This window comes from Actinomadura sp. BRA 177 (assembly GCF_013372625.1).
Classification (GTDB): Bacteria; Actinomycetota; Actinomycetes; order Streptosporangiales; family Streptosporangiaceae; genus Spirillospora.
The window spans coordinates 1-43817 of the sequence record NZ_JABXFD010000313.1 but is presented as its reverse complement, the minus strand read 5'-3'; the positions used below and the strand labels follow the sequence as shown (position 1 = coordinate 43817).

Annotated in this window: 50 protein-coding genes and 1 riboswitch; of the genes, 33 read left to right on the top strand and 17 right to left on the bottom strand. The window is 70.6% G+C overall.

What is annotated here, in order from left to right; genetic code table 11:
• The first annotated feature begins 818 nt into the window (after positions 1–818).
• The 5 genes from mihF to metK all read left to right on the top strand — a co-directional run bounded on the left by mihF (position 819) and on the right by metK (position 4963).
• Positions 819–1145 (top strand): integration host factor, actinobacterial type, encoded by a 327-nt coding sequence (mihF, locus tag HUX53_RS15750; RefSeq protein WP_176403940.1) that lies wholly within the window; start codon positions 819–821, stop codon positions 1143–1145.
• Positions 1146–1305: 160 nt separating this feature from the next.
• The gene (gene gmk / locus HUX53_RS15745; RefSeq protein ID WP_176403939.1) at positions 1306–1893 is read left to right on the top strand and encodes a guanylate kinase; all 588 of its coding nucleotides are present in this window, start codon (positions 1306–1308) and stop codon (positions 1891–1893) included.
• A gap of 27 nt (positions 1894–1920) precedes the next feature.
• Positions 1921–2175: a DNA-directed RNA polymerase subunit omega gene (gene rpoZ, locus HUX53_RS15740; RefSeq protein ID WP_021597645.1), complete on the top strand. Its 255-nt coding sequence runs from the start codon at positions 1921–1923 to the stop codon at positions 2173–2175.
• A gap of 226 nt (positions 2176–2401) precedes the next feature.
• Positions 2402–3628, top strand: coding sequence for a bifunctional phosphopantothenoylcysteine decarboxylase/phosphopantothenate--cysteine ligase CoaBC (coaBC, locus tag HUX53_RS15735; protein WP_176403938.1), 1227 nt, complete (start codon positions 2402–2404; stop codon positions 3626–3628).
• Between the two features lie 141 nt (positions 3629–3769).
• Positions 3770–4963 carry a methionine adenosyltransferase gene (metK, locus tag HUX53_RS15730; RefSeq protein WP_176403937.1) on the top strand — a complete coding sequence of 398 codons (1194 nt, stop codon included), beginning with the start codon at positions 3770–3772 and terminating at the stop codon, positions 4961–4963.
• Positions 4964–5148: 185 nt separating this feature from the next.
• On the opposite strand, the gene HUX53_RS15725 is transcribed toward metK, so the two are convergent.
• A complete protein-coding gene (locus HUX53_RS15725; protein WP_176403936.1) occupies positions 5149–6699 on the bottom strand; it encodes an MFS transporter in 1551 nt (516 codons plus the stop codon).
• 253 nt (positions 6700–6952) lie between these two features.
• Between HUX53_RS15725 and HUX53_RS15720 the strand changes: the two genes are divergently transcribed.
• The gene (locus HUX53_RS15720) at positions 6953–9031 is read left to right on the top strand and encodes a primosomal protein N' (protein WP_176403935.1); all 2079 of its coding nucleotides are present in this window, start codon (positions 6953–6955) and stop codon (positions 9029–9031) included.
• A gap of 85 nt (positions 9032–9116) precedes the next feature.
• On the opposite strand, the gene HUX53_RS43040 is transcribed toward HUX53_RS15720, so the two are convergent.
• Positions 9117–9236 carry a hypothetical protein gene (locus tag HUX53_RS43040; RefSeq protein WP_369009204.1) on the bottom strand — a complete coding sequence of 40 codons (120 nt, stop codon included), beginning with the start codon at positions 9234–9236 and terminating at the stop codon, positions 9117–9119.
• Between HUX53_RS43040 and HUX53_RS15710 the strand changes: the two genes are divergently transcribed.
• Together HUX53_RS15710 and HUX53_RS15705 are read left to right on the top strand one after the other, a co-directional pair.
• Positions 9196–9489: a hypothetical protein gene (locus HUX53_RS15710; RefSeq protein ID WP_176403934.1), complete on the top strand. Its 294-nt coding sequence runs from the start codon at positions 9196–9198 to the stop codon at positions 9487–9489. The genes HUX53_RS43040 and HUX53_RS15710 overlap by 41 nt on opposite strands.
• Positions 9490–9900: 411 nt before the next feature.
• Positions 9901–10278, top strand: a complete 378-nt coding sequence (locus tag HUX53_RS15705; RefSeq protein ID WP_176403933.1) for a hypothetical protein — start codon at positions 9901–9903, stop codon at positions 10276–10278.
• A 263-nt stretch (positions 10279–10541) separates the two neighbouring features.
• Here HUX53_RS15705 and HUX53_RS42540 read toward each other — a convergent pair whose 3' ends face one another.
• From HUX53_RS42540 to HUX53_RS15680, 5 genes are all read right to left on the bottom strand, one after another.
• Positions 10542–11090, bottom strand: coding sequence for an HNH endonuclease signature motif containing protein (locus tag HUX53_RS42540; RefSeq protein ID WP_217919468.1), 549 nt, complete (start codon positions 11088–11090; stop codon positions 10542–10544).
• Positions 11087–11407 carry a hypothetical protein gene (locus HUX53_RS15695; RefSeq protein WP_176403932.1) on the bottom strand — a complete coding sequence of 107 codons (321 nt, stop codon included), beginning with the start codon at positions 11405–11407 and terminating at the stop codon, positions 11087–11089. Before HUX53_RS15695 ends, HUX53_RS42540 begins: the two co-directional genes overlap by 4 nt.
• Positions 11404–11937 (bottom strand): hypothetical protein, encoded by a 534-nt coding sequence (locus HUX53_RS15690; RefSeq protein ID WP_176403931.1) that lies wholly within the window; start codon positions 11935–11937, stop codon positions 11404–11406. The genes HUX53_RS15695 and HUX53_RS15690 overlap by 4 nt, the downstream gene beginning before the upstream one ends.
• Before the next feature lie 276 nt (positions 11938–12213).
• On the bottom strand, positions 12214–12414 hold the full coding sequence (locus tag HUX53_RS15685; RefSeq protein WP_176403930.1) for a hypothetical protein: 201 nt from the start codon (positions 12412–12414) through the stop codon (positions 12214–12216).
• A 164-nt stretch (positions 12415–12578) separates the two neighbouring features.
• Positions 12579–12977, bottom strand: a complete 399-nt coding sequence (locus tag HUX53_RS15680) for an ATP-binding protein (RefSeq protein ID WP_176403929.1) — start codon at positions 12975–12977, stop codon at positions 12579–12581.
• Between the two features lie 175 nt (positions 12978–13152).
• Here HUX53_RS15680 and HUX53_RS41175 point away from each other — a divergent pair, with 175 nt between their 5' ends.
• Together HUX53_RS41175 and HUX53_RS41170 are read left to right on the top strand one after the other, a co-directional pair.
• Complete coding sequence (locus HUX53_RS41175; protein ID WP_176403928.1) at positions 13153–13914, top strand: helix-turn-helix transcriptional regulator; 762 nt, start codon at positions 13153–13155, stop codon at positions 13912–13914.
• A complete protein-coding gene (locus HUX53_RS41170; protein ID WP_176403927.1) occupies positions 13911–14081 on the top strand; it encodes a DUF397 domain-containing protein in 171 nt (56 codons plus the stop codon). Before HUX53_RS41175 ends, HUX53_RS41170 begins: the two co-directional genes overlap by 4 nt.
• A 56-nt stretch (positions 14082–14137) precedes the next feature.
• Here HUX53_RS41170 and HUX53_RS15665 read toward each other — a convergent pair whose 3' ends face one another.
• Positions 14138–14290, bottom strand: a complete 153-nt coding sequence (locus tag HUX53_RS15665) for a hypothetical protein (protein ID WP_176403926.1) — start codon at positions 14288–14290, stop codon at positions 14138–14140.
• A 349-nt stretch (positions 14291–14639) separates the two neighbouring features.
• Here HUX53_RS15665 and HUX53_RS15660 point away from each other — a divergent pair, with 349 nt between their 5' ends.
• From HUX53_RS15660 to HUX53_RS15615, 10 genes are all read left to right on the top strand, one after another.
• A complete protein-coding gene (locus HUX53_RS15660) occupies positions 14640–16448 on the top strand; it encodes a hypothetical protein (RefSeq protein ID WP_176403925.1) in 1809 nt (602 codons plus the stop codon).
• 77 nt (positions 16449–16525) lie between these two features.
• Entirely contained in the window at positions 16526–17071 is a 546-nt protein-coding gene (gene def, locus HUX53_RS15655; RefSeq protein WP_176403924.1) for a peptide deformylase, read from the top strand.
• Positions 17072–17998 (top strand): methionyl-tRNA formyltransferase, encoded by a 927-nt coding sequence (gene fmt / locus HUX53_RS15650; RefSeq protein WP_176403923.1) that lies wholly within the window; start codon positions 17072–17074, stop codon positions 17996–17998.
• Positions 17998–19404: an RsmB/NOP family class I SAM-dependent RNA methyltransferase gene (locus HUX53_RS15645; protein WP_176403922.1), complete on the top strand. Its 1407-nt coding sequence runs from the start codon at positions 17998–18000 to the stop codon at positions 19402–19404. The genes fmt and HUX53_RS15645 overlap by 1 nt, the downstream gene beginning before the upstream one ends.
• A gap of 18 nt (positions 19405–19422) precedes the next feature.
• A complete protein-coding gene (locus HUX53_RS15640; RefSeq protein ID WP_176403921.1) occupies positions 19423–20373 on the top strand; it encodes a phosphatase PAP2 family protein in 951 nt (316 codons plus the stop codon).
• 12 nt (positions 20374–20385) lie between these two features.
• Positions 20386–21063 (top strand): ribulose-phosphate 3-epimerase, encoded by a 678-nt coding sequence (rpe, locus tag HUX53_RS15635; RefSeq protein ID WP_176403920.1) that lies wholly within the window; start codon positions 20386–20388, stop codon positions 21061–21063.
• Positions 21060–21695 carry an HAD-IA family hydrolase gene (locus tag HUX53_RS15630; protein ID WP_176403919.1) on the top strand — a complete coding sequence of 212 codons (636 nt, stop codon included), beginning with the start codon at positions 21060–21062 and terminating at the stop codon, positions 21693–21695. Before rpe ends, HUX53_RS15630 begins: the two co-directional genes overlap by 4 nt.
• Before the next feature lie 64 nt (positions 21696–21759).
• Entirely contained in the window at positions 21760–22764 is a 1005-nt protein-coding gene (locus HUX53_RS15625; protein ID WP_176403918.1) for a hypothetical protein, read from the top strand.
• Between the two features lie 348 nt (positions 22765–23112).
• Positions 23113–23361: a DUF2798 domain-containing protein gene (locus HUX53_RS15620; protein WP_176403917.1), complete on the top strand. Its 249-nt coding sequence runs from the start codon at positions 23113–23115 to the stop codon at positions 23359–23361.
• A gap of 65 nt (positions 23362–23426) precedes the next feature.
• On the top strand, positions 23427–23936 hold the full coding sequence (locus HUX53_RS15615; protein ID WP_176403916.1) for an NUDIX domain-containing protein: 510 nt from the start codon (positions 23427–23429) through the stop codon (positions 23934–23936).
• Between the two features lie 208 nt (positions 23937–24144).
• Here the strand turns inward: HUX53_RS15615 and HUX53_RS15610 are convergent, their stop codons facing one another.
• Complete coding sequence (locus HUX53_RS15610) at positions 24145–24402, bottom strand: DUF397 domain-containing protein (protein ID WP_176403946.1); 258 nt, start codon at positions 24400–24402, stop codon at positions 24145–24147.
• Between the two features lie 4 nt (positions 24403–24406).
• Positions 24407–25255: a helix-turn-helix transcriptional regulator gene (locus HUX53_RS15605; RefSeq protein WP_176403915.1), complete on the bottom strand. Its 849-nt coding sequence runs from the start codon at positions 25253–25255 to the stop codon at positions 24407–24409.
• Between the two features lie 170 nt (positions 25256–25425).
• Between HUX53_RS15605 and HUX53_RS15600 the strand changes: the two genes are divergently transcribed.
• Positions 25426–26193 (top strand): ATP-binding protein, encoded by a 768-nt coding sequence (locus HUX53_RS15600; protein WP_176403914.1) that lies wholly within the window; start codon positions 25426–25428, stop codon positions 26191–26193.
• On the top strand, positions 26190–26837 hold the full coding sequence (locus tag HUX53_RS15595) for a hypothetical protein (RefSeq protein WP_176403913.1): 648 nt from the start codon (positions 26190–26192) through the stop codon (positions 26835–26837). The genes HUX53_RS15600 and HUX53_RS15595 overlap by 4 nt, the downstream gene beginning before the upstream one ends.
• 134 nt (positions 26838–26971) lie before the next feature.
• Here HUX53_RS15595 and HUX53_RS15590 read toward each other — a convergent pair whose 3' ends face one another.
• A complete protein-coding gene (locus HUX53_RS15590; RefSeq protein WP_176403912.1) occupies positions 26972–27382 on the bottom strand; it encodes a DoxX family protein in 411 nt (136 codons plus the stop codon).
• A gap of 153 nt (positions 27383–27535) precedes the next feature.
• A riboswitch (FMN riboswitch) is annotated at positions 27536–27666 on the top strand.
• A gap of 71 nt (positions 27667–27737) precedes the next feature.
• On the opposite strand from HUX53_RS15590, the gene HUX53_RS15585 reads away from it, so the two are divergent.
• From HUX53_RS15585 to HUX53_RS15555, 7 genes are all read left to right on the top strand, one after another.
• Positions 27738–28331, top strand: a complete 594-nt coding sequence (locus HUX53_RS15585; protein WP_176403911.1) for a riboflavin synthase — start codon at positions 27738–27740, stop codon at positions 28329–28331.
• Positions 28328–28969, top strand: coding sequence for a nicotinamide riboside transporter PnuC (pnuC, locus tag HUX53_RS15580; RefSeq protein WP_176403910.1), 642 nt, complete (start codon positions 28328–28330; stop codon positions 28967–28969). Before HUX53_RS15585 ends, pnuC begins: the two co-directional genes overlap by 4 nt.
• Positions 28966–30207: a bifunctional 3,4-dihydroxy-2-butanone-4-phosphate synthase/GTP cyclohydrolase II gene (locus HUX53_RS15575; RefSeq protein ID WP_217919466.1), complete on the top strand. Its 1242-nt coding sequence runs from the start codon at positions 28966–28968 to the stop codon at positions 30205–30207. Before pnuC ends, HUX53_RS15575 begins: the two co-directional genes overlap by 4 nt.
• Complete coding sequence (gene ribH, locus HUX53_RS15570; protein WP_176403909.1) at positions 30207–30713, top strand: 6,7-dimethyl-8-ribityllumazine synthase; 507 nt, start codon at positions 30207–30209, stop codon at positions 30711–30713. Before HUX53_RS15575 ends, ribH begins: the two co-directional genes overlap by 1 nt.
• 92 nt (positions 30714–30805) lie before the next feature.
• Positions 30806–31681 (top strand): ATP phosphoribosyltransferase, encoded by an 876-nt coding sequence (gene hisG / locus HUX53_RS15565; RefSeq protein WP_176403908.1) that lies wholly within the window; start codon positions 30806–30808, stop codon positions 31679–31681.
• A complete protein-coding gene (locus tag HUX53_RS15560) occupies positions 31674–32120 on the top strand; it encodes a PH domain-containing protein (protein WP_217919465.1) in 447 nt (148 codons plus the stop codon). The genes hisG and HUX53_RS15560 overlap by 8 nt, the downstream gene beginning before the upstream one ends.
• Positions 32121–32235: 115 nt before the next feature.
• Positions 32236–32817, top strand: a complete 582-nt coding sequence (locus tag HUX53_RS15555) for a Uma2 family endonuclease (protein WP_176403943.1) — start codon at positions 32236–32238, stop codon at positions 32815–32817.
• 51 nt (positions 32818–32868) lie between these two features.
• On the opposite strand, the gene HUX53_RS15550 is transcribed toward HUX53_RS15555, so the two are convergent.
• Together HUX53_RS15550 and HUX53_RS15545 are read right to left on the bottom strand one after the other, a co-directional pair.
• Entirely contained in the window at positions 32869–33507 is a 639-nt protein-coding gene (locus HUX53_RS15550; protein WP_176403907.1) for a hypothetical protein, read from the bottom strand.
• Entirely contained in the window at positions 33504–34904 is a 1401-nt protein-coding gene (locus HUX53_RS15545; RefSeq protein ID WP_176403906.1) for a selenium-binding protein SBP56-related protein, read from the bottom strand. Before HUX53_RS15545 ends, HUX53_RS15550 begins: the two co-directional genes overlap by 4 nt.
• Before the next feature lie 316 nt (positions 34905–35220).
• Here HUX53_RS15545 and HUX53_RS15540 point away from each other — a divergent pair, with 316 nt between their 5' ends.
• Genes HUX53_RS15540 through HUX53_RS15525 form a run of 4 tightly spaced genes read left to right on the top strand, consistent with a single transcriptional unit; the run spans position 35221 to position 38956 of the window.
• Positions 35221–36105 carry a MoxR family ATPase gene (locus HUX53_RS15540; RefSeq protein WP_176403905.1) on the top strand — a complete coding sequence of 295 codons (885 nt, stop codon included), beginning with the start codon at positions 35221–35223 and terminating at the stop codon, positions 36103–36105.
• Positions 36106–36108: 3 nt separating this feature from the next.
• Complete coding sequence (locus HUX53_RS15535) at positions 36109–37227, top strand: VWA domain-containing protein (protein WP_309237246.1); 1119 nt, start codon at positions 36109–36111, stop codon at positions 37225–37227.
• Positions 37220–38344 carry an XdhC family protein gene (locus HUX53_RS15530; RefSeq protein ID WP_176403904.1) on the top strand — a complete coding sequence of 375 codons (1125 nt, stop codon included), beginning with the start codon at positions 37220–37222 and terminating at the stop codon, positions 38342–38344. Before HUX53_RS15535 ends, HUX53_RS15530 begins: the two co-directional genes overlap by 8 nt.
• An 18-nt stretch (positions 38345–38362) precedes the next feature.
• Positions 38363–38956, top strand: coding sequence for an NTP transferase domain-containing protein (locus HUX53_RS15525; protein ID WP_176403903.1), 594 nt, complete (start codon positions 38363–38365; stop codon positions 38954–38956).
• A 14-nt stretch (positions 38957–38970) separates the two neighbouring features.
• On the opposite strand, the gene HUX53_RS15520 is transcribed toward HUX53_RS15525, so the two are convergent.
• From HUX53_RS15520 to HUX53_RS15505, 4 genes are read right to left on the bottom strand one after another with little or no spacing between them, the layout of a single operon-like run.
• Entirely contained in the window at positions 38971–40191 is a 1221-nt protein-coding gene (locus HUX53_RS15520) for an aldolase (protein ID WP_176403902.1), read from the bottom strand.
• Positions 40192–40242: 51 nt separating this feature from the next.
• Positions 40243–41151 carry an aldose 1-epimerase family protein gene (locus HUX53_RS15515; RefSeq protein ID WP_176403901.1) on the bottom strand — a complete coding sequence of 303 codons (909 nt, stop codon included), beginning with the start codon at positions 41149–41151 and terminating at the stop codon, positions 40243–40245.
• Between the two features lie 29 nt (positions 41152–41180).
• Positions 41181–42587, bottom strand: coding sequence for a DUF1116 domain-containing protein (locus tag HUX53_RS15510; protein WP_176403900.1), 1407 nt, complete (start codon positions 42585–42587; stop codon positions 41181–41183).
• Positions 42584–43726: an FdrA family protein gene (locus tag HUX53_RS15505; RefSeq protein ID WP_309237245.1), complete on the bottom strand. Its 1143-nt coding sequence runs from the start codon at positions 43724–43726 to the stop codon at positions 42584–42586. Before HUX53_RS15505 ends, HUX53_RS15510 begins: the two co-directional genes overlap by 4 nt.
• Positions 43727–43817: the final 91 nt, after the last annotated feature.

Genomic DNA, 43817 nt, shown 5'->3' with positions numbered 1-43817 from the left:
GCGGCGATGGCCGCGGCGCTCCGCCGCACGTCCGCCGACCCCGCCTGACCAGCCCGCCGGTCCGGCCCCGTGCCCGCCGGGGCGCGTGCGGCGCGCGGTTCCAGCGCGCGCTCGGGGTGGGAGATAACTCCATTCGGTACGAAAGTTTCGAGCGTTGTCGGACGTGCGGTACCGCGCATTGTGGTTTTAGTCGCAAGCGAATGCCGGGGACGGAGTGTTCGCATTGCGAGTACGTGCCGAACGACGAAGTCGTTCACGCGGAGTGGCGATTCACCGCGATGCGGCCGCGGCGCGGCGCCGGTCCTTCCGCGTCCATGTCGGTGCCCTGGCGGTGGGCGGGGAGCTGAGTGGCGGGTGGCGCGGTCCTCCGAGCGGGAGACGATCTTGGCGGGGTCGGGTGTTGTCGAGGATGACAGTAACGGTGCCGCCGCGACGTGCGGAACGGCGCGGCGTGACGAGTGTCACGCGGTCGGGATCGGTTGTGGGAGACCTCACAGCGGGCGGGCGGGGGACGGTCGCGGCGGCCCGCCGGCGGCGCGGCGGGACGCCCCGGAGGGCAGTGACATAAGGGTATCGAGCGCCGCATTTGTGGTCGGATCGGGGGGATTTTCACGATCATGCGAAAGTCCCAGCAAGGCAAGGGGATGGGCCGCCGACCCCCTCAGATTGGGTACACTCTGTATTCAGGACACTCCGGGGAGTGATATTCGTGAATTTGTGGTGGGCTAAACGGCACTTCACGTTGCCTTATGGGTGGTGAACTCGCTAGTTTCCCAACCCGTCCGACTCCGTCGAGTGGAAACCTGAGGTGACCCGGCGTGGCTCTTCCGCCCCTAACCCCCGAACAGCGCGCCGCAGCCCTGGAGAAGGCTGCCAAGGCTCGCAAGGAGCGGGCCGAGGTTAAGAACAAGCTGAAGCACGGTGGGACCTCGCTCGCAGAGGTCCTCAAAGAGGGTCAGTCCGACGACGTCATCGGCAAGATGAAGGTGTCGGCCCTCCTGGAGTCCCTGCCCGGTGTGGGCAAGGTCCGTGCGAAGCAGATCATGGAGCGCCTGGGCATCGCCGAGTCCCGCCGTGTGCGGGGCCTCGGCGCCAACCAGCGCGCGTCCCTGGAGCGTGAGTTCGGCGGAAGTGCTACCCGCTGACGCGCGACTCACGGGCGGGCGCGGCGGCCGGACCGCCGCGGCCGGCCCGGGGCGACCCGGGTCCGGCACCACCCCGCCCGACTCCGGCGCACCCAACGAGCGCTTTTCAACCCCGGCAGGCCCGGACAGGCCCTGCCTCAACGGACAGGCTGGTTGAAGAATGCTCACGCCGGAAGGCTCCACAACGCCTGGCCCGCTCGCGCGGCGGCTGACGGTCCTCTCCGGGCCGTCGGGCGTCGGCAAGAGCACGGTCGTCGCCGAGATCCGGCGCTCACACCCCCGGGTGTGGCTGTCGGTCTCGGTGACCACCCGGGCCCCCCGCCCGGGTGAGACCGATGGTGTGCAGTACTTCTTCGTCGACGACGCCGGTTTCGACCGGCTCGTCGCCGAAGGGGAGCTCCTCGAATGGGCCGAGTTCGCGGGGAACCGCTACGGCACCCCCCGCCGGCCCGTCGAGGAACGCCTGGCCCGCGGCGAACCGGTGCTCCTGGAGATCGACCTCCAGGGCGCCCGGCAGGTCCGCGGCACCATGCCGCAGGCGCGGCTGGTGTTCCTCGCCCCGCCCGGCTGGGACGAGCTCGTCCGCCGGCTCACCGGCCGCGGCACCGAGCCCCCCGAGGTCATCGAGCGCCGCCTCGACGCGGCCCGCGTCGAACTGGCCGCCGAGAAGGAGTTCGACGTCACCCTCGTCAACACGTCCGTCCAGGACGTGTGCGGCGAGCTGCTAGCCTTGATGGCTGACCAGTAGAGCGACCTACCAGTGGAAGGCCACCGAGTGGCAGCCAGCAATGAGGGCATCACCAACCCGTCGATCGACGAGCTCCTGGAAGTCGTCGACACCAAGTACGGCCTCGTGAGCATCGCGGCCAAGCGCGCCCGGCAGATCAACGCCTACTACGCCCAGCTGGGCGAGGGCCTGCTGGAGTACGTCGGCCCCCTCGTCGAGACCCAGGTGCAGGAGAAGCCGCTGTCGATCGCCCTCCGCGAGACCCGCGAAGGCCTCCTCAACGCCGAGCCCATCGAGGGCTAGACCCCGGTGCGGGGCGCCCGATGCTGCTCGTCGGCCTGCGGCCGCCTTCGCCAGAGCCCGCAGTGTCTTTCTGGGGGACGACCCCCGAGGCGCCCCATGCTGCTCGCCGACCTGCAGTCGGCTTCGCCGGAGCCCGCAGTGTCTTTCTGGGGGACGACCCCCAGACCCCCGGGGACCCCGGGACCCCGGTGTGTAGCCGTGGGGCGTGCGATGGGATCGTGGGCGTATGACCTCCCGTAAGCCGCGTGTCGTGCTCGGCGTGAGTGCCGGGATCGCCGCGTACAAGGCGTGCGAGCTGCTCCGGCGGCTCACCGAGTCCGGTCACGACGTCACCGTGGTGCCGACCGCCGACGCGCTCCGCTTCGTCGGCGAGCCCACGTGGGCCGCGCTGTCGGGCAATCCCGTGTCCCCGCAGGTGTGGGACGGCGTCGCCGAGGTCCCGCACGTCCGGCTCGGGCAGGAGGCGGACCTGGTGTTCGTCGCGCCCGCCACCGCCGACCTGCTCGCCAGGGCCGCGCACGGCCTGGCCGACGACCTGCTCACCAACACCCTGCTCACCGCCCGCTGCCCGGTCGTGTTCGCGCCCGCGATGCACACCGAGATGTGGGAGCACCCCGCGACCCGGGCGAACGTGGCGACGCTGCGGTCCCGGGGCGCGGTCGTGGTCGAGCCCGCGTCCGGGCGGCTCACCGGCAAGGACACCGGCACCGGCCGGCTACCCGACCCCGCGGAGCTGTTCGAGGTGGCGCGGCACGTCCTGGCCCGCGGCGCCGACGGCCGCGACCTCGCCGGACGGCACGTGGTGATCTCCGCGGGCGGCACCCGCGAGCCGATCGACCCCGTCCGGTTCATCGGGAACCGCTCGTCCGGCCTGCAGGGCTACGCCCTCGCCCGCACGGCCGTGTCCCGCGGCGCCCGCGTGACGCTCGTCTCCGCCAACGTCGCGCTGCCCGGCCCCGCCGGCGCCGAGATCGTCCCCGTCGGGTCGGCCGAGGAGATGCACAAGGCCGTGGTGGCGGCCGCCGGCGCCGCCGACGCGGTCGTGATGGCCGCCGCCGTCGCCGACTTCCGCCCGTCCGGCTACCAGGGCTCGAAGATCAAGAAGGCGGAGGGGGCCGAGCCGGAGCCGATCCGGCTCGTGAAGAACCCCGACATCCTCGCGGAGCTGGGGCGCGACCGCCGTCCCGGCCAGGTGATCGTGGGTTTCGCGGCCGAGACCGACGACGTCCTCGCCAACGGCCGCGCCAAACTCGCCCGCAAGGGCAGCGACCTCCTCGTCGTCAACCAGGTCGGCGAGGACCTGACCTTCGGCCGCCCCGACAACGAGGCCGTGATCCTCGGCGCGGACGGCTCGCGCACCGAGGTGCCGCGCGGCGCCAAGGAGGCCCTCGCCGAGGTCGTCTGGGACCTCGTCGCCGCCCGGCTGAAACCCCCGGCCGCCGATCCGGCGTAGCCGGGACCGGCGGCGATCCCGCTAGACTTCTGGGCCTAACACCCGTGGGGAACCCGCGCGGGGGGCGGCGTCCCCCGCCGAACTCGACAAAAAATCCGTCCTGCGACGTCAGTCAGCAGCCGCTGCAAGGAGTTCACGTACGTGTCTCGCCGCCTGTTCACCTCCGAGTCCGTGACCGAAGGACACCCGGACAAGATCGCGGACCAGATCAGCGACGCGATCCTCGACTCGATGCTCAAGGACGACCCGAAGAGCCGGGTCGCCGTCGAGACGATGATCACGACCGGTCAGGTGCATGTGGCCGGTGAGGTCACCACCGAGACCTATGTGGACATCCCGGGCGTGATCCGGGAGAAGATCCTGGAGATCGGCTACGACTCGTCCAAGAAGGGCTTCGACGGGCACTCCTGCGGCGTGTCGGTGTCCATCGGCGCGCAGTCGCCCGACATCGCGCAGGGCGTCGACGACGCCTACGAGACCCGCGAGGGCGAGGGCGTCGACGACCTGGACCGGCAGGGCGCCGGCGACCAGGGCCTGATGTTCGGCTACGCCACCAACGAGACGCCCGAGCTGATGCCGCTGCCGATCACCCTCGCGCACCGGCTCGCGCAGCGCCTGTCGGAGGTCCGCAAGAGCGGCGACGTCCCCTACCTGCGCCCGGACGGCAAGACCCAGGTCACCATCGAGTACGACGGCGACCGCGGCGTCCGCCTCGACACCGTCGTGGTGTCCAGCCAGCACGCTCCCGACATCGACCTGAAGGAGCTCCTCGCGCCGGACGTGAAGGAGCACGTGGTCGACCCGGTGCTCGCCCAGTTCGACCTCGACATCGAGGGCTACCGGCTGCTGGTCAACCCGACCGGCCGCTTCGAGATCGGCGGCCCGATGGGCGACGCCGGCCTCACCGGCCGCAAGATCATCGTCGACACCTACGGCGGCATGGCCCGGCACGGCGGCGGCGCGTTCTCCGGCAAGGACCCGTCCAAGGTCGACCGGTCCGCCGCCTACGCGATGCGGTGGGTCGCCAAGAACATCGTCGCCGCGCAGCTCGCCGACCGCGCCGAGGTCCAGGTCGCCTACGCGATCGGCAAGGCGCACCCGGTCGGCGTGTTCGTGGAGACGTTCGGCACCGAGAAGGTCGCCCCCGAGAAGATCGAGAAGGCGGTCGACGACGTGTTCGACCTGCGTCCGGCCGCGATCGTCCGCGACCTGGACCTGCTCCGCCCGATCTACCAGCAGACCGCCGCCTACGGCCACTTCGGCCGGTCCGAGCCCGACTTCTCCTGGGAGTCCACCGACCGCGCCAAGGACCTCGCCTCCGCCGCCGGCCTGTAACCACCGGGGCTGGGAACAGCGGCCTGCCTGCGACTGGCCGCCTGTGACGGACTGACGGAGAGGCTGGTTGCCTGTACGGCGGGCCGCTTGCAACGCCGGCCGATTGGAACGACGAAGAAGCCCCGGGGCGTCCCCGGGGCTTCTTCGTTCGTGTGGGCCCGTCGTTCGGGCGGGGCTGTGGCCGGTCAGGAGGCGCAGTGGTTGCCGCGGTGCAGGCCGTAGCGGGCCGCGATGGTGTAGCGGCCGGGCTCGTGCGCCGTCATGCGGACGAAGTTTTCCGCGCGCGCTAGGCAGGCGTCCCCGCCCGTGGCGCTCAGCCAAGGCGACCAGGAGACCCGTACAAGGACGGACCCTCGGGACGGCATGTCGACCACGAGTTCACCGGCGTTGAGCTTGTGGACGGACGCGGGACGGTCCACCAGCGGCGTCGGCTGTGCGACGTGGAACAGGCGCCAATGCTCGTCCCGCCAGACCTCCGTGAGGTACGGCTGCCCGTCCTCGACGAGCGCGGCCTCGTCCTGCGCCGACCAGTCGACCTCCTGTTCGGGCAGGACGACGTACTGCACGGCCCACTCGTGCAGCCAGTCGCGGTAGGAGTCGGGCGTCAGCGCGCCGTCCTCGTAGAAGAGCTTGTGGCGTTCGGCGTCGACCTGGCGGTTCCAGCCGCGCGCCAGCATGAAGTGGCGGCTGAGGCCGGACGACTCCCAGTGGGAGCGCAGCGGCACGACCTCGATCCGGTCCTTCTGCGCGCCGAGCGCGTTCAGTTCGGCGACGAGGCCGCGGGCGTGGTCGGCGGCGGACGCCGCGGGCTCGGTGTGGATCAGGTCGTCGACGGGTTTCACGACCTGCCAGGACGCGGTCACGATGAACGCCAGCGACAGCACGGCGATCCGGACACGGCCCTGCGCACGCGCCACCGCCGACAGCAGGAACATCCCGCCGAACAGCAGCGACAGGCGCTCGACGTTGCTGCCGACGGGGGAGGGGATCAGCCAGGTCAGGATGATGCCGGCCAGGTAGACGCCTGCGCCGATGCGCACGAACGTCCAGTTCCTCGGCGCGCACAGCAGCATCGCGATGACGCTGGTGACGGCGGGCAGCACGATCGCGGTGAGCGAGATCGGTTGCACGCCGCTGAACGGGAACAGCAGGCTCGTCGTCCCCACCACGAGGGGGAGTCCGACGGCGACGCAGACGCTCGCACGGCGGCGGCCGGTGAGGAACAGCGCGGCGGCCAGAACCAGTAGGAACAGGCCGGCGACGGGGCTCGCGAGCGAGGCGAGCACGCTGAGGCCGACCATGCCGGCGGCCCGCAGGGCGGGGGTGCCGCGCGAGGTGTAGACCACGATCGTCGCCATGAGCGCGAACATCAGCCCCAGGCCGAACGTGACCCGGCCCGAGGCGGCGTTGCACGACAGCGCGAACGCGGCCCACAGCGATGCGGGCAGCGCCACGGGCGCCCTGAACTTCTTGAGCAGGTACGCGGTCAGGGTGGCCGAGAAGGTGCCGGTCACGACCGCGACCGTGCGGATGCCGAACAGCGCCATGACGTACGGCGAAATGACGCTGTAGGACGCCGGGTGCATCCCGCCGTACCAGGCGAAGCTGTACGCCGCGCCCGGGTGCTCCCAGGCGAAGTCGGTCCAGGCGGCCTGGGCGGCGAGGTCGCCTCCCTCCGCCGCCAGGAAGAGCCCCCACACCAGGTGGAGGACGGCGGCGGCGACCGTGGCCGCCACGACCGGGTGGCGTGCCCGCTTCTTCCACTTCTGCCAAGGGGAGCTGTTCGGACGGCGCGACGATCCATGCCGGACCGGGGCGTCCGCCCGTTCTCGAGTATGCGCTGTGGTCACTTCGCCTGCACGGGCTCGTCGGACGGCGGGGGCGCGGGAGGGGGCATCGGGCAATGGGCCGGCGGACGCGCGCCCGGTTCAAACGGATCAACCCTAGCGTGCGCGTTCGGGTGTCGGGTCGATCTGGTAGGACGGGGGCGTGACGAAGGACGGCGGGGGAACGGACCTGATCCCGGGGCTGGACGACCTTCCCCGGGCACCTGCCGACAAGCCCGGCAAAGCGAAGAAGCCGGGCGGTTCCAGGAAGAAGGGGGCGCGCCGACCGGCCGCCGAACTGCCCGTGGCGCGGATCGCCGTCGACATGTCCCTGCCGCACCTGGACCGGCCGTTCGACTACCTGGTGCCGGCCGAGATGGACGCCAAGGCCGTGCCGGGGTGCCGGGTGCGGGTGCGGTTCGCCGGGCAGCTCGTCGACGGGTTCCTGCTGGAGCGGGCCGCCGAGAGCGGGCACGACGGGAAGCTGCTGTTCCTGGAGCGGGTCACGTCGTCCGAGCCGGTCCTGACGCCGGAGATCGCCGCGCTCGTCCGGGAGGTGGCCGACCGGTACGCGGGCACGTTCGCGGACGTGCTGCGGCTGGCCGTCCCGCCCCGGCACGCCCGCGTGGAGGCCGAACCCGTGGCGGAGGCCGAGACCCGTGAGATGCCGGGCACGGTCGATGCCGGGGTCTGGCGCGACTATCAGGCCGGGTCGTCGTTCCTGAGCGCCCTTGCCGACGGCAGAGCGCCGAGAGCGGTCTGGACGGCGCTGCCGGGCCCTGACTGGACGTCCGCCATAGCGCGGGCCGTCGCCGCCACGCTGAACGGCGGACGCGGTGCGATCGTGGTGGTCGCCGACGGACGCGACGTCGCGCGCGTGGACACCGCGCTCAAGGCCGAGCTAGGGGAGGGCCTGCACGTCGCCCTGACGGCGGAACTCGGCCCCGCCGAGCGCTACCGCAGATGGCTCACCGTCCTGCGCGGTAAGGCGAAGGCAGTCGTCGGCACGCGCGCCGCCATGTTCGCGCCCGTCACGGATCTCGGGCTGGTCGTGCTGTGGGACGACGGCGACGACGTCCATGCCGAACCCCACGCGCCCTACCCGCACCCCCGTGACGTCCTTGCCCTGCGTGCGCACAGAGCGGCGGCCGGGGCGCTGATAGGCGGGTTCACCAGAACCACCGACGCCACCCAGCTGGTGGAGAGCGGCTGGGCGCACACCCTCTCCGCCGTCCGTGACCAGGTTCGGGCGGAGATGCCCCGCGTCCGGTACGTGGGGGAGGACGCCCAGCTAGCCCGTGACGCGGCCGCCCGCACGGCGCGCCTGCCGAACGTCGCGTTCGAGGCCGCCAGGCGTGCCCTGGAGGACGGCCCGGTCCTTGTACAGGTGCCAAGGCGCGGATACGTGCCGGGCATCGCGTGCGGACGCTGCCGTACACCGGCACGATGTGAGGCGTGCCAGGGGCCGTTGTCGCTGGCGTCGTCCCATGCGGCCCCCTACTGCCGGTGGTGCGGACGTATCGCGGGTGACTGGCACTGCCCCGAATGTGGCTTCTTCCAGGTGCGGGCCGTCGTGGTGGGCGCGAAACGCACGGCGGAAGAGCTGGGCAGAGCGTTCCCTGGCGTCCCCGTACGAACGTCTGGGCGTGACGCGATTCTCGAACAGATCGGCCCGGAACGTGCCCTGGTGGTGTCCACGCCAGGAGCGGAACCACCCGCCGAAGAGGGATACAGGGCCGCCCTACTGCTGGACGGCTGGGTCCTGCTGGGCCGCCCGGATCTGCGTGCCGGTGAGGAAACGCTGCGGCGCTGGATGAACGCGGCGTCGCTCGTCCGCCCCCACGGCCCGGTGATCGTGGCCGCCGAAGGAGCGCTTCCCGCCGTTCAGGCGCTCGTCCGGTGGGACCCGGTCACCTACGCGGAGCGCGAGCTGGCCGAGCGTAGGGAGGCGGGCTTCCCGCCCGCCGCACGGATGGCGTCGCTCACCGGCACCCCGGCCGCCATACGCGAGCTTCTGGCCGATGCCAGGCTGCCCGATGGCGCGGAGGTTCTCGGCCCGGTGCCCGTCCCGACACCGGCCGCACAGACAGACGTCCAGGAGAAGGAACGCGCGTTGGTACGCGTGCCGCGGTCTGCCGGGGCGGCGATGGCGCGCGCGCTCAAGGAGGCCCAGGGCGTACGCAGTGCGCGCAAGGCCACGGAGACGGTAAGGGTCCAGATCGACCCCCTGGAGCTGATCTGACCAATAGGGTTCACGTCCCCGTCCTCCTGCTCGTATCGCCTGCGTGCACTGGGCTCCGGTGGGTCGTGGCGGATTCCGGGACACATCATTGGGAGCCTGCGACCTTGAGAGTGCCTCCCGAGAGCGTCACGGACTCGGCCGTGTAGTGGAGGTAGATCTTCGCCGTGATCGAGACATCGGCGTGCCCGAGGTACGCGCTGATCACGTGGATCGGCACTCCGGCCTCCAGATACAGCGAGGCGGCGCACTCCGTTCTCGTCCGAGATCAGCCTCCGGGGCGTCTTGCCCTCGAACTCGTCCGCGAGGCGATGCAGGGTCTCCATGCTGAGCCTCCGGCCGTCCCCGGTGCCCTCGCGCACCTCCGCGATCAGCTCATCCAGTTCCGAGTCACGCCGCTGGAGGGCGGCGAAGCGGTCGTCGTCGTTGCTCAGGCTGATCATTTCGCGCTCTCCTCGTAGATTCGCGAGGTCCCTCCGGACGCTCGCGAGGGCCTTCGTCAGCCCCTTCGTCGCACCGGCCGGCCCCAGGGTCCCCATGGGCTCCCATAGGCTCTCCGTGGCGTCCTCGGGAGTCAGCGTGAGCTTCTGTAGAGCGATCGGGAACCGCAGCCCATCGCCCCGATGCATGTCCTTCACCAGGCGGGGAGCGAGACCGGGGTTCCGGCCCACCAGGGCCGAACCCTTCTCGTTCAGGTCCACGATCGCCAGCAGGCCCCGGCCGGTGACGGACAGGCCCACGACCCGTCCGCATGCCGCTTCGGGCTCGAACGTGGCGCGCTCCATGATCGGCACCGTGTCGAACGCTCGACGCTCCCACGAACGGACGAGCGCCTCCAGAAGGCTCCGGTCCGTCCGGAGGATTCCGCCCGCGTGACGGTGTTCGCCGGGAGCGAGGACGAGCTTTCGGTACCGCCTCATGCGTCCTCCAGGGCCCACGCCAGCAGCCGCGAGTTCCGCTTCGAGTTCGGCGATCTGGGCATCGATCCGGTCCACCGTGAGCGTCTCGTACCTCTTGGGGGCGTCGAGACCCCAGAGCTTGCTTCTCCGCTCCATGATCTTCACGACGGTCTGGATCGCTTCCAGGACCGGCTTGTGATCCACAAGCTCCTCTTCGGCGTACACCGGGTTGTCGTCATCCCCGCCGACCACGATGAACAGGCCGTCCGAGTCCAGGACCCGCCGCCGGACCACCCGGCCGTGACTGACTATCAGGTGGCGGGCCTTCAGGACCTTCCATGCGGCCATTAGAAGCACGTTGAGCCGCTGCGACTCCTGCTCTCGAAGCAGTTCGACGGGGGCGCGCACCGTCGCCACGTAGGCACGCTCAACGGCCCTGAAGGCCGTAGAAGCGGAGCACCCCATCTCGTCGCCGATCGCCTCGTAGGACATGCCGGAGAGACGCAGCTCGCACACCTGCCGGTCGAACTCGGCTTGCTCGGGGGTCCGCTCTTTCGCGAACCGGCCGTGGCCGTTGCGGGGTTGATTCCGCCCGTCTGACGTTGCGTCGTCGCTCATGCTGCTGCCTCCTGCTTCTTTCGCCGTGCCCATTCACGTCCGCAGGTCCGGCAGTTGCGTTTGCCCTGGCACACGCGGGTGTTCTCCGGGGTGAACTCGTGGCCGTTGACGCAGTGCGTCTTCCGTGCGTTGATCGCTGTGGGGGCGGTTCCCCGGAGGACGTTCTCACCGTTGGTCACGGGCTGGAGGTGGTCGGGCCGGACGCAGGCTCGGGACGTGCATCCCCATGCCTTGACGTGGTCGATGGTGAGGCCGTCTGGGATCTCCTCCACGAACTCCTGGTACGCCCATCGGTGGGCTAGGACGTTCTTGCCTCCCACGGAGAACTGTGGGTAGCCGCCCTTGGTCTTCCCGCCCTTCCATAGCCAGCAGGACTCGGTCCCGGTGATCCGGACGTGGCTCCAGAACCGGGTGAGGTCGTCGCCGATGATGAGCTTGAGGTCGAGCCGCCCTTCTCGACGGGCTCGGCGGTAGTCGGTGTTGCAGAATCCGCGGGCGACGGTCGGCCTTTCGCAGCCGTCCACGGAGCAGGGTGAGGCGCTCACGTCTCCTCCTCGGCGGGTTCGTCGGTGACTTCCACTAGGAAGCCGTAGACGAGGTCGCTGCCCACATTCCCGGAGATGTTGATCAGGTCGCCGGCCCGTGCCATCCTCCGGCCCTGAACCGGGCACACGTACTCGTACTCGTCGGCCAACACCTCGTACCGGAGAGAGGCGAGTTCGACCTTGCGGAGACGTTCGGCTCGCCCTTGGGCGGCCTCCGCGTTCAGGTGGGCTGCGTAGGTGGCCTCTGCTCGGTGCCGCTCGGGGTTGAGGTTCCGGCCCTGCGGATTCGGGGGCAGGGTTCCGTCAGGGGCACTCACCGGAGGTCCCGAGCGACGATCATCTTGGTCCCGGCCGGGGGTCCGTCGAACGTGCCCGAGCTGGCGACCCGGCGGTGCTCGGCCTCGGTCTCGAAGTCGGGGGCGTCCTGCGGGGTCATCATCGCTCGCTGGGCGGCCTCACGCTGTTCGGCCGGAGGGAGCTTGTCGAACTTCTTGATCTCGTCGGGATCGGCGACGAAGGTCGTGAACAGCCGCCGCCATTTCGCGCGGCTCTTCTCATGCTGCGCGTCGATCGCCGCTTGCCGCTTGGCGGAGCAGCCGTCGCATTCCGGATAGCTGCACGGCTGACCGGGGGCGTCGAGTTCCTGGAACGCCTGGACGCGACTACCGCACGAGTTCGCGCAGGGGGCGTCGAAGTACTCGCGGCGGGGTCCTTGGTCAGGAAGCGACCAGGACGTGATGTTCTTCGTAGTCGTCTTCGTGACGCCGATCTTCTCGGCGACATCGGCGAGAGTCTTTGAATTCACGCCGAATTCCTTGGCCCTGGCGAGCAGCTTCGGGGCGGGCATCGGCCCACCGGCCAGCTGATCGTGTAGGAAATCTTCAGCGGCAGTCTGGGAAGGCATATGGGGTTCTCCTCTTGCTTGGGTTATCTTACCTCCAATGGTACGTTCTGAGCAGGGATTTTTCTTCGCCGTCAAGGTATGCTGAAGGTGAGGTCGATAGCGGGAAGAACCTCTTCTCCTTTCGGGTTGTCCAAGGCACTCTCCGCTTCTCCGGCGGAGAGGGCCTACCTTTTTCGTACCTGTTGTCGAACGCGAGCCGTGGAATGCCTCGGTGGCTGATCAGCGCTCGGCGAGGAGTCGGGCGGCATACTCAAGGGCATCCGGGTCCGCGATGCGGAGCATCTCCAGCAGTCCGTCTACATCGCAGGCTGAGATGAGGATGGGGCCGGTGGCCCTCCAGGTCCCGACCTCGTCTCGCGTGATCACCCACTCGGGCCGGAAGAGGTGCTGAAGAAGCAGCAGCGTTACGGACTCGTTCATCGTCTCCTCGCATAGGAAGGCCCCCGCCCTCTCCGTCCGGGGGGATCAGAGAAGGGCGGGGGCGGTGGGAACCGACCGGGCCTCACAAGCTCCCCGGCCGGGGCCTCGCGTCGGTTCCTCTGGAGCGGGGGACCCGGCCCACCCCGCCGGGTTCCCCTCGCAGGTCAGGGATGGTTGAGCTGCGCCCAGACGACCTTTCCGCCCTCGTTGAGCGGGCGGACGCCCCAGTCGTGGACGAGTTCGGTCATGAGGAGAAGGCCGCGACCGCTCTCAGCGGCGTAGTTCTCCGGCTGGATCTCCGGCTTGCCTTCTCCGGCGTCCCACACCTCGATCACTGGGCGGCCGTCGTGCTCGTCGCGGAAGATCCGGACGATGATCTGCCCTTCGCCATGCTGGAAGCTGTTGGTGACCAGCTCGCAGACCACGACGCGGCCTATGTAGTCGTCTTCGATGCCCCACTCGGCGAACAGGTCGGCGAGGAACCGGCGGGCGAGGCTTGGGGCCTCGCTGTTGGGGTCGAGTACGAGCGTGGGCGGAGCCTCTGGGGCGAGCGTTGCGGACATCGGGCACGACCTTCGTCACGGTGTGTGTTAACCAGGCCACAGAGTGGCTTCACGTGAGCTAGGTTGTCGTTGTTCCGGCCCATCTCCGCAACGAGCGGAAACACAGTCTTACTTCGGAGTGTGATCAATGCCCTCCAAGCCGTCACCTGATCCGATGACCTCCATGTGGGCTTGGTTGGCCTACGACCTGCGCTTCTATCGACTGCGCGCCCGGATGAGCGGCGAGACCTTCGGTAAGATCATCGGTGTAGTGCGGTCCACTGTTTCCCGGCTGGAGAGCGGTGAACTCCGGCTCGATGAGAAACAAGCCATCGCTTTGGATCAACACTTCGCAACAGGAGGTCACTTCCTCCGCCTCCTCACCTACGCCAAGCTCGGGCATAACCCGGACTGGTTCAGGGAGCACGTCTCGTACGAGGCTCGGGCGCTCGCTCTGAAGATCTACGAACTCGCGCTCATCCCCGGCCTGTTCCAGATCGAGTCGTACGCTCGTGCCTGCTTTGAGGCGGCGGGTGTCGAGGACATCGACGGGCACGTGGCCGAACGGCTCCAGCGGCAAGAGTCGCTGGAGCGGAGCCCTCGGCCGCTCGTGTGGGTCGTGCTCTCTCAGAGCGTGCTCGACTGGCCAGTGGGAGGCCCCGAGGTCATGCGGGCTCAGTTCGCGCATCTGCTCGACATGGCGAAGGCTCCGAATGTGAGCCTGCGCATCCTGCCTCGGACGGCGGGGGCGACGATCGGTCTAGACGGCCCCTTCAAGATCCTCTCGGTGGACGAAGGGGATGCGGCGTACACGGAAGCCCACGGGGGCGGGAGACTGGTTCTCGGTACCGGCGAGGTAAGGCAGTTCGGTACCCGGTGGGAGCGCATCGGAAGCAAGGCGCTCCCCGAAGACGCCTCACGGACGCTGGTCGAGCAGGCTATGGAGGAGATGAAGTGATCAAGTGGCGCAAGTCGTCCCACTCCAACACGCAGGGAGGGGACTGCGTGGAACTCGCGAAACTTGGTGAAGTCATCGGGGTCCGCGACTCGAAGGACCCGGACGGCCCGAAGCTCCTGGTGGGGCGCGAGGAGTTCACGGCCCTGGTGGCTTCCCTGAAGCGCTGACATCCCCCGGAACAGCACTGAGCCCCGATCCCTGGAGGACCGGGGCTCTCGTGTGCTCAGGCGTCCTTACCGCCGTCCTTCCGCTTCTTCAGCGACTTCGGCGGCTTGATCCACTCGATGTCGCCTTCCTTCCACTGGAACTTCTCCGGTGGCGGGCCGTCGTTGCCCCTGCGCTTCCGACGTCGTCCCCAGCGCCTCACCATGTCCACGTGTGCCCCGCCTTGCATCGGCGGTAGAGGACGTGGCCACGCGGCGAGCGGGCGAGGATCTCTCCCTTGCGTCCGCAGGTCGGGCAGCGATGCGACGGTGTGAGGTTCGTCCCCCACCAGAAGACCGCGAGGGCGAGGATGAGCAGGACGCCGAGAGCCCCGAACAGCCACCACTCTGCGGCGTCGAGCGCGGGGAGCCCGGTAGCCGAAGCTGGGAGCCAACCCAGATTGACGGACCTGTGCCCCAGGCTGCCCCAGGGTGACGACCACCCTTGTCTGTTGGTGCTTTCCGTGCCCTCCTGTGTCCAAGACTGACGCGCCGAACGTGCCTGACCAATAGGGTTCTCGGGTGGCCGACAACTGGGTGGAGAGCACCGCCGACGACCTGCGGCGGTGGGCGGACGAACACGGCGAGACAGTGGACGGGCAGGGTGTCGGCATCTTGCTGGGCCTCGCCCGGGAGGAGATGGGCCTGGCGGACCCGGCGGAGCTGACCCCGGACGGGGTCCGCGGGCTGCTGCTGGAGGTCTTCCCGGAGACCGTGGTCGCCGCGAGCGACGACGTCCCCACCGTCCTCGACGCGTTCCGCAAGATCGTCGCCTATCTGCGCGACACCGGCGCCGTGACCGCGCCGGACGCCGCCGCGCTGGCGGCGGAGATCGACCGGACCGGGCCCGAGTTCGCCGAGGTCGTGGCCGCGGTCGACAGCGAGGAGCGGCAGGCCGCCGCCGAGGTCGTCAGCGGGCTGCTGCAGGCCGACGGGGTCTCCCTGGACGACCAGGAGGCCGTCGACGCGTGGGTGCGCGAGTTCGAGGCGCTGCCCGAGGCGGAGCGCTATGCCCGTACCGAGGAGTACCTGCGGCGGGCCGGCGAGCTGGTCGTCCCGCCCGTCCGGCCGGTGCCCCGGGCCGAGGTGGCCGCGGCGGCGCGCGGATCAGGGCTGACCGGGACGATCCTGGCGCTGGCCGAGTGGACGGGCGAGCGCGCCCTCACCGAGCACGACACCCTGACCGATGCGGACATCGACGCCGCCGGCGCCGTCCTCGGCCTGGACACTCCGCGCCGCTACGGGCAGATGGAGGACGAAGGCGAGCTGGAGCGGCTGTGGTGGGCCGCCGTTGAGGCGGACGTCATCACCGCCGAGCACGGCACCGCCTCCCAGGGGCCGGCTTGCGACGACCTCCAGTCCGACGATGACGATGCACTGCTCGCCGCTTGGCTGCCGCTGTTCGAGGCGATCGTCGTACCCGGCCACGATTACGTGGACGGCTTGGACGCTCTGGAACTCGTCCAGAACGAGATGACCGGCGTACTCATCCACCTGTACGAGCAGGAGGAGCCGACCGAGCCGGAAATCCTCGTCGGTGCGCTCTTGGGCCACGTCGATGAGGCCTACGACCTGTCCGATTCCGAGGTCATGGCCACGCTCGTCCAGGACGCGTTCCATCTGGAACTGACGACCCTTGAGGAATGGGGGATCGTCGAACAGTCCGGTGACGGGCGCGCGCTGACGCCGCTCGGTGTGTGGGCCGTCCGTGAACTGCTGCTGGCGGACGGCTTCACCGCCCCCCTCATCGGCGAGCTGGCCGATTCGCGTGCGTCCGAGCTCATCGCCGGGCTCACCTGGTACCGGCCTGAGGCCGCCGACGAGGAGATCGACGGCTGGCTGGCCGCGCACGACGCCAAGGACGCCGCCGCCGACCTTCTGGACGTCATGCGCACCGGAGGCCCGGGCGCCCGCAACCTGGCCGCGGCCGTCCTGCACCGCATCGGCCCCGAGGCCGCGGGCGTCGTGCGCGCCGCGCAGGAGCATCCACTGGTCTCGCCTTACGCGGCGCTCTGGCTGAACGCCGTCGGCGACCCGTCCGGACGGGAACTCGCGCGCGATGAGTACCTCTGGGTGTTCGTCGACACCGTCGCCGGGATGCTGGAGACCGCCGAACCGGAGGAGGCGGTCGAGGCCGCCCTCATCGACGCGCCGCCGGAAGCGGAGATGAAGGTCATGGTCGACGAACTGTGGCGCACCCACCATCCCGGTGCGGCCGACGTCCTTGAGGCCCTGGGCGCGCACCATCCCGACCGGGCGACCGCCAAGGCCGCCCGTACCGCCGCCTACAAGGCGCGGTCCGCGCACCAGAGCGCGCACCGCGGCGTGTGAATCATCGTGGGATGTCTCCGTAGACTGGACGGATACATCCCACGTGCAAGAGAACCTCGCAGGAAACGGAGTCCTCGTTGGCCGTCAAGCCCATCCGCCTCTTCGGCGACCCCGTGCTGCGCACGCCCGCGGAGCCGGTGAAGGACTTCGACAAGGAGCTGCGCCAGCTCGTCAAGGACCTCACCGACACGATGATCGACGCTCCCGGCGCGGGCCTCGCGGCGCCGCAGCTCGGCGTGGGCCTGCGGGTGTTCACCTACTACGTCGACGACATGCTCGGGCACATGATCAACCCCAGCCTGGACCTGTCGGACGACGAGGAGACCGACGACGAGGGCTGCCTGTCCCTGCCCGGCCTGGCGTTCCCCACGCCGCGGTCGGTCGGCGTCGTGGCGAAGGGCTTCAACATGCACGGCGAGCCCATCACGGTGGAGGGCACGCACCTGCTGGCCCGCTGCGTCCAGCACGAGACCGACCATCTCGACGGGATCATCTTCATCGACCGGATGGACGCCGAGCAGCGCAAGGCCGCGATGAAGGCGATCCGGGAGGCCGAGTGGTTCGGCGACCCGGTCCCCGTCGTCAAGGAGTCGCCGCACCGGACCTTCGGGAAGGCGATCTAGGTGAAGCTGGTCTTCGCAGGGACTCCTGACACCGCGCTCCCGGCGCTGACGGCGCTGCTGGGCTCCTCGCACGAGGTGGCGGCGGTCGTGACCCGCCCCGACCGGCCCGCGGGCCGTGGGCGGCAGCTCAGCGCCTCGCCGGTCGCCGCGCTCGCCGCCGAGGCCGGTATCGAGGTGCTCAGGCCCGCGAAGGCCCGCGATCCCGAGTTCCTCGGCCGGCTCCGCGAGATCGCGCCCGACTGCTGCCCGGTCGTCGCCTACGGGGCCCTGCTGCCCCGCGAGGCCCTCGACATCCCCCGGCACGGCTGGGTGAACCTCCACTTCTCGCTGCTGCCCGCCTGGCGCGGCGCGGCGCCCGTGCAGCGCGCGATCCTGCACGGCGACGACATGACCGGAGCGGCCACGTTCCAGATCGAGGAGGGTCTCGACACCGGCCCGGTCTTCGGCGTGCTCACCGAGCCGATCCAGCCCACCGACACGTCCGGCGACCTTCTGGGACGGCTCGCCGTCGCCGGTGCGTCCCTCCTGCTCGACACGATGAACGGTATTGAGGCGGGCGTTCTGGAGCCCCGGCCACAGCCGTCCGAGGGCGTGTCCCACGCGGCGAAGCTGACGCCCGAGGATGGTCACGTCGACTGGGGGAGCCCCGCCCTGCACATCGACCGCCTCGTGCGCGCGTGTACGCCGACCCCCGGTGCGTGGACGAACTTCCGTGACATGCGCGTCAAGCTGGGGCCGGTCCGTCCGGTGCCCGACGCGGACAAGCTGTCGCCCGGCGAGATCCGTCCCGGAAAGAACGAGGTACTGGTGGGAACGGCCACGCATCCCGTCGCGCTCGGCGAGGTCCAGCCGCAGGGCAAGCGCCGCATGGCCGCGGCCGACTGGGGCCGCGGCGTCAACCTCACCGGCAAGGACACGCTGCACTGATGCCGCCCACCCGTAACCGCCGACACACGCAGAACCGCAGGCCCGCCGGCCCGCGCAAGACAGGCCGCCCCCAGGACCTCGTCCGCCGCACGGCGTTCGACGTCATCCGGGCGGTCGACACCCGCGACGCCTACGCGAACCTTCTGCTGCCCAAGCGCCTGCACGACCGCAACCTGACCGGACGCGACGCCGCCCTCGCCACCGAACTCACCTACGGGACGCTGCGCGGCCGCGGCACCTACGACGCGGTGCTCGCGCTGTGCAGCGACCGTGAACTGCGGCGCATCGACGCCCCGCTGCTGGACGTCCTGCGCCTGGGCACGCACCAGATCCTCGCCACCCGCATTCCGCCGCACGCGGCCGTGGGGACGGCCGTGGAACTGGCCCGCTCCGTCGCAGGCCCCGGCCAGGCCAAGTTCGCCAACGCTGTGCTTCGCAAGGTCGCCACCCGCGACATGGACGCCTGGCTGGAGATCGTGGCGCCGGCCGACGCCGACACGACGACCCGCCTCTCGATCGCGTACAGCCACCCGAAGTGGATCGTGTCCGCCCTGCGCGACGCCGTCGGATCGGACGAGATCGACGAACTCCTCGCCGCCGACAACGCCCGCCCCAGGGTGACGCTGGTAGCCCGCCCTGGCCGGGCCACCTTGGAAGAGCTTCACGAGTCCGGTGCGGAGCCCGCCCCGTACTCGCCCTACGCCGCCGTGATGCCCGAAGGGGACCCGGCCGGTATCGCCGCCGTCCGCGAGGGGCGCGCCGCCGTCCAGGACGAGGCCAGCCAGATGGTCGCCCTGGCCCTGGTCCAGGCCCCCTTGGACGGCCGTGACGCCCGCTGGGCGGACCTCTGCGCCGGCCCCGGAGGCAAGGCAGGCCTCTTGGCGGCCCTCGCCTTCCAACACGACGCACGACTTCTGGCCGCCGACGTCCAACCGCACCGTGCCGCACTCGTGCAACGTGCGGTCGACGACCGCACGGGAGTGGTCGCGGCAGACGGCACCGCCCCCGCATGGCGTCCAGGGTCCTTCGACCGGGTCATGGTGGACGCACCCTGCACCGGCCTGGGCGCGCTCCGCCGCCGCCCAGAGGCCCGCTGGCGCCGAGGCCCCGAAGCGGTAGCCGAACTAGGCCCGCTCCAGCGGAAGCTGCTCACCACCGCACTGGAGTCCGTCCGTCCCGGCGGCGTCGTCGCCTACGTCACCTGCTCACCCCACATGGCCGAGACCCGTGTGGTCGTGGACGACGTTCTGGGTAAGCGTGACGACGTCGAAAGGCTCGACGCACCGGCGGTCCTGACATCGCTCTCTGCGGACCTCACCGGCGTGGGGGACGGCCCGTACGCCCAGTTCTGGCCGCACCGCCACGGCACGGACGCGATGTTCCTGGCCCTCCTGCGCCGCACATAGACAGCCCTTGGGGGGTCCGTGCTGACAGGCTTCATGCTCTTCATGTCGTACCTGGGCAGCGCGGCCTTCTACGTCCCCTTGCTCGTCGCGCTCTTCTGGTGCGTGGCGCCGCGCCTCGCCGCACGGGCCTCGGTTCTCCTGCTGTTCGGCGCGCTGCTCAACACGCTCCTCAAGCTGGTGTTCCACGCACCGCGCCCCTACTGGACGGACCCCGCCATCAAGGGCCGGCAGTCGCTGGCGTCCTTCGGCATGCCATCCGGTCATGCCCAGAACGGCATCGTCGCCTGGGGCTTCTTCGCCGCCCAAACCGGGCGCCGGCTCCTCTGGGTGGGCGCCGCCGTCATCATCGCCTTGATCGGGGTGTCCCGCGTCTATCTGGGCGTCCACTCGACCGGCCAAGTCCTAGCGGGATGGGCCATCGGCCTGACCCTCCTGGTGGCCGCCCTAGCACTCGAACCCATAGTCGTCCCGTGGTGGACGAGCCGCCACCTCGCCGTGCAGATGGCACTCTCCCTGGCCATCTCCCTGCTGCTGCTGGCAGCGGCCTGGGGCGCATGGCAACCACTGGAGAACTGGCAGTGGCCCCAAAGCTGGGCAGGAGCAATCAAAGCCGCCGGTGGCCAGATCGCCCCCATCACGCTGACGGACTCGGCCCGAGCCTCCGGTGGACTCTGCGGCGCCCTCGCGGGACTGTCCCTCCTCGCGGCACGCGGCTGGTTCGACCCCGGCGGACGCTCCTGGCAGCGCCTCGCCCGCCTCCCCGTGGGTTTCGCCGGTGCCGCCGCCATAGCCGCGCTCGACCTGCTGCCGGACGGGACGAACCTCGCCCAGGCGTTCGCCGTCCAGACGCTTCTCGCCCTCTGGGTCACCGCGGGCGCGCCGGAGGCGTTCGTCCGGCTCCGCCTGGCGGCCCGCCCCACCCCCGCCGTCACCCGGCCGGGTGAGGACCGGTCGGAACTGCGCCAATAGACTCTGGGCATCATGGCTCCGCAGATCTCACCCAGCATCCTGTCCGCCGACTTCGCCCGCCTGGCCGAGGACGTCGAGCGCATCGCCGACTCCGCCGACTGGGTCCACGTCGACGTCATGGACAACCACTTCGTCCCCAACCTCACCCTGGGACTACCGGTCGTCCAGGCCCTGCTGAAGCACAGCAGGCTGCCGCTCGACTGCCACCTGATGATCGAGGACCCAGACCGCTGGGCACCGGAGTACGCCGAATCCGGAGCAAAAAGCGTCACGATCCACGCCGAGGCGGCGAAGGCCCCCATCCGCACCCTGCGCGCCATCCGCGCCGCCGGCGCGCGCGCGGGCCTCGGCGTCAACCCGGCCACCCCCGTGGACGGCTTCGAAGACCTCCTCGGCGAGATCGACATGCTCCTCCTGATGACCGTCGAGCCGGGCTTCGGCGGCCAGAAGTTCCTGGACGTCGTCCTGCCGAAGGTCCGCCGCGCCCGCGAACTCATCAAGGGCCGCGACCTCCCCGTCTGGCTCCAGGTCGACGGCGGCGTCAGCGCCGAGACCATCGAACGCTGCGCGGAAGCCGGCGCCGACGTCTTCGTCGCGGGCAACGCCGTCTACGGCGCCGATGACCCGGTGGAGGCGATCCGCAACCTCCGCGCCCAGGCCGAGGAAGCGACCGCCAAGGCGACCTGGTGATCCTGCCCTGCACCGCCGTCCTGGTCGACGTGGACGGCACCCTGGTCGACTCCACACCCCTCGTCGAACGCGCGGCCCGGGAATGGGCCGCCGAATACGGCATAGACCCAGACGAATTCCTGTCCGACGCCCACGGCCGCCGCACAAGCGACCGAGTAGCCGACTTCCTCCCACCGGACGAGGTCCCCGAAGCCACCGCCCGCCTGGACGCCCTGGAATCAACCGGCACCGACGGAATCACGGCCCTCCCGGGCGCGGTGGACCTCCTGACCAATCTGAACGGCCTGCCCCACGCCTTCGTCACCTCAATGGACAGACCACAACTGAAACTCCGCACGACCGTGGCCGACATCCCCCTCGCGCCCACGATCGTCACCGCCGAGGACGTCCCGAACGGCAAACCCGACCCGTCCGGCTACCTCCAGGCGGCCGCGCAGCTCGGCGTGGACCCGGCCGCCTGCGTGGTCATCGAGGACGCCCCCGCCGGCATAGCCGCGGGCCGCGCCGCCGGCGCCACCGTCCTGGCGGTGACCACCAGCCATCCGGCGGAGTCCCTGACAGGGGCCCACCACATCATCGCCGACCTGACAGCCGTGGCCGCGATCCCGGAGGGCGTCCGCCTCACGGGGTGACACGCTCGCCCGAACCGGTGCATTCCGGTTACGGTGGCGGCCTGGACTCCTGAAGTCTGGCTCCATGATCAACGAGGGGCGGGGCGCCCTGGGTATGGCGCCGGCCGAGCACGAGGGCTGCGCGACCGCCATCGGCCCCGGCGCCGCGATCGCGCTGGCCCGGCCGGACGGAACCGTCGGCCGCTACAGCGCCACCGTGGCGGACTCCGCGCTCGGCTGCCCGGTCACGGTGATCGACGGCGGCCAGGTCGTGGAGTCCGGCTCCGGCCGGCTGAACTCGCCGGCCCGCGTCGACACGTTCGCAGGCGGCGTCCTCGAGCGCGTCGGCGATCGGGCCACCGTGCTCGTCCAGGGCGTCTCCGAACCGCCGGGCGGGACGCCCTACCTCGCGGTGAGCATGGTCGACGGCCCGGCGACGGGCGCCCGTCCCGCCCCGGCCCTGCTGACGGTCTACTCGACCCGCTGGGGCGGGGTCGTGCGGCTGCTGGACGTGCCGAGCACCCTGCTGGCGGCGGTCGGCGCCCCCGAGCCCGCCGAGTTCAGCGGTGCGCCGATCTCCCTGGGCCGCGCGCGTCCCGCCGACCCGACGAGGACCGTCCACGAACTGGGCGCCGTCACCACCACGGACCAGACACTGCGCCGCTGGTCGGCCCTGCTGCTGCTCTTGACGGGCCGTGCCGGCCCGGCTCCTGCCCGCGCGTCCGCTGTGGCGGGTGCCGCTCGCCGTGGCCCTGCTCACCTTCAGCGTGCTGGCCGTGGACGCGGCGACCGGCACGCTCCTGCACCGCGCCAGCCCGTTCGGCCCCTCGGCGCTGTACGGAGGGCGCTACTACGGGTTCGGCAACTCCACCTTCGCCGCCTTCGCCGTCGCCGGGGTGCGGCTGACCCCGGCGCGGCTCATCGCCGTCGGCTCGGCATCGGTGGCGGTGGTCGCGGCCGTCGCGCTGCTGGACTGGCTGCGTCCCGCGACCTCACGCACCCACGCCGGACGCTTCGTGGCAGGACGTCCTCGACGGCGAGGCATGGCAACTCATCGACCGCAAAGCCGGCTACGCACTCTCCTCCCTGACAGGCGGCCCACTGGCCTGCGGCACGGCCCTCGTCCTCCCCCTCCTGGCCCTAATGGGCGCACGAGCACGCTCCGACGCAGGGGCCGACGTGGACATCAGCCCCCTCCAGCAGCATGACCACCCGTCCTCGGCAACGTTCCTGGGCACCTGACCAGCCGCGGCGATCTGTTAGCCTGATCGGGCCTAAAAGATTCAGGCTGGTGTGGTTATTCCAGCCCTCGCGCTCCCGTGAGATGCAGTCGCAGCCGATCATGCGAACCCGAGGCGCAGCCCAAATCCCGCAATGTAGGGACCGGCGGCGCCACTGCGAGCATCGACGCGCCGTCGTCCTGGACAAGGAACCGACGATGAGCAAGAAGAGCGTCTTCCTGACTCAGGTCATTATGACCTTCATCATGGCAGCGACGATGTCGGGCCTCATGAGCCTCATTTTCACGGGGCCGTCCATGGAGTGGCTGACCGGATGGCCCCGGCAGTTCATCATCGCGTGGCCCATCGCCTTCGCCGCCACGATGGTCGCCTGGCCGGCATCAATGGCATTGAGCAGCGCGATCCTTCGGCCCCGCAAGGGCACGCCTGGCGCCGAGGGCACGTGACCTCCGTGCCGGAGGCGACGGTGCGACCGGAGGACGCCCGTTCGCCGGGAACCTAGGGCCAGACCATGACGTCGCGCAAGCGTCCAGAGGTGAAGTTCGCGCCGAGAGAGGTCTTCGAGGGCATCCTCGAATACGCGGTGATCCCCACGTTCGACCTCGTCGTGGAACTTCCCGAGGACGGAGGCGTCGTGCTCGTCCGGCGCACTATCGCGCCTTACCAGAACAAGTGGGCGCTCCCGGGCCTACGCATGTTCAAGCCGGAGAGCATCGACGACGTCATCGCCCGCATCGCCGAGGATGAACTCGGCCTGGACGTAGACGTGGACGGCAAGCGGTTCCTCGGCCAGTACGTCGGCCGGTTCAAGACCGAGCATGAGCGGCAAGACCTCTCCACGGGATACGTCGTCAGCGCGGCCAGCGCCGACATCCGGATCAACCCCGGCCACTTCTCCGGCCACCAGATCATCACGAAGTGGGGAGAGATCCCGCCCACCACCGGCGCCATGTACCGCTACTACCTGGCCAAGTACTTCGGCCACGCCGACGATCCTCGCGAGGAGCCCGCCCCGCGCTGACCGCACGCGTCCTCCAGACCCTCCTCGCTACGTTGACTTGCGGCGTGTTGTTGTCATCCGGCAACTCATAACAACGACATGCCGCAAGTCAACGCGCCAGGTTCTACAGGTCGAGCCCGCCGCTCTTGATCCGGCCGACCAGGTCACGGAACGTCTCCGGAGTGACCACGTGCCGCGGGCCGGTCGCGTCAGGTTGACGTGCCGCGCTCTACAGGTCGAGCCTGCCGCTCTTGATCCGGCCGACCAAGTTACGGAACGTCTCCGGAGCGATCACATGTGGGGGGCTGGCCGTGTCCTTGCTGTCCCGGATCAGTACAGCCTTGGGGGTGCCCGCCACCTCAACGCAGTTCTGGCCGCCAGCGCTGGACCTGCTGCTTCTGCGCCAGATCGCAGCTACTTCGACGCACTCTTGGCCGCCAGCGCTGGACCTGCTGCTCTTGCGCCAGTTTGTCCTAGAAAGCTCCATGTAGTCACTCAATCAATCTTGTGAGGTATGCGCTAGTTGCGGCGGTATCGGTGGCCCTAGCGCATAGCAGATCAAACCTAGCTATGTAGCGCTCTAGCTCGTCTTCCTCCTCCATCATGCGGTCGTCGATCGTGGTTTCGAGGTAGACGATGTCTCGGTCAGCGGCCCCGGGGAACTTCAGATAAACGAACGGTTCGCTGGTGCCCGGGTAGACACCGTCAGCGATCTTGAGGACCTGTACTTCGACGTTGGGTCTTTCCGAGACTTTGATGAGATGGCGAATCTGTTCCGACCGCACCTGGGGGTCGCTGATCCGGAGCAACGCGTTCTCATCGATCAGCGCATGGAATCGACAGGTAGATGGCCTCATGAGGATCATCTGGCGCTGCGTCCGGGCATCGATGTGGCGCTTCAGTTCGGCGTCGTCGACCATGCCCGCGTCGCGATTGATCATCTCTACGTATCCAGATGTCTGGAGCAGGCCCGGCACGAGTGTGGTCTGAAAGGTGAAGATCTCGGAGGCACCCGCCTCCAGGCCCACGTAGTCGTCGCGGAAGACGTCGTTGTACTTGCGCCACCAACCGCGTTGGCGGGCCTCGCGGGTGAGCTTGATCAGGGCGTCCGTGTCCGTGGGGCCCACGCCGTACAGCTCGCAGAGGTCGGCGACCGAGTCGCTGTTGGGGTCGACCCACTTCGCCTTCTCGATGTAGTTGAGCTTGGACGGACTCCAGCGGAGGCGCTTGCAGACCTCGCTGGTGGTCATCCCGCACTGCTCTCGCAACTCGACGAGTTTGCGGCTCAGAGCGCGCTTCTTGATCGTCGGGCTGTAGCCGCTCGCCTGTATCGAAGGCATTTGTCCGGATCTCCGAATGATCGAATCATGGATTTTCGAGAATCTAACTTGAATCACTTGATGGTTCGAGCTCTTGAGGCCAGTATCTAGTCCGTAACACAGCGTTCGCAGCCGATTACGGAAACGTTCTTGCTGCTTCGACATAGATCCCTCGTGAAGAGGAGACCCCCATGGCTCATGGCCATCTCCCTGATCTGGTGCTCGGCGGGTGTTCGGCCTGGCCGTTGCCCGCCGACGAGACGTCTGCCGGTGTCGCTCGCGCACATCTGCGGGCGGCGCTGACGGCGGCCAGGGCGCCGCGTGAACTCGTCGAGGACGTCACGCTTGCGGCGTCGGAGCTGGTGACGCACGGGCTCCGGCACGGCATCGGCGGCGCGGCGGCGGCGCCGGGGCGGCGCGTGCTGGAGCTGTGGGCCTACTACCGCATCACGCCGGAGAGCCAGTTCGTGTTCAAGGTGTTCGACCCGAAGCCCGAGTGGTCCCGTCCCGCGAAGAGGGACGGGACGTGGGCGGAGAACGGGCGGGGGATCGCGGTCGTCGATGCCCTCTCGGCGGGGTGGGGCTGGCACCGGACGCGATCCCGGCTGGGGCCGCTGCCGGTGCCGGGCAAGGCGACCTGGTTCTGCGTGCCGGGCACCGGGATGTGCGCGCGGCCGCATCCGCGTCCGCTTCCATGGGAGGCGGCTGTGGTGCTGCGCCGGCTGCTGATCGCCAGGGGGCTGGACGGCACGCGCTGCCACCACGGGTCCGACCGTTCCGTCGTCACGATGCGGGGCCTGACCGTGTGGTCCGAGCCGCCCGGCGTGTTCCGCTGGCGCGTCCGACCGGGTACGCGGGACGCCTACGTGTGCCGGCCGTTCGCGGACCTGCACGATGTCGCCGACGAGGTCGTCTGCCACTACGAGCGCGGCGTCGTACCCGGAGGTGACGTCCGATGACGGCTCGTCCCCACGGTGAGTTCCATGAGCGGGTGGAGTCGCTCGTCCGAGAAGCGCGGGACGCGGCCCTCGCCGTCCTCGCGCGGGACGACTCGGCCACCGAAGCGAGCCGGTTCCTGGCCGGTGCGATGGTCTCGCTCGCCGACGTCCTGGACGCGCATCGTCCCGCGAAGGCGGGCATTTCGGCGTACCGCGCGTGCGAGACGGAGGTGCCCTGCCCGACCGTGCATCGCGTCGCCGCTGTGCTCGCGTCCCACGGGGCCCGCTGGGGTATCCCGCTTGATCGCGGCGCCGCGTGGGCACGCGCGGACGCCCACTTCAACGGTGCCTCCACGGGCGGTGCACGTCGACTCGTCTCGCTCACCGACCTCGGTGCCTTCTACGCCGCCAGGGGCGTGCGGGCCACTCTGCCTGAGCCGCCGCGGGTTCCAGCATCCGACGCGGAGACGGTGCTGCTCATCGACAAGGCGAGCGGCTTGACGAGCCGATGGCCCCTCCTTCCTGACGCCGACCTGATCGTCCAGTACCAGCGTTATCTGCGCGGTGAACCGATGATCTTCGGCGAGCGGCCGACCGCGGAGCGGCCTCGCCCACGGATCTTCCGGATGGGCGCGTGGACGGTCCGGAGTTCCTCGGTTCTGTGAAGGGCGTCGTGTCCCTGGCGCCGCCGGGGGCTGTGCGCTGCGCGGACTGCTGTCCAGCCGGGCGCCGCCGGCGCCGGGGTGCTCCAGCGACGGCCGCGCCGCCGGGGGGCTTGGCGGCGCGTCCGTCGGCGGGGTCAGGTGAAGAGGGGGCCTACCAGGTTCAGGCCGGGGTGGTTGTCCGAGGCGTACAGGACGAAGAGGGCCAGGGCGCCGCCGGCCAGGGCGATGTCCTTGAGGAACTGCTGCTGCTCCATCTGGCGCGCCTCCGGGGACTCCTGCGTCCAGAAGTCGTGGAAGACGAACGCGGTGATGAGCAGGAACGGGACGAGGGCGATGGCGGCGAGGTCGGGCCAGATGCCGAGGATGAGCAGGGCCGACGCGAGCAGGATGTAGGCGCCCGAGACCTGCACGGCGAGCTTGGCCATGGGCAGCTTCTTCGCGGCCGCGTAGCCGGCCATGGCGTCGGTTGCGGTCAGGTGGCCGATACCGGCGCCGATGAAGATCGCCGTGAAGGCGATGCGGGCGATGAGGGCGACGACGTCCATGACTGCCTCCAGGGGGAAAAGTCGTCATGCGTCACTTGTGTCGCAAGATGTACCCCGTTTCAAGATCGTTGAACGTTCAAGCGCGTGTGGGCGTGGCGATGGTCACATGGGGCGCGGAATGGAAGGCATGGCACACTGGTTGGCAAAGCATGAACGCGTGCTCCGGGGTCGGTGAAATTCCGAACCGGCGGTGACAGTCCGCGACCCGGCCGAAGCCATCGGCCGGTTGACCCGGTGGGATTCCGGGACCGACGGTTAAAGTCCGGATGGGAGGCAGCGCGCGGTACGCCCCTGGCCAGGGGCGTACGACGATGTATGAACGTCCCCCGGAGCCCTGATCTAGGAGGCCCGGGAGATGTTCACCGGCATCGTCGAGGAGCTCGGCGAGATCGTGGCGATCGAGCCGCGGGGCGACTCGGTCACGCTCGCGATCCGCGGGCCGCTCGTCACCGAGGACGCCGTCCACGGCGCGTCGATCGCGGTCAACGGCGTCTGTCTCACCGTGGTGGACGTCAAGGACGGGATCTTCACCGCCGACGCCATCAAGGAGACGCTCGACAAGTCCAGCCTCGGCGCGCTGGAACCGGGCTCGAAGGTCAACCTGGAACGTCCGGTAAGGCTGTCCGACCGGCTCGGCGGCCACCTCGTGCAGGGCCACGTGGACGGCGTCGGCGCGATCGTCTCCCGCGAGCCGGGGGAGCGGTGGGACGTGGTCACGGTGTCCCTGCCGTCCGATCTGAGCCGGTACCTGGTGAACAAGGGCTCCATCACCGTCGACGGCATCAGCCTCACGGTCGTGGACGCCGGCACCGACCGATTCAGCATCGCGCTCATCCCGACGACGCTCGCCCTCACCACGCTCGGCCACAAGAAGCCCGGCGACCCCGTGAACCTCGAAGTCGACGTCGTCGCCAAGTACGTCGAACGCATGATGGGCGACCGGTCGTGAGCTGGCTCGGCGCCGGATTCGAGGTGTTCGGCGAGCACATCCTCTGGACCGACCTCGTCGGCAACGTGCTCTCGCTCGCCGTCGTCTGGCTCGCCATGCGCAAGACCCTCTGGACGTGGCCGGTGCAGCTCGTCGGCGCCCTCCTGCTGCTCGCCGCGTCCCTGCATGCGAACGTCCCTGGAAACGCACTCAAACAGGTGCTCTTCTGTGGGCTCGCCCTGTACGGGTGGGTCATGTGGACGCGTGGACGGCGGGAAGCAGACGGCCTCGTCGTCCGGCAGGCGACCCTCAAGGAACGCATCGTCCTGATCGGCGCGATCCTCGTCGGCACGGCCGTGGTCGCCGAACTGTTCACCCACCTCGACTGGCTGCAGATCGCCGGGTCGCCGTGGGCGAACGCCTACATCTTCGTCGGCAGCGCCGTCGCGACGTTCGCGCAGAGCCGGGCGCTGGTCGACTTCTGGATCGTGTGGGTGCTCGTCGACCTGGTCGGGGTGCCGCTGGCGCTCAAGTCCGGGCTGTACGTCTCCGGCGCGGTCTACGGGATCTTCTTCGTGATGGTGATGGTCGGGTTCAGGAACTGGCTCCGGGAGTCCCGGGGCACGCAAACCCCCAGGCAGAAGGCGGTGACCGCATGAGCAGCGGCAACGACATCGGGAACGCAGGCACGGGCATCTTCGACTCCATCGAGGCGGCGATCGCCGACGTCGCGGCGGGACGTCCCGTCGTGGTCGTCGACGACGAGGACCGCGAGAACGAGGGCGACATCATCTTCGCGGCGTCCAAGGCGACGCCCGAGCTGCTGACGTTCACGATCCGTTACACCAGCGGCGTGATCTGCGTCCCGATGGAGGGCGAGGACCTCGACCGGCTGCAGATCCCGCTGATGACGGCGCAGAACACCGAGCGGATGCGCACCGCCTACACGGTCAGCGTGGACGCGCGACTCGGCGTCACCACCGGCATCTCCGCCGCCGACCGGGCGCGGACGATCCGGACGCTGTGCGACTCGGCGTCGGAGCCGCGCGACCTCGTCCGTCCCGGCCACATCTTCCCGCTCCGCTACCGGGACGGCGGTGTGCTGCGCCGCCGCGGCCACACCGAGGCCGCCGTCGATCTGGCCCGGCTCGCCGGCCTCAGCCCCGCCGGCGTCCTCGCCGAAGTGGTCAACGAGGACGGCACCATGGCGCGCCTGCCCGAACTCCAGGTGTTCGCCAAGGAGCACGGGCTCAAGCTCATCTCCATCGAACAGCTCGCCGAATACCGCCGCCGCACCGAGAAGATGGTCACCCGCGTCGTCGAGACCCGGCTGCCCAACCGTTTCGGGACGTGGCGCGCCGTCGGGTTCTCCAGCGCCATCGACGGCGGCGAGCACATCGCGCTCGTGCTCGGCGAGATCGGCGACGGCGACGACGTCCTGATCCGGGCGCACTCCGAGTGCCTCACCGGCGACGTCCTGCACTCCGAACGCTGCGACTGCGGGACGCAGCTGGACGCCGCCATGGAACGCATCGCCGAAGAGGGCCGCGGTGTCGTCCTCTATCTGCGCGGCCACGAGGGGCGCGGCATCGGCCTGCTCGCCAAGCTGCAGGCGTACGCGCTCCAGGACAACGGGTCCGACACCGTCGACGCGAACCTGGAGCTGGGCCTGCCCGCCGACGCGCGCGAGTACTCCAACGCGGCGCATATGCTGCGTGACCTGGGCGTACGGTCGGTGCGGGTGCTCACCAACAACCCGGACAAGCTCAGGGGCCTGGACGGCTTCGGCGTGGACGTGCGGGGACGCGAGTCCATGCCCGTCGTCGTCACCGAGCACAACCGGCGCTACCTGACGGTCAAGCGCGACCGTCTCGGACACCAGATAGAAGGACTCTGATGAGCGGCGCAGGACGCCCCGAGGACATCACCGTCGACGCGGCCGGGCTGACGCTCGGCGTCGTCTGCACCCGCTGGCACGGGCAGATCACCGACCAGCTGCTGGACCGGGCGCTCGCCGCGGCGAAGGCGTGCGGCATCGACGAGCTCGTCGTCGCCCGCGTCGCCGGTGCGCTCGAACTGTCCGTGATCGCCCAGCAGATGGCCCGCGACCTCGACGCCGTCGTCTGCCTCGGCGCGGTCATCCGCGGGGCGACCGCCCACTTCGACTACGTCTGCGAGTCCGTCACCACCGGTGTGACACGTGTCGCGCTGGACGAGTCGACACCGGTGGGCAACGGGGTCCTCACATGTGACACCATTGAGCAGGCACTGGAACGCAGCGGGCTGCCGGGCAGCTCCGAGGACAAGGGATGGGAGGCGACTGTGGCCGCACTCGACACGGCACTGACCCTGCGAGGTCTGCGGCATCACGGTCACGCCGGGCATGGCCTGGAGCATTTGTAGCGGGTACAGGGGCTCCGCCCCTGAACGACTCGCGCATCTGGGCTCCTGAGCAACCCGGTATCCCGTACGCATCCTCATCGAAAGGCAATTCCGTGCTGTCACTCGTCCTGCCCAAGGGGTCGCTGGAGAAGGCGACCATGACGCTGTTCGACGCCGCCGACCTCACCGTCCAGCGCGCGTCGGACCGCGACTACCGGGCGTCCATCGACGACCCCCGCATCGACCGGGTCCGGGTCCTGCGCCCGCAGGAGATCCCGACCTACCTGGAGCAGGGGCTGTTCGACCTCGGCATCACCGGGCGCGACTGGATCACCGAGACCGACGCCGACGTCGTCAGCCTCGGCGAGCTGAAGTACTCCAAGGCGACCGCCAACCCGGTCCGCGTGATCATGGCGGTGCCGGACGGCGCGCCGTGGCAGTCGGTGTCCGACCTGCCGGAGGGCGTCCGGATCTCCACCGAGTTCCCGGCGCTGACCAAGCGGTTCCTCGACCAGCACGGCGTGAAGGCCACGGTCGTCCCGTCCTACGGCGCGACCGAGGCGAAGGTGCCCGACATCGTGGACGCGATCGTCGACCTCACCGAGACCGGCTCGTCCCTGCGCAAGAACGGCCTGCGCATCCTCGACACGCTCCTGACCAGCTACACCGAGCTGGTCGCGAACCGCGACGCCTACGAGAACGCGGAGAAGCGCGCCGCGATGGAGGACATCTCGCTCCTCCTGCAGGGCGTGATCCGCGCGCGCGGCAAGGTGCTGCTGAAGCTGAACGTCGCGCAGGGCGACCTGCAGAACGTCCTCGACATCATGCCCGCGATGGCGTCGCCGACGGTGACCTCGCTCGCCGGCGGCGAGTCGAACGCCGTGGAGTCCGTCGTCGCCAAGCGCGGCATCAACACGCTGATCCCGGCGCTGCGGGCGGCCGGCGCCCACGACATCCTCGAAATCCCCATCACGAAGATCATTGACTGAGACACCGGCCATTCCGACCGTGTGGCGCCCCCGCACCACCCGGATCGTGGCGTACACCGCGGCGGGCGTGATCGTGCTCGGCCTGATCGTGCTCGCCGTGGTGGTGCCGGAGCAGTACACCGTGTGGGACCGCATCCTGATGGTCGCCTTCGGCGCGTTCATCGCCTGGGTCCTGCACATGCTCGCCCGCTGCCGCGTCGCCGCCGACGACTCCGGCGTCACGGTCGTGAACGCCTTCGCCAGCCGCCGCCTCGAATGGCCGCAGATCCTGGACGTCACCATGAACGTCGGCGACCCGTGGCCCACCCTCGACCTGGCGGACGGCACGTCCATCAGCGCCATGGGCATCAACGGCGCCGAGAAGACCCGCGCCGCCCACCAGCTCACCGAACTCCGCACCCTCCTCAAAACCCGAGGCGAAACCCCCGACCCCGTCTGACCGTCCCCGGCTGAGGTCCTTGTTCTAGGCTGTTGCCAGGACCAGGAGCGGGTTCGTGTGCGAAGGTGTGTGCATGAGCGCTCAGAGTGCCGAGGCAATTGCAGAAAGTGGCCGCATGGACGCTGAACCGCTGCCAGACTGGGTGTTCCCCCCGCCGGACGGTTTCACCGCTGACGACTTCCTGCGCATGCGCGGCCTGCCCCGGCACACCGAGCTGATCGACGGGAGCCTGGTCTTCGTGAGCCCGCAGCGGATGTGGCACTCGTGGGTCGTCAACCTGCTCTCCATTGAGTTGGATGCCCAGGCGCCCGCAGAATTGCGGGCCGTGCGGGAGATGTCGGTCAAGCTGGCGAAGCGCCAGGTGCCCGAACCCGACGTGTCAGTAGTCAGGGCGGAATCCGTCGATCACCTGCGCACCTGTTTTCAGGCGGAAGAGGTCGTTCTCGCGGTAGAAGCCGTCTCACCGAGTTCGGAGGAGTTCGACCGGGACACGAAGCCGCGCCGGTACGCGGCTGCCGGGATCAAGCATTTCTGGCGGGTTGAATTGGAGGAGGAACGGACTGTCGTCTACGTGTACGAACTCGATCGCACCACCAGGTCGTACCTCCTGACCGGAATCCATCACGACCAGCTCAAGCTGACCGTACCGTTCGACATCGAGATCGACCTCACCGCCGTCGGCAAGCGCACACGGTGAACGCGGGTGGCGGTGCCGCGGGGCGGCGCTCCCGCGCTCGGGTCTTGGGCCTCACAACGCGGTGAAGAGGGTGAAGGTGCCGGCGCCTATGGGGGCCACGGCCCAGATGCGGTCGAGGTTGAACCAGGCGCGGCGCAGGATGGCCAGGCCGACGATCTCGTAGACGAGGACCGCGATGACGCCCGCGACGACGAACATCGACAGGGTGTGCACGGCGGTGACGAAGATGCCGGTCGACAGGGCGCTGCCGGACGATGAGGTCAGGCCGTGGTCGTGGTGCGCCGGGGCCGTCCCCGAGGACGTGAGGACGGGCAGCAGCATGAGGCCCGCCCCGTGCATCGACGACATCAGGAACGACCAGCCGGCGAGCTGCCACAGCGAGATCCGCATGCCGACCCAGCGGAAGTGGCGCCGGGACAGCAGCCGCCAGAAGCCGAAGCCGACGAGCAGGACGCCGCCGCCGATCGCGACCGCCTGGGTCGCGACGACGGAGCGGGTGAGCGCGATGAGGATCGCGACGGCGCCGACGGACGCGGCGTGGCCTGCGGCGATGGCCGGGAGCGACTGCAGGACGAGTTTCCTGCTGCGCTCCTGAAGGCCGCGGGCCACCGCGAACAGCCAGCCCATCGCGGGGTTGACGCCGTGGAACGCGCCGAGCACCACGAGGGCCGCGAGCGAGCCGTCGTTCACGGATAGCAGTACGAGTCGGAGGATGCATCGCCGCCTTGCAGGCGGGTTTGGTGCGGGCGGCGGCCTCGGAAGTCGTCGCCGTTGGGGAAGAAGCGTTCGTCGAAGGTGAATCCGTCAGGCGTGGAGTCGAGTTTCGCCATCCATGCGCCGACGCCGTCGGGGAAGAACTGGTCGTCCCAGGAGCCGTAGAGCGAGTTGGTGACGTAGACGCGTTGCCCGTCGCGGCTGACCTCCACCATCTGCGGGCCGCCGGAGAGTGGACGGTCGGGGGCGGCGGGGTGCGGTGTTCGGTTGACGATGCCGCCTATGCGCACCGAGCCCGCTTCTACCGGGTTGAACGGGTCGCTGACGTTGTAGCGCTTCAGCTCGCCGGTGCCCCAGCACGAGACGTACAGCCACTGGTCGTCCACGGACAGGTCGATGTCGGTGACGAGCGGCGGAACCGCGCCGAACGGCTGGATCACTGGGGGGAGTGAGGCGGCGTCGGCCGGTTCAGCGGGGATGGTGATGACCTTCTTCGCCGTCCACGCGTCGCCGTCGCGGTGCCACACCCAGACGGACGCCGACAGGTCCTCGACGCTGACCACTACACCGGCGAATCCGTAGAGCTTGGTCGGGTCGTGCGCGGGACGCAGTTCCAAGACCATCTGGTGTTCGTCGCCGAGGTCGACCGTTTGGACGTGCTTGCGCTTGCGCAGGTCGAAGAAGTTCAGCGAGTGCCCGTATTTGCGTCCGAGCAGCAGTTCGCCGACGACACCGTCCTCCACCATGGACGGCGTGCCCCACTCGGACGTGATGAGGACGTCGTGCGCGATGTGCCACCACGCGTCGTAGGCGAAGTACTGCGGCCCACGGTCGACCTCCCAGCGTCCGAGGACGTCGAACGAGGTGTGGTCGAGCAGCGCGATCCCGCCCGGCCCGTCCTCGCCGTTGGCCCCGCCGAGCGCCGTCAGGTAGAGCCCTTCGGGCCCGCAGTGGACGGTGTGCGGCCGCGAGTATCCGGCGCGCTTGGCCAGCTCGTCCGCCTCCAGCACCTTGATGATCTTTGGTGCGACAGGGTCGTCCTTGGTGTCGATCACGTACACCCGCGACGACCGCAGACCCGGCACGATCAGGTAGCGGCGCTCCACGTGCGGGTGCGGCGACCCGGGGCACAGCGCGCTGCTGCACGCGTTCCACCCGAAGTGGTGCAGTTCGTCACCGAGGTACGGCAGGTCGGTCCAGCCCACCACGGAACCGTAGGGGGCCGAGCCCGGATCCACGTCCAGGACCGCGATCGCGTCCGGTTTCTCGGCGGCGCGGTCGAACGCCGCCACGTACGCGAGCTTCTCCGCCGGCGCGGCGGCCGCGTCGCGCGGCGACGCGTAGAACGTCGGGTCCGGCTTCCACAGGGCCATGGTCGTCCTCTCAGGTGATGGTGACCGGGTGCCGTACGACGGCGCCGAACAGGTAGTGGCGGGTGTTCCCACGGTGAGAACAGCGGCTCGGCGTTGTCCACCTAGTCAGCGTCCAGCCCGCGCGGCGGGATGTCCACGACCGCGCGGGTAATACCTGCGAGCCCCAGCACGGCCGACGCCCGCACCCCTCGCCTTTCCCTACCGGTTTGCCATAGAAAGTCGCCCGGGGATAAGGGACGCGAAAACGCAAGGGTTCCGGGCATGTGAGTTGGGTCTCGCGCCGAGTAGCCTCAGAGCCGTGGGGGAGACGGCGTCGATGACCACGGACCAGCTCGGCTCGCCCGTGGATCTCGCGGGCATGCTCGACCGGCACGCCTACCTGTGCGACGAGGGGCTCGCGACGGCGTGCTTCCTCGCGCTGCGCATGGGCAGGCCGCTGTTCCTGGAGGGCGAGGCCGGCGTCGGCAAGACCGAGCTGGCCAAAACGCTTGCGCGAGGGCTGGGCGCGCCGCTGATCCGGCTGCAGTGCTACGAGGGCCTCGACGCGTCCCAGGCCCTGTACGACTGGGATTTCCCGCGCCAGCTGCTGCATCTGCGGGCCGCCGAGGCGGCGGGCGTGAACGACGTGTCCCGGCTGGAGGGCGAGCTGTACGACCGGCGGTTCCTGCTGGCCCGCCCGCTGCTCCAGGCGCTGGAGACCTCGCCGAGCGTCCTCCTCGTGGACGAGCTCGACCGCGCCGACGACGAGTTCGAGGCGTTCCTGCTGGAGGTCCTCAGCGACTTCACGATCACCGTCCCCGAACTCGGGACGATCCGGGCGGAGCACCCGCCGGTCGTCGTGGTCACGTCCAACCGCACCCGCGAGGTCCACGACGCGCTCAAGCGGCGCTGCCTGTACCACTGGCTGGAGCACCCGTCGTTCGACCGGGAGGTCGCGATCATCAGGCGGCGGCTGCCGGACGCGGCGGAGCGGCTCGCCGGGCAGGTCGCCGGCGCCGCGCAGCGGATGCGCGAGACCGACCTGCTGAAGCCGCCCGGCGTCGCCGAGACCCTCGACTGGACGGAGGCGCTCGTCGCGCTCGGCGTCCGCGAGCTGGATCCGGCGGCCGCCGCGGTGACCCTCGGCGCCGTCCTCAAGTACCGCGAGGACCAGCAGCGCGTCCTCGGCGCAGGGCTGGAAGCCCTGCTCAACGGGGGATGAGCGGTGGAGCGGGACGTCACCGAGACCATGGTCGGGTTCGCCAGGACGCTGCGCGCGGCGGGCGGCGCGGCCGACCCCGAGCGCGTCCAGGCGATGCTGGCGGCGCTCGACCACCTCGACGTCCTCGACCCGAACGACGTGTACTGGGCGGGACGGCTGACGATGTGCGCCGACCCCGATGACCTCGCCCGCTACGACCGGTGCTTCGCCGCGTACTTCTCCGGCGCGACCGCGCGGCCGGGACGCAGGCCGCCGCCCGTCGTCGTCCGCCGCGTGACGATGCCCGACCCGGGCGCGCCGGCCGGGGACGAGGAGGCGGGCGAGCTGAAGGCGGCGACCGCCAGCGAGGTGGAGGTGCTCCGCGACCGCGACATCGCGCGGCTGAGCGCCGCCGAGCGCGCCGAGGTCGCCCGGCTCATCGCGGTCCTGGACGCGAGCGCGGAGCAGCGCCGGTCGCGCCGGTTCACGCCCGCGTCGGCGGGACGGCTCGACCCCGCGCGGACGGTCCGGGCGACGCTGCGGCGCGGCGGCGAGATGTCCCTGCTGCGGCACCGCGCGCACCGCACCCGTCCCCGCCGGGTCGTGCTGATCGTGGACGTCAGCGGGTCGATGAGCCCGTACGCCGACGCGCTGCTCCGGTTCGCGCACGCCGCCGCCCGCTCCGGCGGCCGCGACGTGGAGGTGTTCAGCGCCGGGACGCGCCTCACCCGCATCACCCGCGAGCTGCGGCACCGGGACCCGGACGCGGCGCTGGCGGCGGCGTCCGCGGCCATCCCGGACTGGAGCGGCGGCACCCGCCTCGGCGAGGAGCTGAAGGAGTTCCTCGACCGGTTCGGGCAGCGCGGCCTGGCCCGCGGCGCGATCGTGGTGCTCGCCTCGGACGGCTGGGAGCGCGGCGACGCGGCGCTGCTCGGCGAGCAGATGGCGCGGCTGCACCGGCTCGCGCACCGGGTCGTGTGGGCGAACCCGCACAAGGCGCGGCCCGGCTACGAGCCGCTGACCGCGGGGATGGCGGCGGCGCTGCCGCACGTCGACGACTTCACCTCCGGGCACAGCCTCGCGGCACTGGAGGAGCTGGCCCGCATCGTCGCGGGCGAGGGAACGAGGAGGGCTCATGCGTGACGTGCTCGACGACATCGCCGGCTGGTACGCGTCCGGGGAGACCTTCGGGCTCGCGACCGTGGTGCACACCTTCCGCAGCGCGCCGCGCCCGCCGGGCGCGGCGATGGCGGTGTCGCCCGGCGGGGAGGTGGCGGGCAGCGTGTCCGGCGGCTGCGTGGAGGGCGCCGTCTACGAGCTGGCGCAGTCGGTGCTGGAGACGGGGGAGGCGGTCGTCCAGCGGTACGGGGTGACCGACGACGACGCGTTCGCCGTCGGCCTGACTTGCGGCGGCATCCTCGACGTCCTCGTGGAGCCGGTCGGCCCGGCCACGTTCCCCGAGTTCGCCGAGGTCGCGGACGCGATCGAGCGGCACGAGCCGGTCGCGGTCGCGACCGTCGTCGCCGGCCCCGGCCGCATCGGCGCTCGCCGCGTCGTCTGGACCGACCGCGCCTCCGGCTCCCTCGCGCCCGGCGAGCCGCACGCCGAACGCCTCGACGCCGCCGTGGACGACGACGCGCGCGGCATGCTCGCGCAGGGCATCACCGGCCAGCGCCACTACGGCCCCGAGGGGGAACGGCGGCTGGACGACCTGACCGTGTTCGTCCACTCGTTCGCCCCGCCGCCGAAGCTGCTGGTGTTCGGCGCGATCGACTTCGCCGCGGCCGTCGCGCGGGTCGGCAAGTTCCTCGGCTACCACGTGACGGTGTGCGACGCGCGGCCGGTGTTCGCGACGGCCAAGCGGTTCCCCGAGGCCGACGAGGTCGTGGTGAAGTGGCCGCACAAGTTCCTGGAGGAGACCCGCGCCGGCATCGACGAGCGCACCGCCATCTGCGTCCTGACCCACGACCCCAAGTTCGACGTGCCGCTCCTTGAGGTGGCGCTCCGCACGGACGCCGGCTACGTCGGCGCCATGGGGTCGCGCCGCACTCACGACGACCGTCTCGACCGGCTCCGCGAGGCGGGCCTGACCGAGGCCGAGCTGGGCCGGCTGCGCTCCCCGATCGGCCTCGACCTCGGCGCCCGGACGCCGGAGGAGACGGCGGTGTCGATCGCGGCGGAGCTCGTCCAGCTCCGCTGGGGCGGCTCGGGACGCCCGCTCACCGACACCAGCGGCAGGATCCACGCCGACGCGCCCTGACCGCACTACCCTCGCGGGATGACGTTGCACGGTGCGGTGTCCCCGGCCGGTCTGCTGCTCGCGGCGGGTGAGGGCAGCCGGCTCGGGCGCCCCAAGGCGACCCTGGAACTGGACGGCGAACGCCTGGTCGACCGCGGCGTCCGGACACTGCGGGACGGGGGCTGCTCACCCGTCCTCGTGGTGGCCGGGGCGGCGCAGATCGAGGTCATCGGCGCCGTCGTCGTCCCCAACCCCGGCTGGCGGGACGGCATGGGCTCCTCCCTGCGCGCGGGCCTCGCCGCACTACCGCCCGCCTGCCCGGCCATAGTGATCGCCCTCGTCGACCAGCCCCTCATCACTCCGGCCGCCGTCGGACGCCTGATAGAGGCCTACGAGGCGGGCGCCGAAATCGCCGCCGCCACCTACGGCGGAGCGCGCCGCAACCCCGTCCTCCTGCGCGCCGCCCACTTCGCCGGCGTCGCCGAGGCCGCGACCGGAGACCAGGGCGCCCGCGGCTACCTGCGCGCCCACGCCGACCTGATCACGCCCGTCCCGTGTGACGACGTGGCCGTCCCCGACGACATCGACACCCCCGACGACCTCGCCGCCTTCAACCGCCGCGAGCCGCAGTAACTCTGGCGAAGAGGCTAGGACGCCGGGAGGACGCTCTCGTCCAGGGCGCCGCAGTCGACCGCGCGGCGCAGCCGGGCGGTGAGCGCCTTGATGGTGGCGGGCTCGTCCAGGAAGCCGCTCGCGTTGCCCGCCGCCTGCTCGTGCCACGCCCGGACGCGTCCGATGACCTCGTCGACGCCGGTCAGGTGGAACGCGTACACGGCGGCGTAGCGGCTCGGCAGGTGCGCGGGGTGCAGGTCCCAGCCCTGGTAGAAGCCGTGCGTGAGCGAGTGCCGGACGTGCGCCGCGTGCACCGCCCACGCCGCGTTGACCTCGTCCGGGCCGTCGTTGCGTGGGATGACGTTCGTGGAGCCGTCCGACAGCCGGACGCCGGTGCCGGCCAGCGACACCTGCATGATGTGCCGGGCGAAGTCGCACGCCGGATGGTCGAGGCGCTGCTCGTGCGGCGGCAGGCCCAGCGCGGCGGTGTAGTCGAACACGCCGAAGTGGGCGGCGGTGATCCGGCCCTGCGCCGCGGTCACGAGCGAGCCGAGCCCGACCCGCTCCTCCGCGTGGTCGATCAGCGACTGCGGCGTCTCGACCTGGATCTCGAACCGCAGGATGCCCTGCGGCAGCCCGAGCGAGGTCTCCAGCCGGTCCAGGAACTCGACGAACAGCCGGACGTGCTCGGCCGTCACCACCTTCGGGAACGTGATCGTGAACCCGCCGGGCAGCCGCCCGAGCCGGTCGCGCAGCGCGGTCATGAACCCGTCGAGCGTCCGCATCGCCCGCTCGTGCCCGCCGTCGGCGAACGACTTGACGCGCACCCCCCAGTAGTGCGGCAGGCCCTTCACCTGGTACGCGGCGGCGACGGCCTCGACGACCTGCTCGACGTGCGCGTCCTCCTCGGAGTCGTCGCGCACGCCGTAGCCGTCCTCGAAGTCGATCCGGACGTCCTCGACCGGCTCGTTCGCGAGCTTCGCCGCGACCCGCTCGCGCACCGGCTCGGCAAGCTCCGGATCGAGCCCGAACGCCGCGCCGAACGACCCGGCGCCCGGCGTGTGCGTGTTCAGCAGCCGCAGCGCCTCGGCCCCGAACTCGGCGGGCGTCGAGCGGGAGAACCGGTCGGCGGGCACGTACACGGTGTGCACCGGCTGCCGCCCCTCCGCACCGCCGGGGAAGCGCTCGCCGTGCGCGTCACGGGCGGCGGCGATGCGCGCGGACAGGTCGTCGAACGAGGACACACTGAGATTCACCCCGCAATGATCCCCCAACCAGCACCCGCCGGGGAACCGATCGCGGACGAATCAGGAGTCGGTCACGATGCCCCAGGTGCCGGTGAATTCGGTGCCCGGGTCCAGGTGGATGAGGCCTTCGCCGGAGGCTAGGGCGTTCGGGGGGCAGGTCATGGGTTCGACGCCTAGGCCCTCGCGGGGGTCGGGGGTGTTGTCGGCGGTGTAGATCTCCATCCACGGGTGCGACTCGTCGGCCCACAGGCGGACCGTCCGGCCGCCGCCGGAGAGGATCACCCAGACGCGGCCGTCGCCGTCGCGGTTCAGGTCGGCGAACGCGTTGTCGATCTGGCGGTCGCTGAGCAGCGGGCCCGTGCGCAGGTCGTACTTGGTGCCCGTGACGTCCTCGGACGGGCCGGACGGGATCATCCGGTCGTTCACCGGGAGGTAGCGGTCGGCGAGGAGATGGACCGTGCAGTTGTCGATCGGCTCGCCGACCGTCAGGTAGGGGTGGGCGCCGTGCCCGTAGGGGGCCGTCTTCGACCCGGGGTTGCGGACGGTCATCCGCACGCGGAGACCCTCGGACGGGTCGAGGGAGTACTCGGCCTCCAGGTCGAGGCGGAACGGGAAGCCGCCCGTCGCGAGGAGTCGGTGCGTGAGGCGCACCCGGTCCGGTTCGTGCTCGGCGACCTTCCACGACGCCCAGCGGACGAGGCCGTGGATCGCGCAGTCCTTCGCGGGCTCGGACACGTCCAGCTGGTGCTCGGCGCCGCCGTAGGAGTAGCGGCCGCGGTCGACGCGGTTCGGCCACGGGATCAGCAGGTGCCCGAACGCGGCCGGGGCGGGCTCGTCGGCGCCGTGCGACAGCACCAGCGGCCGGCCCTCGTGGGACAGCTCGCGCAGGCTGGCGCCCGACTCGGTGATGACGGCCTGGTACGGCCCGGCGCTGAGGGCGTACTGCTCTCCGGTGATCGACTCGCTCATGCTCCGGACGCTACCCCCTGGCGGCACCGCTACGCGATCTCCGCGAGTGCGTGCAGGGCGGCGGTGAACACGTCCGCGGGGGGCTCGACGAGGCCGGCGCCGACCTGGCCGGTGCCGGCCTCCCGGCCCGCGATGCCGGTGTCGATGACGGGCAGGATCCCGGTGCGGACGACGCGGGTCACGTCGACGCCGACGGGCGTGCCGCGGAACGACAGCAGCGGTATCTGCAGCGCCGGATGCTCGGCGAGGGTGATCTCGTACATGCGCTGCGTGGCGGCGACCGCGTCCGGGACCTCGCCGCCGACGAACCGGACGATCGCGGGCGCGGCGGCGAGCGCGAACCCGCCCGTTCCCGCCGTTTCCGTGATCGCCGAGTCGCCGATGTCGGGGTTGGCGTCGTCCGGGCCGTAGTCGCCCAGGTAGAGGCCGTCCGGGACGCCGGCGGGGGCGGTGAACCAGCGGTCGCCCGTCCCCGAGACCTGGATGCCGAAGTCGGTGCCGTTGCGGGCCATCGCCACGACCAGGCTCGATCCGGGAACGTTGCGGGCCGCGTCCGCGCACGCCTTCGCCGCCGCCATGCCGGCGTTCAGGAAGAAGTGGTCGTTGTTTGCCGCGAAGCGAAGCGCTTCGGCGGCCTGGTCGCGGGGGATGTCGTCGGCGGCGGCCAGGTCGGGTGCCAGTTCGCGGAGCAGCAGCGACGTCGCGGCACGGTTCCGGTTGTGCAGCTCGTCGCCCATCTGGAGTGCCTGCGCGATGACCGACATCAGGTCGAGCGGGCCGTGCCGCCGGACGGCCGCCTGCAGCGCCGGGCCGAGCACCTCGCCCATCCACGTCAGCCGCTCGATGACCTCCGGCCCATATGCCCCGTATCGGAGGACCTTCCCGAGCCCTTCGTTGAGGGAGCAGTACGCGGTTCCGCCGTGCTCGGTGTCCTCGACCACGAACATCCACATGGACGGGCTGACGACGCCCGCCATCGGCCCGACCGTGGCGTGGTGGTGGCAGGGTTCGAGGGCGGCCGTGCCGCGTTCGAGTGCGTGGCGGGCGCCGAGCGGCGTCTCGGCGAGCCCTTCGAGGAGCATCGCGCCGATGAGCGCGCCCTGCATCGGGCCGGACGCCCGGTCCCACTCCAGCGGCGGACCCGCGTGCAGGAACGTCCCCGGCTCCAGGCCGAGGACGTCCCGCGCCGGGCGCACGTCCACCAGGTGCGGGCGGGCCGTCACCATGCGCCGCACGGCGCGGGCGTTGGCGTCCGCGTGGCCGGGGTCGCCGAGCACCGCCGCGAGCGCGGTCTCGGTTCCGGCCGGCGGGGGCCGCCAGTCGACCGCCTCCACCGGGACGGCCTGGTCGGCGAGCGCCTCGGCCAGCACCTCGACGCCGGCGGCGACCACCCTGGGCTCGCGGGACAGCAGCCCGCCCAGCCGCTGATCGGTCATGCCGAGACCCCTTCCACCATCCGCAGGGCGTGCCGGGTCGCCTGGGCGTTGGAGCCGAACACGTCGGCGCCCGCCTCGCACAGCGCCGCGGCCTGCCGGTCGCGGTCCTGCGGGTCGGCCGGCGTCCCGCACAGCGACACGGCGACGGCCAGGTCCGGACGGTCCCGCACCGCGTCCGCGACGGCCGGGGCCAGCGCGGCGGCCGGGTCCTGCTCGGCCCCGTGGCCGAGCACCACATCGAGGAGCAGGACGCCGCAGCCGGGGTCGGCGGCCTCCGCGCGCAGCGCCTCCAGCCGCAGCGTCGGGTCGATCATCGGGTGCGCGCGGCCCCGCGTGTAGGCGTCGTCGCCGAAGTCGGTGAACCGGTGGCCGCGCGCCTCCAGGTCCCAGCCGAGGACGTCCCGCGCGATCATCTCGGCCTCGTCGCGCAGCGTGCCGCCCGCGAACAGGCCGCGCAGCGCACGCCCGGCCATGGTCGCCGGACGTCTTGCCGCGGTCCAACGCGGCCATTCCGGGACGGTCCGCCCGAGCGTCGTCAGCACCTTCTCCGCGGCCCGCGTCAGATCGTCCTCGCCGGGCATCGGCAGCGCGAACACCACCGGCGTGTCCATCCGCCGCGCCGCCTCCCGGATCAGGTCGAGCACCTGCGGCGCGGGCGGCTTCGACACCAGCACGATCAGCTCCGTGCCCGGGTCGGCGTCCAGCGCCGCCAGCGCCGACAGCGCCGACCGGCCGCTCACCTCCGGCGACAGGTCCCGGCCGCCGACGCCCAGCACATGGCTCACCCCGGCGCCCGCCGCGTCGAGCAGGCACATCAGCTGCTGCGCGCCCGTCCCGGACGCCGCCACGATCCCGACCGGCCCCGGCCGGACCGCGTTCGCGAACCCGAGGCCCGCGCCGCCGATCAGCGCCGTCCCGCAGTCGGGGCCCATCACGATGAGGCCGCGTCGCGCGGCCGCCTCCTTCAGGGTGATCTCCTGCGCGAGCGGCACGTTGTCACTGAAGATCATCACGTTGAGGCCGGCGTCGAGGGCGTCCATCGCCTCGGGGAACACGTGCGGGCCCGGCACCGACAGCAGCGCGACGGCCGCGACGGCCCGCGCCGCCGCCGACCGGGTCGTGCGCTGTGTCGCATACACATCTCCGAGCCCATGAGACGGACACCTCACACGTATGCCCTATTCTGCTTGCAAAAAATAAATCATGAAAATTATCTAACAGAGCAGAACC

Excerpts from the sequence above, each read along its gene's own strand:
- gmk (WP_176403939.1), top strand. The coding sequence starts at position 1,306 with ATGCTCACGCCGGAAGGCTCCACAACGCCTGGCCCGCTCGCGCGGCGG.
- coaBC (WP_176403938.1), top strand. The coding sequence starts at position 2,402 with ATGACCTCCCGTAAGCCGCGTGTCGTGCTCGGCGTGAGTGCCGGGATC.
- HUX53_RS15690 (WP_176403931.1), bottom strand. The coding sequence starts at position 11,937 with ATGCCCGCCCCGAAGCTGCTCGCCAGGGCCAAGGAATTCGGCGTGAAT.
- HUX53_RS15685 (WP_176403930.1), bottom strand. The coding sequence starts at position 12,414 with ATGAACGAGTCCGTAACGCTGCTGCTTCTTCAGCACCTCTTCCGGCCC.
- HUX53_RS15680 (WP_176403929.1), bottom strand. The coding sequence starts at position 12,977 with ATGTCCGCAACGCTCGCCCCAGAGGCTCCGCCCACGCTCGTACTCGAC.
- HUX53_RS15645 (WP_176403922.1), top strand. The coding sequence starts at position 17,998 with ATGCCGCCCACCCGTAACCGCCGACACACGCAGAACCGCAGGCCCGCC.
- rpe (WP_176403920.1), top strand. The coding sequence starts at position 20,386 with ATGGCTCCGCAGATCTCACCCAGCATCCTGTCCGCCGACTTCGCCCGC.
- HUX53_RS15625 (WP_176403918.1), top strand. The coding sequence starts at position 21,760 with ATGATCAACGAGGGGCGGGGCGCCCTGGGTATGGCGCCGGCCGAGCAC.
- HUX53_RS15620 (WP_176403917.1), top strand. The coding sequence starts at position 23,113 with ATGAGCAAGAAGAGCGTCTTCCTGACTCAGGTCATTATGACCTTCATC.
- HUX53_RS15615 (WP_176403916.1), top strand. The coding sequence starts at position 23,427 with ATGACGTCGCGCAAGCGTCCAGAGGTGAAGTTCGCGCCGAGAGAGGTC.
- HUX53_RS15610 (WP_176403946.1), bottom strand. The coding sequence starts at position 24,402 with ATGGAGCTTTCTAGGACAAACTGGCGCAAGAGCAGCAGGTCCAGCGCT.
- HUX53_RS15605 (WP_176403915.1), bottom strand. The coding sequence starts at position 25,255 with ATGCCTTCGATACAGGCGAGCGGCTACAGCCCGACGATCAAGAAGCGC.
- HUX53_RS15600 (WP_176403914.1), top strand. The coding sequence starts at position 25,426 with ATGGCTCATGGCCATCTCCCTGATCTGGTGCTCGGCGGGTGTTCGGCC.
- HUX53_RS15595 (WP_176403913.1), top strand. The coding sequence starts at position 26,190 with ATGACGGCTCGTCCCCACGGTGAGTTCCATGAGCGGGTGGAGTCGCTC.
- HUX53_RS15590 (WP_176403912.1), bottom strand. The coding sequence starts at position 27,382 with ATGGACGTCGTCGCCCTCATCGCCCGCATCGCCTTCACGGCGATCTTC.
- HUX53_RS15585 (WP_176403911.1), top strand. The coding sequence starts at position 27,738 with ATGTTCACCGGCATCGTCGAGGAGCTCGGCGAGATCGTGGCGATCGAG.
- HUX53_RS15575 (WP_217919466.1), top strand. The coding sequence starts at position 28,966 with ATGAGCAGCGGCAACGACATCGGGAACGCAGGCACGGGCATCTTCGAC.
- ribH (WP_176403909.1), top strand. The coding sequence starts at position 30,207 with ATGAGCGGCGCAGGACGCCCCGAGGACATCACCGTCGACGCGGCCGGG.
- HUX53_RS15555 (WP_176403943.1), top strand. The coding sequence starts at position 32,236 with ATGGACGCTGAACCGCTGCCAGACTGGGTGTTCCCCCCGCCGGACGGT.
- HUX53_RS15545 (WP_176403906.1), bottom strand. The coding sequence starts at position 34,904 with ATGGCCCTGTGGAAGCCGGACCCGACGTTCTACGCGTCGCCGCGCGAC.
- HUX53_RS15540 (WP_176403905.1), top strand. The coding sequence starts at position 35,221 with ATGACCACGGACCAGCTCGGCTCGCCCGTGGATCTCGCGGGCATGCTC.
- HUX53_RS15530 (WP_176403904.1), top strand. The coding sequence starts at position 37,220 with ATGCGTGACGTGCTCGACGACATCGCCGGCTGGTACGCGTCCGGGGAG.
- HUX53_RS15525 (WP_176403903.1), top strand. The coding sequence starts at position 38,363 with ATGACGTTGCACGGTGCGGTGTCCCCGGCCGGTCTGCTGCTCGCGGCG.
- HUX53_RS15515 (WP_176403901.1), bottom strand. The coding sequence starts at position 41,151 with ATGAGCGAGTCGATCACCGGAGAGCAGTACGCCCTCAGCGCCGGGCCG.
- HUX53_RS15510 (WP_176403900.1), bottom strand. The coding sequence starts at position 42,587 with ATGACCGATCAGCGGCTGGGCGGGCTGCTGTCCCGCGAGCCCAGGGTG.